The organism is Amycolatopsis speibonae, from assembly GCF_042647925.1.
Lineage (GTDB): Bacteria > Actinomycetota > Actinomycetes > Mycobacteriales > Pseudonocardiaceae > Amycolatopsis > Amycolatopsis speibonae.
On sequence record NZ_JBHRWK010000012.1, the window covers coordinates 111,411 to 167,276 of the forward strand.

General features: G+C 69.0%; 58 protein-coding genes and 3 pseudogenes (2 of these 61 running past the window's edge). 46 read left to right on the forward strand and 15 right to left on the reverse strand.

The genetic code is table 11. The features are described 5' to 3' along the window. From ACFOSH_RS06350 to ACFOSH_RS06395, 10 genes and pseudogenes are all read left to right on the forward strand, one after another. Window positions 1–491 carry the 3' portion of a DUF389 domain-containing protein gene (locus ACFOSH_RS06350; protein WP_378237745.1) on the forward strand. It extends 451 nt beyond the left edge of the window, so only the last 491 of its 942 coding nucleotides appear in the window; its start codon lies beyond the left edge, outside the window; its stop codon occupies window positions 489–491. A 79-nt stretch (window positions 492–570) separates the two neighbouring features. Continuing rightward, entirely contained in the window at window positions 571–1,758 is a 1,188-nt protein-coding gene (locus ACFOSH_RS06355) for a phosphotransferase (protein ID WP_378237746.1), read from the forward strand. 75 nt (window positions 1,759–1,833) lie between these two features. Then, on the forward strand, window positions 1,834–2,682 hold the full coding sequence (locus ACFOSH_RS06360) for an SGNH/GDSL hydrolase family protein (protein ID WP_378237747.1): 849 nt from the start codon (window positions 1,834–1,836) through the stop codon (window positions 2,680–2,682). A gap of 43 nt (window positions 2,683–2,725) precedes the next feature. Further along, window positions 2,726–4,093, forward strand: coding sequence for a replication-associated recombination protein A (locus ACFOSH_RS06365; protein ID WP_378237748.1), 1,368 nt, complete (start codon window positions 2,726–2,728; stop codon window positions 4,091–4,093). Window positions 4,094–4,258: 165 nt separating this feature from the next. Beyond that, window positions 4,259–5,335 (forward strand): hypothetical protein, encoded by a 1,077-nt coding sequence (locus ACFOSH_RS06370; protein WP_378237749.1) that lies wholly within the window; start codon window positions 4,259–4,261, stop codon window positions 5,333–5,335. A 193-nt stretch (window positions 5,336–5,528) separates the two neighbouring features. Next, window positions 5,529–5,942: a hypothetical protein gene (locus tag ACFOSH_RS06375; RefSeq protein WP_378237750.1), complete on the forward strand. Its 414-nt coding sequence runs from the start codon at window positions 5,529–5,531 to the stop codon at window positions 5,940–5,942. Window positions 5,943–6,124: 182 nt separating this feature from the next. Then, a pseudogene (locus tag ACFOSH_RS06380) lies at window positions 6,125–6,585 on the forward strand (methylthioribose-1-phosphate isomerase); the annotation flags it as partial. Window positions 6,586–6,605: 20 nt separating this feature from the next. Beyond that, a pseudogene (locus ACFOSH_RS06385) lies at window positions 6,606–7,170 on the forward strand (acireductone synthase); the annotation flags it as partial. A gap of 164 nt (window positions 7,171–7,334) precedes the next feature. Further along, window positions 7,335–7,649, forward strand: a complete 315-nt coding sequence (locus tag ACFOSH_RS06390) for a class II aldolase/adducin family protein (RefSeq protein WP_378237900.1) — start codon at window positions 7,335–7,337, stop codon at window positions 7,647–7,649. After that, complete coding sequence (locus ACFOSH_RS06395; RefSeq protein WP_378237751.1) at window positions 7,646–8,224, forward strand: 1,2-dihydroxy-3-keto-5-methylthiopentene dioxygenase; 579 nt, start codon at window positions 7,646–7,648, stop codon at window positions 8,222–8,224. Before ACFOSH_RS06390 ends, ACFOSH_RS06395 begins: the two co-directional genes overlap by 4 nt. A 145-nt stretch (window positions 8,225–8,369) precedes the next feature. Here the strand turns inward: ACFOSH_RS06395 and ACFOSH_RS06400 are convergent, their stop codons facing one another. The 4 genes from ACFOSH_RS06400 to ACFOSH_RS06415 all read right to left on the reverse strand — a co-directional run bounded on the left by ACFOSH_RS06400 (window position 8,370) and on the right by ACFOSH_RS06415 (window position 14,816). Further along, window positions 8,370–10,763 (reverse strand): chitinase C-terminal domain-containing protein, encoded by a 2,394-nt coding sequence (locus ACFOSH_RS06400; RefSeq protein WP_378237752.1) that lies wholly within the window; start codon window positions 10,761–10,763, stop codon window positions 8,370–8,372. A 125-nt stretch (window positions 10,764–10,888) separates the two neighbouring features. Beyond that, window positions 10,889–11,968: a hypothetical protein gene (locus ACFOSH_RS06405; RefSeq protein WP_378237753.1), complete on the reverse strand. Its 1,080-nt coding sequence runs from the start codon at window positions 11,966–11,968 to the stop codon at window positions 10,889–10,891. Between the two features lie 10 nt (window positions 11,969–11,978). Next, window positions 11,979–12,641 (reverse strand): VOC family protein, encoded by a 663-nt coding sequence (locus ACFOSH_RS06410; RefSeq protein WP_378237754.1) that lies wholly within the window; start codon window positions 12,639–12,641, stop codon window positions 11,979–11,981. A gap of 99 nt (window positions 12,642–12,740) precedes the next feature. Beyond that, window positions 12,741–14,816: a phosphocholine-specific phospholipase C gene (locus tag ACFOSH_RS06415; protein ID WP_378237755.1), complete on the reverse strand. Its 2,076-nt coding sequence runs from the start codon at window positions 14,814–14,816 to the stop codon at window positions 12,741–12,743. 193 nt (window positions 14,817–15,009) lie between these two features. Here ACFOSH_RS06415 and ACFOSH_RS06420 point away from each other — a divergent pair, with 193 nt between their 5' ends. The 7 genes from ACFOSH_RS06420 (at window position 15,010) to ACFOSH_RS06450 (ending at window position 22,969) form a co-directional block, all read left to right on the forward strand. After that, window positions 15,010–15,405, forward strand: coding sequence for a DUF948 domain-containing protein (locus ACFOSH_RS06420; RefSeq protein WP_378237756.1), 396 nt, complete (start codon window positions 15,010–15,012; stop codon window positions 15,403–15,405). Next, complete coding sequence (locus tag ACFOSH_RS06425) at window positions 15,402–15,713, forward strand: hypothetical protein (protein WP_378237757.1); 312 nt, start codon at window positions 15,402–15,404, stop codon at window positions 15,711–15,713. Before ACFOSH_RS06420 ends, ACFOSH_RS06425 begins: the two co-directional genes overlap by 4 nt. 104 nt (window positions 15,714–15,817) lie before the next feature. Then, window positions 15,818–18,481 carry an alanine--tRNA ligase gene (gene alaS, locus ACFOSH_RS06430; protein WP_378237758.1) on the forward strand — a complete coding sequence of 888 codons (2,664 nt, stop codon included), beginning with the start codon at window positions 15,818–15,820 and terminating at the stop codon, window positions 18,479–18,481. Beyond that, window positions 18,474–18,977: a Holliday junction resolvase RuvX gene (gene ruvX, locus ACFOSH_RS06435; RefSeq protein WP_378237759.1), complete on the forward strand. Its 504-nt coding sequence runs from the start codon at window positions 18,474–18,476 to the stop codon at window positions 18,975–18,977. The genes alaS and ruvX overlap by 8 nt, the downstream gene beginning before the upstream one ends. A gap of 371 nt (window positions 18,978–19,348) precedes the next feature. Next, a complete protein-coding gene (gene mltG, locus ACFOSH_RS06440) occupies window positions 19,349–20,803 on the forward strand; it encodes an endolytic transglycosylase MltG (protein ID WP_378237901.1) in 1,455 nt (484 codons plus the stop codon). A gap of 13 nt (window positions 20,804–20,816) precedes the next feature. Then, complete coding sequence (locus ACFOSH_RS06445) at window positions 20,817–21,647, forward strand: shikimate dehydrogenase (RefSeq protein ID WP_378237902.1); 831 nt, start codon at window positions 20,817–20,819, stop codon at window positions 21,645–21,647. A gap of 59 nt (window positions 21,648–21,706) precedes the next feature. Continuing rightward, complete coding sequence (locus ACFOSH_RS06450; RefSeq protein ID WP_378237760.1) at window positions 21,707–22,969, forward strand: GrpB family protein; 1,263 nt, start codon at window positions 21,707–21,709, stop codon at window positions 22,967–22,969. A gap of 207 nt (window positions 22,970–23,176) precedes the next feature. Here ACFOSH_RS06450 and ACFOSH_RS06455 read toward each other — a convergent pair whose 3' ends face one another. Both ACFOSH_RS06455 and ACFOSH_RS06460 read right to left on the reverse strand, forming a co-directional pair. Then, complete coding sequence (locus ACFOSH_RS06455; protein ID WP_378237761.1) at window positions 23,177–23,845, reverse strand: TetR/AcrR family transcriptional regulator; 669 nt, start codon at window positions 23,843–23,845, stop codon at window positions 23,177–23,179. 17 nt (window positions 23,846–23,862) lie between these two features. Further along, window positions 23,863–24,294, reverse strand: coding sequence for a hypothetical protein (locus ACFOSH_RS06460; RefSeq protein ID WP_378237762.1), 432 nt, complete (start codon window positions 24,292–24,294; stop codon window positions 23,863–23,865). A gap of 136 nt (window positions 24,295–24,430) precedes the next feature. Here ACFOSH_RS06460 and ACFOSH_RS06465 point away from each other — a divergent pair, with 136 nt between their 5' ends. Next, window positions 24,431–25,630 carry an endonuclease/exonuclease/phosphatase family protein gene (locus tag ACFOSH_RS06465; protein ID WP_378237763.1) on the forward strand — a complete coding sequence of 400 codons (1,200 nt, stop codon included), beginning with the start codon at window positions 24,431–24,433 and terminating at the stop codon, window positions 25,628–25,630. A 3-nt stretch (window positions 25,631–25,633) separates the two neighbouring features. Here ACFOSH_RS06465 and ACFOSH_RS06470 read toward each other — a convergent pair whose 3' ends face one another. Beyond that, a complete protein-coding gene (locus tag ACFOSH_RS06470; protein ID WP_378237764.1) occupies window positions 25,634–26,290 on the reverse strand; it encodes a maleylpyruvate isomerase family mycothiol-dependent enzyme in 657 nt (218 codons plus the stop codon). Window positions 26,291–26,307: 17 nt separating this feature from the next. Further along, complete coding sequence (locus ACFOSH_RS06475) at window positions 26,308–26,643, reverse strand: NIPSNAP family protein (protein ID WP_378237765.1); 336 nt, start codon at window positions 26,641–26,643, stop codon at window positions 26,308–26,310. A 59-nt stretch (window positions 26,644–26,702) separates the two neighbouring features. Here ACFOSH_RS06475 and ACFOSH_RS06480 point away from each other — a divergent pair, with 59 nt between their 5' ends. After that, a complete protein-coding gene (locus tag ACFOSH_RS06480; protein WP_378237766.1) occupies window positions 26,703–27,644 on the forward strand; it encodes a D-2-hydroxyacid dehydrogenase family protein in 942 nt (313 codons plus the stop codon). Here ACFOSH_RS06480 and ACFOSH_RS06485 read toward each other — a convergent pair. From ACFOSH_RS06485 to ACFOSH_RS06500, 4 genes are read right to left on the reverse strand one after another with little or no spacing between them, the layout of a single operon-like run. Further along, a complete protein-coding gene (locus ACFOSH_RS06485) occupies window positions 27,634–28,458 on the reverse strand; it encodes a serine hydrolase domain-containing protein (protein WP_378237767.1) in 825 nt (274 codons plus the stop codon). The genes ACFOSH_RS06480 and ACFOSH_RS06485 overlap by 11 nt on opposite strands. A 59-nt stretch (window positions 28,459–28,517) precedes the next feature. Further along, on the reverse strand, window positions 28,518–28,784 hold the full coding sequence (locus ACFOSH_RS06490; protein WP_076163675.1) for an HPr family phosphocarrier protein: 267 nt from the start codon (window positions 28,782–28,784) through the stop codon (window positions 28,518–28,520). Between the two features lie 41 nt (window positions 28,785–28,825). After that, on the reverse strand, window positions 28,826–30,082 hold the full coding sequence (locus tag ACFOSH_RS06495; protein WP_378237768.1) for a PTS transporter subunit EIIC: 1,257 nt from the start codon (window positions 30,080–30,082) through the stop codon (window positions 28,826–28,828). After that, window positions 30,079–30,867 carry a GntR family transcriptional regulator gene (locus tag ACFOSH_RS06500; RefSeq protein ID WP_191254040.1) on the reverse strand — a complete coding sequence of 263 codons (789 nt, stop codon included), beginning with the start codon at window positions 30,865–30,867 and terminating at the stop codon, window positions 30,079–30,081. Before ACFOSH_RS06500 ends, ACFOSH_RS06495 begins: the two co-directional genes overlap by 4 nt. Before the next feature lie 224 nt (window positions 30,868–31,091). Between ACFOSH_RS06500 and ACFOSH_RS06505 the strand changes: the two are divergent. Continuing rightward, window positions 31,092–31,337: pseudogene (locus ACFOSH_RS06505) on the forward strand (glucose PTS transporter subunit EIIB); the annotation flags it as partial. Further along, window positions 31,334–31,789 carry a PTS sugar transporter subunit IIA gene (locus ACFOSH_RS06510; RefSeq protein WP_378237769.1) on the forward strand — a complete coding sequence of 152 codons (456 nt, stop codon included), beginning with the start codon at window positions 31,334–31,336 and terminating at the stop codon, window positions 31,787–31,789. The pseudogene ACFOSH_RS06505 and the gene ACFOSH_RS06510, both read left to right, overlap by 4 nt. A 67-nt stretch (window positions 31,790–31,856) precedes the next feature. Here the strand turns inward: ACFOSH_RS06510 and ACFOSH_RS06515 are convergent, their stop codons facing one another. Beyond that, window positions 31,857–32,297, reverse strand: a complete 441-nt coding sequence (locus tag ACFOSH_RS06515; RefSeq protein ID WP_378237770.1) for a QcrA and Rieske domain-containing protein — start codon at window positions 32,295–32,297, stop codon at window positions 31,857–31,859. A 131-nt stretch (window positions 32,298–32,428) separates the two neighbouring features. On the opposite strand from ACFOSH_RS06515, the gene ACFOSH_RS06520 reads away from it, so the two are divergent. The 11 genes from ACFOSH_RS06520 to ACFOSH_RS06570 all read left to right on the forward strand — a co-directional run bounded on the left by ACFOSH_RS06520 (window position 32,429) and on the right by ACFOSH_RS06570 (window position 40,996). After that, the gene (locus ACFOSH_RS06520) at window positions 32,429–32,797 is read left to right on the forward strand and encodes a hypothetical protein (protein WP_378237771.1); all 369 of its coding nucleotides are present in this window, start codon (window positions 32,429–32,431) and stop codon (window positions 32,795–32,797) included. Then, complete coding sequence (locus tag ACFOSH_RS06525) at window positions 32,794–33,306, forward strand: sigma-70 family RNA polymerase sigma factor (RefSeq protein ID WP_378237772.1); 513 nt, start codon at window positions 32,794–32,796, stop codon at window positions 33,304–33,306. The genes ACFOSH_RS06520 and ACFOSH_RS06525 overlap by 4 nt, the downstream gene beginning before the upstream one ends. Continuing rightward, entirely contained in the window at window positions 33,303–33,932 is a 630-nt protein-coding gene (locus tag ACFOSH_RS06530) for an anti-sigma factor family protein (protein ID WP_378237773.1), read from the forward strand. Before ACFOSH_RS06525 ends, ACFOSH_RS06530 begins: the two co-directional genes overlap by 4 nt. A 263-nt stretch (window positions 33,933–34,195) precedes the next feature. Beyond that, window positions 34,196–34,807 (forward strand): prepilin peptidase, encoded by a 612-nt coding sequence (locus ACFOSH_RS06535; protein WP_378237774.1) that lies wholly within the window; start codon window positions 34,196–34,198, stop codon window positions 34,805–34,807. A 47-nt stretch (window positions 34,808–34,854) separates the two neighbouring features. Continuing rightward, window positions 34,855–36,042: a chorismate synthase gene (gene aroC, locus ACFOSH_RS06540; protein WP_378237775.1), complete on the forward strand. Its 1,188-nt coding sequence runs from the start codon at window positions 34,855–34,857 to the stop codon at window positions 36,040–36,042. Beyond that, entirely contained in the window at window positions 36,039–36,563 is a 525-nt protein-coding gene (locus ACFOSH_RS06545) for a shikimate kinase (RefSeq protein WP_378237777.1), read from the forward strand. Before aroC ends, ACFOSH_RS06545 begins: the two co-directional genes overlap by 4 nt. Then, complete coding sequence (locus ACFOSH_RS06550) at window positions 36,560–36,982, forward strand: hypothetical protein (RefSeq protein ID WP_378237779.1); 423 nt, start codon at window positions 36,560–36,562, stop codon at window positions 36,980–36,982. Before ACFOSH_RS06545 ends, ACFOSH_RS06550 begins: the two co-directional genes overlap by 4 nt. Window positions 36,983–36,990: 8 nt before the next feature. Beyond that, window positions 36,991–38,100, forward strand: a complete 1,110-nt coding sequence (gene aroB / locus ACFOSH_RS06555) for a 3-dehydroquinate synthase (RefSeq protein ID WP_378237780.1) — start codon at window positions 36,991–36,993, stop codon at window positions 38,098–38,100. Then, window positions 38,097–38,528 carry a type II 3-dehydroquinate dehydratase gene (aroQ, locus tag ACFOSH_RS06560; RefSeq protein ID WP_378237781.1) on the forward strand — a complete coding sequence of 144 codons (432 nt, stop codon included), beginning with the start codon at window positions 38,097–38,099 and terminating at the stop codon, window positions 38,526–38,528. The genes aroB and aroQ overlap by 4 nt, the downstream gene beginning before the upstream one ends. Next, window positions 38,525–39,451 (forward strand): GNAT family N-acetyltransferase, encoded by a 927-nt coding sequence (locus tag ACFOSH_RS06565; RefSeq protein WP_378237782.1) that lies wholly within the window; start codon window positions 38,525–38,527, stop codon window positions 39,449–39,451. Before aroQ ends, ACFOSH_RS06565 begins: the two co-directional genes overlap by 4 nt. A gap of 60 nt (window positions 39,452–39,511) precedes the next feature. Beyond that, window positions 39,512–40,996: a beta-xylosidase gene (locus tag ACFOSH_RS06570; RefSeq protein ID WP_378237903.1), complete on the forward strand. Its 1,485-nt coding sequence runs from the start codon at window positions 39,512–39,514 to the stop codon at window positions 40,994–40,996. Here the strand turns inward: ACFOSH_RS06570 and ACFOSH_RS06575 are convergent. Continuing rightward, on the reverse strand, window positions 40,951–41,385 hold the full coding sequence (locus ACFOSH_RS06575; RefSeq protein ID WP_378237904.1) for a hypothetical protein: 435 nt from the start codon (window positions 41,383–41,385) through the stop codon (window positions 40,951–40,953). The genes ACFOSH_RS06570 and ACFOSH_RS06575 overlap by 46 nt on opposite strands. A gap of 460 nt (window positions 41,386–41,845) precedes the next feature. Here ACFOSH_RS06575 and ACFOSH_RS06580 point away from each other — a divergent pair, with 460 nt between their 5' ends. Genes ACFOSH_RS06580 through nusB form a run of 3 tightly spaced genes read left to right on the forward strand, consistent with a single transcriptional unit; the run spans window position 41,846 to window position 44,003 of the window. Then, window positions 41,846–42,937 (forward strand): M24 family metallopeptidase, encoded by a 1,092-nt coding sequence (locus ACFOSH_RS06580; protein WP_378237783.1) that lies wholly within the window; start codon window positions 41,846–41,848, stop codon window positions 42,935–42,937. 38 nt (window positions 42,938–42,975) lie between these two features. Further along, window positions 42,976–43,539, forward strand: a complete 564-nt coding sequence (gene efp / locus ACFOSH_RS06585) for an elongation factor P (protein WP_378237784.1) — start codon at window positions 42,976–42,978, stop codon at window positions 43,537–43,539. Then, window positions 43,539–44,003: a transcription antitermination factor NusB gene (gene nusB, locus ACFOSH_RS06590; RefSeq protein WP_378237786.1), complete on the forward strand. Its 465-nt coding sequence runs from the start codon at window positions 43,539–43,541 to the stop codon at window positions 44,001–44,003. Before efp ends, nusB begins: the two co-directional genes overlap by 1 nt. A gap of 194 nt (window positions 44,004–44,197) precedes the next feature. On the opposite strand, the gene bldD is transcribed toward nusB, so the two are convergent. Continuing rightward, window positions 44,198–44,686 (reverse strand): transcriptional regulator BldD, encoded by a 489-nt coding sequence (gene bldD, locus ACFOSH_RS06595; RefSeq protein ID WP_003096372.1) that lies wholly within the window; start codon window positions 44,684–44,686, stop codon window positions 44,198–44,200. 260 nt (window positions 44,687–44,946) lie between these two features. On the opposite strand from bldD, the gene pyrR reads away from it, so the two are divergent. The 11 genes from pyrR to gmk all read left to right on the forward strand — a co-directional run. Further along, a complete protein-coding gene (pyrR, locus tag ACFOSH_RS06600; protein ID WP_378237787.1) occupies window positions 44,947–45,558 on the forward strand; it encodes a bifunctional pyr operon transcriptional regulator/uracil phosphoribosyltransferase PyrR in 612 nt (203 codons plus the stop codon). Continuing rightward, complete coding sequence (locus ACFOSH_RS06605) at window positions 45,555–46,487, forward strand: aspartate carbamoyltransferase catalytic subunit (RefSeq protein WP_034311667.1); 933 nt, start codon at window positions 45,555–45,557, stop codon at window positions 46,485–46,487. The genes pyrR and ACFOSH_RS06605 overlap by 4 nt, the downstream gene beginning before the upstream one ends. Beyond that, complete coding sequence (locus ACFOSH_RS06610; RefSeq protein ID WP_378237788.1) at window positions 46,484–47,776, forward strand: dihydroorotase; 1,293 nt, start codon at window positions 46,484–46,486, stop codon at window positions 47,774–47,776. The genes ACFOSH_RS06605 and ACFOSH_RS06610 overlap by 4 nt, the downstream gene beginning before the upstream one ends. Next, on the forward strand, window positions 47,773–48,282 hold the full coding sequence (locus ACFOSH_RS06615; protein WP_378237789.1) for a PH-like domain-containing protein: 510 nt from the start codon (window positions 47,773–47,775) through the stop codon (window positions 48,280–48,282). Before ACFOSH_RS06610 ends, ACFOSH_RS06615 begins: the two co-directional genes overlap by 4 nt. Beyond that, window positions 48,282–49,412 carry a glutamine-hydrolyzing carbamoyl-phosphate synthase small subunit gene (gene carA / locus ACFOSH_RS06620; protein ID WP_378237790.1) on the forward strand — a complete coding sequence of 377 codons (1,131 nt, stop codon included), beginning with the start codon at window positions 48,282–48,284 and terminating at the stop codon, window positions 49,410–49,412. Before ACFOSH_RS06615 ends, carA begins: the two co-directional genes overlap by 1 nt. Further along, window positions 49,412–50,578 (forward strand): AAA family ATPase, encoded by a 1,167-nt coding sequence (locus ACFOSH_RS06625; RefSeq protein ID WP_378237791.1) that lies wholly within the window; start codon window positions 49,412–49,414, stop codon window positions 50,576–50,578. The genes carA and ACFOSH_RS06625 overlap by 1 nt, the downstream gene beginning before the upstream one ends. After that, on the forward strand, window positions 50,575–51,186 hold the full coding sequence (locus ACFOSH_RS06630) for a DUF4276 family protein (protein ID WP_378237792.1): 612 nt from the start codon (window positions 50,575–50,577) through the stop codon (window positions 51,184–51,186). Before ACFOSH_RS06625 ends, ACFOSH_RS06630 begins: the two co-directional genes overlap by 4 nt. After that, window positions 51,186–54,500, forward strand: coding sequence for a carbamoyl-phosphate synthase large subunit (gene carB, locus ACFOSH_RS06635; protein WP_378237794.1), 3,315 nt, complete (start codon window positions 51,186–51,188; stop codon window positions 54,498–54,500). Before ACFOSH_RS06630 ends, carB begins: the two co-directional genes overlap by 1 nt. After that, window positions 54,497–55,336 (forward strand): orotidine-5'-phosphate decarboxylase, encoded by an 840-nt coding sequence (gene pyrF, locus ACFOSH_RS06640; RefSeq protein ID WP_378237795.1) that lies wholly within the window; start codon window positions 54,497–54,499, stop codon window positions 55,334–55,336. Before carB ends, pyrF begins: the two co-directional genes overlap by 4 nt. A gap of 107 nt (window positions 55,337–55,443) precedes the next feature. After that, window positions 55,444–55,761 (forward strand): integration host factor, actinobacterial type, encoded by a 318-nt coding sequence (gene mihF, locus ACFOSH_RS06645; RefSeq protein WP_003096398.1) that lies wholly within the window; start codon window positions 55,444–55,446, stop codon window positions 55,759–55,761. Then, window positions 55,758–55,866 carry the beginning of a guanylate kinase gene (gmk, locus tag ACFOSH_RS06650; protein ID WP_378237796.1) on the forward strand. Its footprint extends 548 nt past the window's final position, so 109 of the gene's 657 nt are visible here — the first part of the coding sequence; the start codon lies at window positions 55,758–55,760; the stop codon falls past the right edge of the window. Before mihF ends, gmk begins: the two co-directional genes overlap by 4 nt.

Consider the following 55,866-nt stretch of genomic DNA (forward strand, 5'->3'; position numbering starts at 1 on the left):
TCGGTCCGCTGGCGGCGATGGCCGTCGGCCTGGTGCTGCGCCGCGGGGATCTCGTCCGGCAAGGCGGGATCGCGTTGCTCGGCGGCTTCCCGATCGCGATGGTGGTCACTCTCGGTGTGGTTCTGGTGGGCAACGCCACCGGAGTGCTCGAAGTCAGCAAACTCGCGGACAACCACGAGGTTGATTTCGTTTACCAGGTGGGAATCGCGTCACTGATAGTGGCGCTGCTCGCCGGCGCGGCGGGAATGCTTTCCATGACCTCGGCCAAATCCGCCGCGCTCGTGGGGGTGTTCATCTCGGTGACCACGGTGCCCGCCGCCGGATACGCGGTGGTCGCCGGGGTTGCCGGTCAGTGGGACCGGTGCCTGTATTCCACCGGTCAGCTGCTGGTCAATCTCATCGGAATCGTTGCAGCTGCGGCCATTGTGCTGACATTTCGCCGTCGTAAGCAACGATCGAGGATAACGGAACGTCCGCTTTCACGGGGATGAGTCCCAGATCGCGCCAGTGCGCGCGGTTGCCCGGATCTCAGTGGTCATGGTTGCTCAGTCACGAGTAGGGTCGGTGGTAATGACAGTCGATACCTCCTCTGCCGACGATTCGACCGTCGGAGCTGGAGCCGAAACCCTCGCCGTCGCGGCCGCGGTCGCCGCCGGTGAGTCAGTCCTTTCTCGCCGCTTCGGCAGCGCGATCACCCTCGTCGCCCCCGAAGACCTCGCCGGTAGTGGTCCGGCGACGGTCGTGCGGGCGCGGGTGGCGTCGTCGCCGTTCGCGCTGCCGCGCACCCTGGTCATCAAGCACTACCCCGATCCAGCAGAGCCGGGACGGCCCGATCCGTTCGCGCAGGAGGCGGTCAGCTACCAGCTGTTCACCGCGCTCGCGCCGGAGGACCGGATGTGTCCCGAGCTGCTGGCGCACGACGGCCGGGATCGTGTCCTCGTGATCGAGGACCTCGGCGGCGTCCCGACGCTGCACGACAAGCTCTACGCCCGTGACGCGCGCGGCGCCGAACGCGCGCTGTTGTCCTGGGCCCGGTCGCTGGGCAGGCTGCACGCGAGCACGGCGAGCCGGGAGCCCGACTTCAACGCGCTGCTGCGCCGTCTGGGTGGCCCGGTCAAGAACGAGGACGCGCCGCTGCCCGCGGTCTGCGCGCAGTTGCCGGGGCTGCTGGAGGAACTGCTCGACGTCGAGACCCCGGAGCCGGTGCAACGGCGGGTCATGGAGGTCGCCGAGCGGGCGGGTGCGCCGTCCTACCGCGCGTTCAGCCCGGTCGATCTCAGCCCGGACAACAACCTCGTGACCAGCGGCGGGGTGCGGTTCCTCGATTTCGAACGCGGCCGGGTGCGCAGCACCCTGATGGACGCGGCGTACCTGCGGCTCCCGTTCGCGTCGAGCGCGGAAGCGATGGCGCTGCCGCCGGGGATGAGCGAGGCGATGATCGCCGCCTGGCGGGCCGAGGTCGTCTCGGTCTGGCCGGGGCTCGCAGACGAGGAAGCGCTGGCCGAGCACCTGATGGACGGTCAGCTGCTCCTGCTGTGGGTCATCACCTGGGAGATCCTCCCGGAGCTGGACCTGGACAGGCACGCGACGCCGATCAGCCGGGAGGCCGCGCTGGTCACCTGGTGGCGGGAACTGGCCAAGCACTCGCTGCGGGCCCGCCTCACGGACATCTCCGAGCACGCCACCAGGGTCGCCGCGGCGCTCGGGGCCAGGCTGGGGCCGCACGCGGACCTCGCGTTCTACCCGGCGTTCCGGTAACCGCCGCACGGACTTTTCGCTCGACCGTCCTCGTCGCGTTACCCAGGCATCACCGCAGGTGAGTCTGCGTGGCCGATGGTGGCTACCGTGACCGTGATCAGTGTCGAAGTCACTCCGAGTCCCGAACCTCTCCTTCCTCCCGCCCCGGCCGTACCCCGGTCCGCTCGCAGACTGGTCGTGCTCGGCGATTCCACCGCCGTCGGCCTGGGCGACCCGCTGCCGGACCGGGGCGGCTGGCGCGGGGTCGGCCCGCTCGTCGCCGAGGCGCTGGGCGTCGAGCCGGACGGCTATCTGAACCCGTCGTTCGCGGGGGCGCGCGTGGGGTGCGTGCTGACGAAGCAGCTTCCCGCGGCCGTGGCGCACCGTCCGGACGTCGCGCTGGTGGTGGCGGGCATGAACGACACGCTGCGCCCCGACTTCAGCGCCGGGAAGATCGCCGCGGACCTCACCGAGGTGATCCGTTCGCTCGCCGCCGTCGGCGCCACCGTGGTGCCGGTGCGCTACCACGACCACGGCAAGGTGTTCCGCCTTCCGCAGGCGCTGCGGCGCGCGCTGAGCGAGCGGGTGGCCGAACTGAACGCCGCCATCGACGGCGTCGTCCAGCGTGAGGGCGTGCCGTGTCTGGACCTCGAACTGCTGCCCGGCGCCTACGACCTCACCTCGTGGAGCGTCGACCGGCTGCACCCGTCGGAACTCGGGCACCGGATGCTGGCGACCGGGTTCACCGAACGGCTCACCGAGGCCGGGTTCGCGGTACCGCGGCCGGTCAGCCTGACCTGCGCGGGAGGCGTCGAGCCGAGCACCGCCGGGCACCTCGGCTGGCTGGTGCTCAAGGGGGTGCCGTGGGTGTGGCGGCGAGGGCGCGAGTTCGTGCCGTACGCGGCCGTGATCATGTGGCACTCGTTCCGGGAGCGGCTGCGCTGACCTGTGGCCGGAACCGTCGGTGGCTACGGCTACCGTCGACACCGTGGCACAGGACGAACTCTTCACCGTGAACCCCGACCTCGGGCCGCCTCCGGAGCCGGCCGAGCCGAGGGAGGTCGCCGTACCCGCGGGCTCGCCGCTGGCGGTACGAATGCGGCCGCGGTCGCTCGGCGAGGTCGTCGGTCAGCAGCACCTGCTGCGCGAGGGCGCGCCGTTGCGGCGGCTCGTCGAGGGCGCGGCGCCCGCTTCCGTGCTGCTCTACGGCCCGCCAGGGACGGGCAAGACCACGCTGGCGAACCTCGTCTCGGCCGCGACCGGGCGCCGGTTCGTGGCGATGTCGGCGCTGTCGGCAGGGGTGAAGGAGGTGCGCGGGGTCATCGAAGAGGCCCGGCGCCGCCGGGCTTACAACGCCGAGAACACCGTCCTGTTCATCGACGAGGTCCACCGGTTCTCCAAGACCCAGCAGGACGCCCTGCTCGGCGCCGTCGAAGACCGGACGGTGCTGCTGGTGGCGGCCACCACGGAGAACCCGTCGTTCTCCGTCGTCTCGCCGCTGCTCTCGCGGTCGCTGGTGCTGCAGTTGCGGCCGCTGACCGACGCCGACATCGTCGCGCTGATCGAGCGCGCGCTGGCCGACGAACGTGGTCTCGGCGGCGAACTCACCCTGACCGAGGACGCGCAGGCCCATCTGGTGCGACTGGCCTCCGGCGACGCGCGGCGCGCGCTCACGGCGCTGGAAGCGGCGGCGGACGCGGCGGGCGCGACCGAGGCCAAGACGATCGATCTCGCCACCGTCGAGTCCACAGTGGACAAAGCGGCGGTGCGGTACGACCGGGACGGCGATCAGCACTACGACGTCATCAGCGCGTTCATCAAATCGATCCGCGGGTCCGATGTGGACGCAGCACTGCACTACCTGGCACGGATGATCGAAGCGGGGGAGGACCCGCGGTTCCTGGCCCGCCGCCTGGTGGTGCACGCGAGCGAGGATATCGGCATGGCCGATCCGACGGCGCTGCAGTCGGCCGTCGCGGCGTCGCACGCGGTGCAGTTCATCGGCATGCCGGAAGGGCGTCTCGCGCTGGCGCAGGCGACCGTGCACCTGGCGACGGCGCCGAAGTCGAACGCCATCGTCACCTCGATCGACGCCGCGCTCAGCGACGTCCGGTCCGGGCGGATCGGGACGGTGCCGCCGCATCTGCGCGACGGGCATTACGCGGGAGCCGAGAAGCTCGGCAACGCGAAGGGGTACCGGTACCCGCCCAACGCCCCGGAAGGCGTTCTCGCGCAACAATATCCGCCGGACGAGCTGGTCGGGCGGGACTACTACGAGCCGACGCAGCGCGGTGCGGAGCGGACTCTGCACGAGCGGGTGCCGAAGCTGCGGCGCACCATCCGGGGCGAGCGTTAGTTCGCATTCGGAGCAATGCCGGGCCGATCGGTAACGTTCGTTGATCATGGGGCTATATCCCCTGTGGCTGGGGGATCACCGGGTTGTCACTCTGGGTGGGGTGTTCCCTCGTGCTCGACCATGTCGGCGAGCAGAACAAACCTGACAGCCAAAACTATGGCAACTATGGGTAATTCCAAGGTCCGTGGCTTCGTGGCCTCCGTTTCTCTTCTCACCGCGGTGACCGTGACGACCGGGGTTCTCGCCCCGGCGGTGGCGACCGCCGCTCCGGCCGGGGCTTCGGCCGCCGTGACACAGACGCCGGACGAGGTGCGCACCAGCGCCGCCGCCGTCGTCGGGCTCACTGTCACTCCGGAACTGCTGCGGCTCGGCGAACGCGACTTCGTCTACGAGATCTTCCGGGCGGCGAAGCTGCAAGGCGAGACCGCGCGGGAAGTCCAGTTCGCGGCGCTCGACGCCTACAACGGCGGGTGGAGCTCGCTGTTCCTCAAGACCGGGATCTACGAGGCGCATCAGCGGGACCTGGACCGGGAAGCGCTTTACCAGGCCAGGCGCACGGAGCGGCAGCCCGCCGCCACGCTGCTCGGCTTCGAGCTGACCTCGATCCTGCTGGCCCAGGACGACAAGAACTTCGTCTTCGCGCTGTGGGAACGGGCCGCCAGGGGAACGTTCGTGAAGTCCGCCGCGGGCCAGGCTTTCAGCGGCACGCCCGCGGAGCAGAAGGAATTCATCGTTCACGGCATCTTCGTCGAGCACCAGCGTGACTTGGACGCGGCCGAGCAGGAAGCCGCGGAAAAGAAGCTTCGCGACGCGCGGGTGAAGGCGGCCGCCGTCGTCGGCATGGACCCGGCACTGGCCGCGCAGCTGACGGACGAGTACTTCGTGCAGCACATCTGGGCCCGTGACCTGGAGCCCCGGGACTCCGAGGTGTGGTACCAGGCCTACCGCAGCCGGACTCCGGAGCAGTGGCGGGCTTTCATCGACACCGGCATCTTCGAGGCCGCGGCCAAGGACAAGGTGGACGGCATCAAGGTTCGCGCCGCCGCCGTCGTCGGTATCGACGCCGGCTACGCCAGGTACCTCCAGGAAGGACCCTTGGTCCGCGAGATCTGGACCAGGGCGAAGGCCGGCAGTCAGGTCCAGGCCGCCGCCCGTCGCGCCCTGGACAGCGGATCCCCCGCCCAGTGGCGGATCTTCTTGGAAACGGACATCTTCGTCGTCGCGGAGGCGGTCAAGCCCTGAGGTTCCCCAGCGATCGCTTCATCGTCGGCGAAGCGAGGGTGTTCTGACGCAAAAGTAGACGCCGCGTGGGGCTGAGCGGAGTTCGTGCGAGCGGGTGCCGAAGCAGTGGCACGATCCGGATTCTATGACAAATAAGCGGTAAGTCAGAGATGGCGGGTTGCCGCGCCGGTCGCATGCGCTCGCCTGGTTGGTGATGTCCGCCGTGCGTGAGCATGGCGAGGGGCCCGTCGGCCGGTATGGCTGGCGGGCCCCTCGGGCCACCGGCGCGGCCGTCGCCGATCGCCTCGTGGTCAGCGCGACGAGGACCGACAACGGCGAGAAGCTGACCTTCGTCGTCGACGCGCGCGCAGACGGGATCACCTTCCCCGGTGCATGGGACAACGTCGGCCAGCGGCTCACCGCGAGCGGCGCGGTGCGGTTCGAGGCCGTCCGAGTCGACCGGGACGACGTCCTCGGCGCCCAGCCGGAGGACCAGTCGGACCCGAAGGTGCCCCGCATCTCCCTGGCGGCGATCGGGTTCACTGTCCGATGTGGACAAAGCGACGCAGGACCCGTACACCCTGGCCGGATACGGCGAGCTGGTCGCGACGGCGCGGGTTCGACCTGACGCCGGCCGAGCGTGCCGAAGCCGCGATCGCCATCTCGTCGGCGAAGATCGTCGCGAGCCGGCCCGCCGTCGAGACCACGAGCAAGGTCTTCGAGTTCACCGGCGCGCGGGCGACGGCGACCAAGTACGGCTTCGACCGGCTTTCTCAACGGCATCCCGCCGTGCCTTTCGGGGTACAGCTGATGACGCTGCCGATCCTCGCTGAAAGCGTCCGCCTCGACGGCGAAGGCGTGCACATCCTCGACCGCCGGGTCTTCCCGTTCAAGCGGGAATGGGTGCTGTGCCGGACTTCGGAAGAGGTCGCGGTGGCCATCGAGGACATGGTCACCCAGTCGTCCGGGCCGTACTTCGCCGCGCTGGGCGCGATGGTGCTCGCCGCTCGTGAGGCGTCCGGTCTCGCCGACGCTCGCGCGTACCTGGAGCGGGCGGGGGAGCGGATCGTCGCGACCCGCTAGAGGAACAACCACCTGCGCAAGGCCGTCGCCGCCGTACTGTCCGAAGTAGACAAATCGGCAGGCGATCTCGTCGAGGCCGCGACGGCCGGAGCGCGCGCGGGCGACGAGCTGTACCGGTCGCGCAGCCGCGCGCTGGGGGTGCACACGGCGGAGCTGGTACCGGACAAGGCGACCGTGCGACGCATTGCTGAGCGGACCTGTACCTGGTCGACCTGGTGCTGGCCCGTGGATCGACGGGGCACCCGGACGACCCGGAGGTCGTCGATGCCGTCGCGCGGATCAAGGACCTCGGCGGGCTCCCGGCGGACGCGTCCACAGTGGACGTCGTGGCGGTGCTGCACGGCTGGATGGACGCGGACCAGAAGATCGCGCCGCTGAAGACGTTGCAGGGCCTCATCTGGCGGCGCGGGTACGCCGACCGCGACCTGACGACGGAGTTCTTCGGCGACGTCGCCCCGGCCCTGCGCTCGTGGCACGAGTCCGGTCTGCGGCTCGCGGTATTCTCCTCCGGCTCGGTCGCCGGGCAGATCGCGTCGTTCTCGCGGACCACCGACGACGACGTCACCGGCCTGTTCGAGAAGCATTTCGACACCGTCAACGCCGGGCCGAAGCGAGAGGTGACGTCGTGTTCTTCTCCGACGTCCCGGCCGAACTCGACGGGGCCGCCGCCGACGGGCTGGCGGACCGTCGGCCTCGCTCGCGACGGCGAGTCGTTCGGCGACGCGGATTTCGGGACACACCGGACGATCCGGACGTTCGACGAGATCAAGGTCGCCCTCGATGAGTGTCCTGGAACTAGCCGGGCGAGCGCTGGCCGAGGAATCCGCCAGGTTCGCCGGGCTTGGTTGGATGCGGGGCACTTCGGGCAACCTGTCAGTGGTGCTCGGCCGAGGCCGGGCTGCACGCCCGGATCGCGTCGGTGTCGGGCGCGGGCGCGGTGATCCACGTGCACGCGCTCGCGCCGGTGGTGGCCGGACGGCGTCGAACCGCGGGACCTGGAGATGCTCAAGGGCTTCGGCCGCGCCGCGCACGACGACCTGGTGACGATCCCGGTGATCGCCAACGGGCAGGACATGCTCGTCCTCGGCGACGCGTTCGAGGCGGACACGCGGCGGTGATCGTCGCGCGGCACGGGATCTACGTCTGGGGAGATGACCTGCGCCACGCGCGTCATCGCCTGGAATGTTTGGAGTGGTTGCTCCGGTTCCGGGTAGAGACAAGACTCGCCAGTGGAGAAAGGGGAGTGCGATGACCTTGCTGACCGTGTGGCCGGACGACCGGCCCGACGAGATCGCGCTCAGGACCGAGGACCCGGCCGTGATCACCGGGGAACTCGGACGGCTCGGTGTCCGGTTCGAACGGTGGGAGCTCGTCGAGGACCTGCCGCGCGAAGTGACGCCGGAGCAGGTGCTGGCCGCCTACGAGGAGCAGATCGGCAAGGTCTCGGCCGCCGAGGGCTACACGTTCGTGGACGCCGTCCGCATGACCCCGTCCGACGAGCCAGGCTGGGCCGCCAAGGCCGCCGAAGCCCGGCAGAAGTTCCTCGCCGAGCACACCCACGACGATGACGAAGACCGCTTCTTCGCCCGTGGGTCCGGGGTGTTCTATCTGCACGTCGGCGGCAAGGTGCACGCCGTACTGTGCGAAGCGGGGGACCTGCTGAGCGTGCCTGCCAACACCACGCACTGGTTCGACATGGGGACGCGGCCGGATTACGTGTCCGTCCGGTTCTTCCACGACGACGGCGGGTGGGCCGGCAACTTCACCGGCGCGACGCTGGCGGGGGACTTCCCGGATTTCGACACCTTGACCGCCGGGCGCTACTGAGGCTTCCCGGAGTGTCACGAAAGGGTCGTTCAGGACATTTTTCGTCCTGAACGACCCTTTCATGACACATCCGGATGCCAGGAAAGGTCCTTTCCTTGCGAAATTTGCAAGGAAAGGACCTTTCCTGGCGCGCTGCCGGGGTCTGTCAGGCGGCTGTCCAGAGGGCAGGCACGTTCGGCGGCTCCCAGCCGGGCAGGGACCGGTGGCCCTGTCGGCACACGTAGGCCGAGCCGTTGTAGGTCACCCGGGCACCGGTGGCGTAGTCGGTGTTCGGCTTCCAGGCGTCGGACGGCACCGAGGTGGTCGTCGTCGGCGTGGTGGTGGTCGGCCGGGTCGTGGTCGTCGGACTGGTCGTGGTGGGTGTCGTGGTCGTCGTACCCGTCGTCGTCGTGGGTGTGGTGGTGGTCGTCGGCGGGGCACCGCCGCCACGCGGGTTGTCCGACGCGATCGCGTAGGTCGTCCCGCCGAAGGTGAACGTGAAGTTCGATGGGGACGCGATCGGCATGTAGTAGTTCAGCCGGACCTCGACCGTGGCACCCGGGGCGATGTTCTGCCAGGACGGCACGGTCACCGCGACATGCTGGAAGTCTCCCTTCATGCCACCGGAGTTGGGCCCGCTGTGCCCCTTGCTCGTGACGGCCAGGCCGAAGCCGGACTGGTCGGACATGCTGCCGGGTGCGCTCGTGCCGTAGTCGAACTCGATTTTCGTCCCACCGGGGATGGTGGTGGTCGAATTGTTGGTGATGCGCATCTGCGGGGTGATCGGGTAGTTCGCGTCGCCCAGCGCGAATCCGGTCAGTTTGACGTTCGCGTTCAGCACCGAAGACGGCGCCGGACGCCCCGACTTCGAGTTGCCGTACGGGGCGGCGCCGCGAAGGCCGTCGTTGATCTTCGTGATCAGCGTGTCGCCCATGAAGTACTGGCCCTTGGCGTTGTCGAAGGCGTAGTCGCCCGCCAGCTCCCAGATCATGACGCCGCCGATGCCCTTGTCGGCCACGTACTTCGCCTTCGTGGCGAGGGACTCTTCGTCCTCAGTGGACAGGAACACCTTCTTGTCGTTGTTCCACAGCCACGGCGTCACCATCGAGTTGTCGTAGTACCGGTCGTAGGTGCCGGAGAGCCGGTCCTTCGGGTTCTTCTTCGGGTCCAGCCCGTACTTCTCCAGGTAGTCCGGGACGATCTCGTTTTCGAGGTTCTTCGCGTGCCACATGGGGTTCGCGCCCGCCGGTACCTCGGCTCCCGTCATGCTCATGTCGTGCCAGAGGTTGTCGATGCCGATCGCGCCGTTACCGCACGGCACTGTCGAACCGACCTGGGATCCGGTACCAGGTGGACATTGTTTCTGGTCCGGCAGTGGAGCATTGCCCCACAGTCCGTTCGTCCCGCCGGACACCCCTTGCCAGCCACGGGTGTAGAACCCGACGCCGATGTTGATCCGGCCGGCTTGCATGGCACCGCGGAAGTAGTGGTACGCCCAGTCTGTGTTGAGATAGCCCTGACCGTCGTACTGCGGTGTCGTGTACACCTGCCAGTGCGCGAGTTCCGCGTCCTTGCCGTTGTCGTAGAGCGCCGCGTTCGGCCCGGCGAACTGGTTCCACGCGCCGTGCAGGTCGTAGCTCATCATGTTGGCGTAGTCGAGGTACTGCGTGACGCCGTAGACCTCCTGGCCGCGCAGCAGCCAGCCGGAGGCGGGGACGGCCGCGGTCAGCAGGTAGTGCTTGCCGTCAGCGGCGCCGGCCTGGTCGATCTTCTGGCGCAGCGTGCGCATCAGGTTTTCGTAGCCCGCCCAGAGCGTGCCGCGGTTGCTCTGCGCGATCCAGTAGTCGTCCGGGTTTCCGGCGTAGTTCGCCGACGTCGCGTACTCGTAGTCGATGTCCGCGCCGTTGAATCCGTAGTCGCGCAGGAACTTCACGACAGAATCCGCGAAGACGTCGATGCTCGCCTGGTTTTGCGTCATCTTGTAGAACCCGCCCGACGCGTTGCGCGTGCCGTCCGGGTTCAGGAAGCCGCCCGTCTCCGCCCAGCCGCCGATCGAGACCAGCGTCTTCACGTTCGGGTACTGCTTCTTGTACTTGTTCAGCAGATTGAAATGTCCCTTGTAGGGGAACGCCGGATCCATCTCCGCGCCGGGCACGCCCGGCCATTCCATGCCGATGGACTCGTTGTTCGGGCCCGGGTCGCCGACCGACACCTTGTTCTGCGCGTCGACATGCGCGAACGCGTAGTTGAGGTGGGTGACCTTTGTCCACGGGATGTTGCTCGCGAGATACGCCGGTGCACCGTTCTTCCCGGTGCGCCAGCTGGTGAAGTAGCCGATCACCCGGCGGGAATGCCCTTCTCCCAGGGATTCCCTTCCGTTGGTGTCATAGACGGTGCAGTAGGGGGTGTCGACGCCGGGTGTCCGGTACAGCCCGTCGGGACGGCAGTCCTCGTGGCCTGCCGCACTCGACGTGGTCGGGCTGATGACGACGATCATGAGTCCCGCCAGCGCGATGAGCGACGCCAGCAGGGGGAGTAGTTTTCTGGTTCTCCTTGGCACGCCGAACCTCCGACAGTGGAAGATGGCCCTCGGTCAGAGCAGCTTGAGCCGCTGACCTGACGCACGTCAATAGGTGTAGACCAATTTCCATCCTGTGCCGTACGGCGGAGCGTACCTGTGGTCCGTCAGGTCTGGTCTTCGTCGAGGAGCGAGGGCCGATCCGGCGCGGGCGTGTAAGTCAGGCCTCCCAACAGGGTTCGCGGGTGGCCATACTGCCGGCCACATCTGGTGAGTGCTATGACCCCGTGTCCTTCGACGCGGGTGTGCGGGCCGACCTTGCCGGGATGTAGCGAAATCGCTTCGGCGATCGTGTCGGCGTCGCAGTGGTCCGGGATGTCGAGTTCCGCCTTCAAGCGGCGGTAGCGCCGGACCCATTCCCGTTGCCAGTCCAAGGGATTGTCGGTGTGCTGGATGTCGTCGTCCCAGCCGTCGGGCAACGGGGTGTCTTCGTGGGGGAGCAGGTAGCCGTTTTCGGCCGCCAACGCGCCGACTGATTCTTCGGGAGCGGAGAGGTCGTAGGACCGGATCAGTCCGCCCTTTTCGGCGATGCACCACGACGTCGTGGAGTCGCCGTAGCTGCGCCAATACAAATGCGCCGCGCCGAACCGGCGGCTCAGCGCGACGCAGCGGTCACGATCCACGCCGCGCCGGACCTTCTCGTTCGCGAGCATGGCTTGGTACTGCTCACGCGGCTCGATGCTCCATGAGCTTTCTTCGGTGACGTCCGCGGGGTGCCGGTCGTCCGACGGCCGTCCGAACACGAGCGTCCATCCGTCGAGCACCGGGCTGACGTAGACCCGGGCGCACCGTTGATGCCCGGAGCCGAGGTCGTACTGGTTCCAGATCTCGGTGCCCAGCGACATCGTCACCGGTTCCGGATCGGACAGGCCGAACGCGTCGAGCACCGCCGCCTGGTCCGTGGTCGGGATGGCGTACCAGAACTCGCAACTCTGCATCGCGACCGGAACCTCGTTCGCGATCTTGCTCCGGATCAGGCGGCGGACGAGTCCGAGGTCGTACTCGCCGAGTGCTTCCGGGCCGCCCAAAGCGAACAGCAAGGCGCGTGCCGCGTTGCGCAGCGCCTGATTCCCGGTTCGCCGGATTTCGCGCAGTTCGGGAAGATCGTCCTGTCCGGCTTCCCGCAGATCCCAGACGCTGAAGCGTTCTCCGGCGACCAGGCCCTCGGCCACGGCTCTCATGTCCATACGGCGGAGGCTAGCCAAGCACTACGACAGAAAACTCGTTGCCGTCGGGATCCGCCATTTCCACCCGGCCGTCTTCCTCGGCGTCGAGCCGGGTCGCGCCGAGCGAAACGAGCCGCTCGACTTCCGTGAGGGAAGCGTCCAGGACGAAACGAAGCCGATTCGGGCCGGTCTTCGGAGTGAACGGCGGGCCGCCCCAGGTGATCTTCGGGCCGCCGCGCGGCGACCGGATCGCGGTCTCCTGGTCCTGATCCCAGACCAGCGGCCAGTCCAGCGCCTTGCTCCAGAAATAGCCGACTTCCTGCGAACCGTCGCTCGCGACGGCTCCGACGAAACCGCATTCGGCGAGGAAGCCGTTACCCGGCTCGATGACGCAGAACTCGTTGCCCTCGGGGTCGGCGAGCACCACGTGCTCCTCTTCCGGAAGCTGTCCGATGTCGACATGCCTGCCGCCGAGTTCGAGCGCCTTCGCGACCGTCCGCCGCTGGTCCTCCGGGGACTCGCTCGTCAGGTCGAAATGCATCTGGTTCTGGCGGGTCTTCGGTTCCTCGCTCGGTACGAAACTGAGGCGGAAACCGGTGTCGTCGATTTCCCGGCCGAGAAGCCCGTCCCAGAACCACTCGAGCGCGTCCGGGTCGTGCGCGGCGATACTGAGCGCTTGCAAAGTGGCGGCCATGAGCGACGCTAAGAACAACGGCGCCCCACCCGCAACCGATTAAGGCCGTGAAGGCCTCCTTCCCTACCCTGAAAGTAGGGAAGGAGGCCTTCACGGAATTCAGCAGGAGACGCCGGACCGTCCGTTCTCGACCCGTGCCGTCAGCGTCCGCAGGAACGACGGATCCCCGTCCGCGGTCACCTTCACGTCGTACCAGCCGCCCGAAACCGGCCAGTCCACCGTGACCGAACGCCCGGCCCCGACCCGCACGACCCGCGTGAGCCGCGAAGACGACAGCCGCAGCGTCAACGCCGAAGTGCCCGAGTTGGACAGCTTGAACTCGACACCCGAACGCCACGTCAGGAACCGTGTCCGGACGTCGACTCCCGCGGCGGCACCGGACCGGGTCCCGCGCAGTTCCCACCACGACCGGTTCGGCCCCTGGACGACGACGCGGTACTCGTCACCCTTCAGCGGCACGTTTTCACCGACCTCGCCGCGGACATCGCGGTGGGCGGGCTCGGCGAATTCGCCCTTGTACGGGTACAGCGCGAAGTGCGCCGAAGACGAGCCGCTGTTCGCCAGCGACAGCGCGAGGGAACCGGACTTCACGACGCCGGACACCGACACCTGGTACGGCAGCGGACGCGCCGGGCGGTTGCCGGGTTCGGCCACGGGCAGGCTCTGCTCCGCCGGGGCGGACGGCCGCCAGCGGCTGATCGGCGCGGGCACCGGGCCCGGCCGGGTCACGCGCGGCTGGCGTCCGCCGCGCGAGAAGTCGAAGGCGCCCGTGAGGTCGCCCGCGACGGTCCGCCGCCACTTGCTGATGTTCGGCTCGCCGACGCCGGTCCAGCGCTCCAGGAACCGCAGCACCGAGGTGTGGTCGTACACGGTGGAGTCGACGTTGCCGCCGATCGACCACGGCGAGACGACCGTCATCGGCACGCGCGGGCCGAAACCGAGCGGCTGGCCGTTGAAGTGGTCCGCGTCGTTCGCCGCGTTGCCGGGCGGCATCGGCGGCGGGACGTGGTCGAAGTAGCCGTCGTTCTCGTCGAAGTTGATCAGCAGCACCGTTTTCGACCACGTCTCGCGGTCGGACGCGAGAGCGTCGAGCACGCGGTAGATCAGGTTCGCGCTGCCGACCGGGGTGGACGCGCCGGGGTGCTCGGAGTCCTTCGCGGACGGCACCAGCCAGCTCACCGCAGGCAGCCGCCGCGCCTGGATGTCCGCCTTGAGCCGGGTCACCAGAGTCTCCGGCTCGCTGCGGTACATGGCCTTCTTGAACAGGTTCCGCTCGGCGGGCGTCAGCTTCGCGACCCCGGCGTCGAACTGCGCCAGCAGCTTCGTGCGCTCCTCCGGGGTCTTCTTGAGCAGCTCGTCGTAGAACTCCTCGGTGGTGCGGAACTTCCCCTCGACCGAAGCGAGGATCTTCGTGCCGACCTTCTTGAACGGCTTGAAGTACTCGACGGCGTTGTCGGTGAAGTTGTCCCACTCCTGGTAGATCTGCCACGGCACGTCGGCGGCTTCGAGCCGCTCCGGGTAGGTCGTCCAGTCGTAGCCCTGGTGGTCGTAGGAGTACGCCGCGTTCGAGACCGCGCGGTTCGTCGTGCTGCCCGGTTCGAAGCCGGTGGTCCCGGTCCAGAGGAAGTTCCGGTTCGGGTTGGTCGAGCCGAAGATCGAGCAGTGGTAGGCGTCGCAAAGGGTGAAGGTGTCCGCGAGTTCGTACTGCAGCGCGATGTCGCGGCGCTCGTAGTACGTCATGGTCGCGGGGGTCTTCGCCGCGATCCAGCCGTTGTTCCAGCCGTGCGCCCACGCCTTGCCGCTGCCGTTCCAGCTGTGGTCGAGGTCGCCGAGGTACTGGATGTCGTCGGCGTCCCGGCCCGCCAGCTCGGCCGCCTTGCGCACCGAGAACGGCAGCACCGTGCCGCCCGCGGGGTTCGGCTGCTCGAACACCGATCTCCCCGACGGCAGTTCGAGCGGGTGGGTGTCGGAGAAGCCCCGGACGCCGCGCAGGCTGCCGTAGTAGTGGTCGAACGACCGGTTCTCCTGCATCAGCACGATCACGTGCTCGATGGCGTCGAGTCCGCCGCGGCGCATGGGTTCGGCCATGGCGGCGTGCACGGACGGCGGGAGGAGAGTGGTGGCGGCCGCGGCGCCGGTGGCGCCCAGCAACGTACGGCGTGACAGTTCAGGCATGCGGGCGACCTAATCCCAGCAATGTGAACGGCACAAGAACCGAACAGGTCGTCTGTGCGGCGAACATCGTTCGCGACGCTCCCCGCCCCGTGTCACTGCGCTGAGTGACCGTCCGGCGGGGTGACACCGCTGAACGGCTGGAGGGGCGGTAACCTCACGGGCACCAAAGACCGCAGACCCTTGAGGAGGGCCCGTGTCGGCAGGGCAGATCGCCGCGCTGATCGCCGCAGGAGCATTCGTCGTACTCGTCGTGCTGCTGGCGATCGTGCTGTTCAAGCTCGGCCGGACCCTGGACGAGGCCACGATCGCCATCCGCAAGGCGCATGAGAACACCGACCCGTTGCTGATGGGCGCGAACGAGACGATCACGCACGTCAACACGCAGCTGGAACGGGTCGACGGGATCACGGCCAACGCCCAGGCCGTCTCCGGCAACGTGTCCGCGCTGACGTCGGTGTTCACCGCGACCCTCGGCGGTCCGCTCGTGAAGACGGCCGCGCTGTCTTACGGCCTCAGCAAGGCCATCAAGGCCCGCCGCAAGAAGGCGGAAGCGAAGGCCGCGCGCCCGGCGAAGCGAGGCCGCAAGTGAAGCGCCTGTTCTGGCTCGGCGTCGGCGTGGTCGCCGGCGTCGCCCTGTCACGCAAAGCGACGGAAACCGCTCGCCAGGCCACGCCCGCGGGGATAGCCTCGAACCTGGGCGACGCCGTGCGGGAACTCGCGGGCGCCGTCGGTTCGTTCGGCGCGGAGGTCCGCGCCGGGATGAGCGAACGGGAACAGGAGTTGCACGACATGGTGTCCGAACGCACCGGTTTGAGCACGGCCTCCGAAGGCCCTGCGGGCAGGCACGCGGCCTCGTCGCGGCGCCCGGCCCGGCGAGCTCGCCGGGCGGAGGGCTGATCGACAGTCGCGTCCGCGACTGCCGAAGCCCCAGCCCTCCGCCGTTCCAGCCTGTCCGCATTCCTCCAGCGCCTTCGCGCGAGCCCGTATACAAGGACGATCCCGTGGAAACACACGAAATCACCCAGCGCTTCCTGAGCCATTTCGAGAACAAGGGACATACGCGCGTGCCGAGCGCGCCCCTGATCCTCGACGACCCGAACCTGCTGTTCGTCAACGCCGGCATGGTCCAGTTCAAGCCGTACTTCCTCGGTGAGGCCCCGCCGCCGTACCCGCGCGCGACCAGCGTGCAGAAATGCGTCCGCACGCCGGACATCGACGAGGTCGGCAAGACCACCCGGCACAACACGTTCTTCCAGATGGCCGGGAACTTCTCCTTCGGCGACTACTTCAAGGAAGGCGCCATCGAGGCGGCCTGGGAGCTGATCACCAAGCCCCAGAGCGAAGGCGGCTACGGCCTCGACCCGGCGCGTATCTGGGCGACCGTCTACGAGGACGACTCCGAGGCGGCGGGCCTGTGGAAGAAGCTCACCGGCCTGCCCGGCGAGCGCATCCAGGCCCGTGACGGCAAGGACAACTACTGGGACATGGGCGTGCCCGGCCCCGGCGGCCCGTGCTCGGAGATCTACTACGACCGAGGCCCGGAGTACGGCCGCGAAGGCGGCCCGGTCGTCGACGAGGACCGCTACATCGAGATCTGGAACCTCGTCTTCATGCAGGACGTGCGGGGCGACAAGAGCCCGAAGCACGGCCACAAACCGATCGGCGAGCTGCCGAAGAAGAACATCGACACCGGCATGGGCGTCGAGCGCGTCGCGACGATCCTGCAGGGCGTCGAGAACGTCTACGAGACCGACCTCGTCCGCCCGGTGATCGGCCGCGCCGAGGAGTTCTCCGGCCGCCGCTACGGCTCCGACCACACCGACGACATCCGCTTCCGCGTCATCGCCGACCACGCCCGCACCGGCGTGCTGCTCATCGGCGACGGTGTCACCCCGGGCAACGACGGCCGCGGCTACGTGCTGCGCCGTCTGCTCCGCCGCATCGTCCGCTCCGCGCGCCTGCTCGGCGTGCACGAGGCGGTGCTGCCCGCCTTCGCCGCGGTCGTCCGCGACACGATGGGCCCGACGTACCCCGAGCTGGTGTCCGGTTTCGACCGCATCGAGGACGTCGTGCGCGCCGAGGAAGAGGCCTTCCTCTCCACGCTGACCAGCGGTTCGCGCATCTTCGATATGGCAGCAGAGGAGACCAAGCGCGAAGGTGGCTCGCTGCTGGCCGGCGACAAGGCGTTCCAGCTGCACGACACCTACGGCTTCCCGATCGACCTGACCCTCGAGATGGCGTCCGAGCAGGGCCTGACCGTCGACGAGGAGGGCTTCCGCACGCTCATGAACGAGCAGCGGCAGCGGGCGAAGGCCGACGCGGCGACGCGCAAGACCGGCCACGGTGACCTGTCCGAGTACCGCAAGGTGCTGGAGCAGCACGGCGAGACCCAGTTCCTCGGCTACAGCGACCTGCAGGCCGAGGCGAAGGTCGTCGCGCTGCTGGAAGACGGTGTCCCGGTCCGCAGCGTCGGCGCGGGCAAGAAGGCGGAGCTGGTCCTGGACCGCACGCCGTTCTACGCCGAGAGCGGTGGCCAGGTCGCCGACACCGGCGTGCTGCTCGGCGACGGCGTCGAGCTCAAGGTCCACGACGTGCAGAAGATCGTGCCGGGCCTGTTCGTGCACCGTGTCGAGGTCGTCGACGGCGAGGTCGGCCTCGGCAGCGCGCTGACCGGTTCGGTCGACCAGCACCGCCGCCTGTCGATCGAGCGTTCGCACTCCGCGACGCACCTGGTCCACGCGGCCGTGCGCGGCGCGTACGGCAAGCGCGCGGCGCAGGCCGGTTCGCTGAACTCGCCGGGCCGGATGCGCTTCGACTTCACCACTTCCGGCGGCGTCTCGGCCGACGTGCTGACCGAGGTCGAGGAGGAGGTCAACGACTACCTCCAGACCAACGTCGAGGTGAACACCTTCGTCACCACGAAGGACAAGGCCCTCGAACTGGGCGCGGTCGCGCTGTTCGGCGAGAAGTACGGCAACGACGTCCGAGTCGTCGACATGGGCGAGTACTCCCGCGAACTCTGCGGTGGCACCCACGTCGACCGCATCGGCCAGCTCGGCCTGGTGAAGCTGGTGGGCGACTCGTCCATCGGCTCCGGCGTGCACCGCGTCGAGGCGCTGGTCGGCACGGACGCGCTCAAGTACGTCCGCAAGGAGCAGCTGCTCGTCTCGCAGCTCGCGAGCACCTTCAAGGTGCCGTCGGAGCAGCTGCCGTCGCGGATCGACGACGTGCTCACCCGGCTGAAGAACGCCGAGAAGGAGATCGAGCAGCTGCGCACCCAGCAGGTGCTCGGTTCGGCGGGCTCGCTCGCGGACAAGGCCGAGGACATCGGCGGGGTCGCGGTCGTCGCCCAGAAGCTCGGCGAGGGCGTCGACTCGAACGGTCTGCGCGCGCTGGCTTCGGACATCCGCGGCAGGCTCGGCGCCCGTCCCGGCATCGTGGCTCTTTTCGCGCCTCAGGGCGAGAAGGTCGCCTTCGTCGTCGCCACCACGAAGGCGGCGCAGGAGAAGGGCATCGCGGCGGGCAAGCTCGTCCCGTCCTTCGCCGAGGCGATCGGCGGCCGTGGCGGCGGCAAGCCGGACATGGCACAGGGCGGTGGCACCAACCCGGCCGGTGCCGAGCAGGCCATCGCCTCACTGCGCGCGGCGGTCGCCCAAGTTGGCTGACGACGCCTCTCAGCGGCGCCCGGATCGGCCTGGGGAGTCCGATCCGGGGCGCGGCAGGCGGCTTGGCGTGGATGTCGGATCCGTCCGGGTCGGGATCGCACTGAGCGATCCCGACCCCATCCTCGCCAGCCCGCTCGTTACCCTCACTCGCGACGCGACTGGCGACAAGGACGTCGACCAGCTCGTCGGACTCGTCACGGAACACGACGTGGTCGAAGTCGTCGTCGGCTTGCCGAGGACGCTCAAGGACCGCCACGGTCCGGCGGCCGAAGCGGCGCTGGACTATGCCGAAAAGGTCGCCGCCAGGATCGCTCCGGTGCCGGTGCGGCTGGCCGACGAGCGGTTGACCACGGTGACGGCATCCAGGATGCTGTCGCAGCGTGGGGTGAAGGGACGCAAGCTTCGTGCTGTCGTCGATCAGGCGGCCGCGGTCGAGATCCTGCAGGCGTGGATCGACGCGGTAACGGCACATCGCGCACGGAAGGGCGACACATGACCGAGCCCCACGGCCGGCCCGAACGCCGTCAGGGCGGTAGACGACGGTTGCGGGAGCCTGAAGAGAGCACCCCGCCACCGGCCCCGTCCCGTCGCAGGCCCGAACCCCAGCCGACGGGCAGGCGGCACGTCCGGCAGGAACCCCCGGAGGCCCCGCCCGTGCGGCGTGCGGCGGACGAACCGCCGCCCCGTGCGCGCCGGTCCCCGGAAGATCCGCCTCAGCGTGCCCGGCGGGCCGCCGAGGAGCCGCCGCCCAGGGCGCAGCGTCCGGCCCCGCACCGGCGGGCCACGGAACCCGCGGCCGCACCGCCGCCGCCCCCGCCTCCCGCACCGCAGCGGCGGTCCCCCCAGCCGGGTGACCGGAGTCTTGGCATGCCCGCCTACGACCGGGACGAGCCCCCTCGTCCCGGCCGCCGCAGGCGCCGCGAGGACGACGGCCCGCTCCCGGACGAGCGGCCGACCGACATCATCCCCGCGATCCAGGAAGCGCCGATCGCCCGGCGCCCGGGTGCCGCTCCTGCTTCGCCGCCTCAGGGCAGCGAAGAGGAATACGACGAGATCTTCGGCGAAGACGCGTACGACGACTATGACGAGTACGACGACTACGAGGATTACGAAGACGAGCAGGGCTTCGAGGACGACGACCGTGCCGAGCCCGAGCGCATCGAGGACGAGCGCCCGGAACGTCAGGGCCCGCCGCCCAAGAAGCGCAAGAAGAAGCGCGCGCTGGGCTGGATCGCGGCGCTGACCGTGCTCGTCCTGCTCGCCGGTGGCGCCTATTACGGCTTCACCGAGATCTTCGGCTACGAGGATTACGAAGGCGCCGGCGAGAGCGATGTCCTGGTCCAGGTGCAGAAGGGCGACTCGACGTCGGCGATCGGCAATCGGCTGCAGGCGGCCGGGGTGGTCGCCAGCGGCAAGGCGTTCGTGAAGGCGGGCGAGGACAACACCGCCGTCTCGCGGCTCCAGCAGGGCTACTACGTCATGAAGACGAAGATGTCCGGTGCCAGCGCGGTCGAGAAGATGACCGCCGCCGCGTCGAAGGTCGGCCAGGTCGAGATCCGGCCGTACACCCAGTTCCACGACATCACCCAGCCCGACGGCAAGGTGACGCCCGGGGTGTACACGTTGCTGTCCAAGGCTTCCTGCGCGGATCTGAACGGCACGAGCACCTGTATCCCGGTCGAGGAACTGCGGAAGACGATCGAGACCGCGGATCTGGCGAAGCTGGGCGTGCCGTCGTGGGCGGTCGAGGGCGCCACCAAGGCCGAGCACAAGGACCGGCGGCTCGAAGGTCTCATCGCCCCTGGCATCTTCAACGTCAAACCCGGCTGGACGGCCGAGGAACTGCTCACCGACGTCGTGAAGACCTCGGCGGAGCGCATCCTGAACGCCGGACTGAGCGACCAGTCGAAGGGCGAGGGCAAGACGCCGTACGAGACGCTCGTCATCGCCTCGATCATCGAACGTGAGGCGGTGAAAGCCGACTTCGGGAAGATCTCGCGGGTCATCTACAACCGGCTCGACGAGAAGATGCGGCTCGAGATGGACTCGACGGTCAACTACGTCCTCGACCGGCCGACCCTGCTCACCAAGCCCGAAGAACGGGACAAGGCGGGCGTCTACAACACCTACAAATCGGTCGGCCTGACCCCGACGCCGATCGCGGTCCCGAGCGCGGAGGCGATCCAGGCCGCGCTGAAGCCGGCCACGGGGGAGTGGCTGTTCTTCGTCAAATGCGAGAAGAACGGACTCTCCTGCTTCACGGTGACGAACGACGAGCACAACAAGGCCAAGTTGGACGCACAGAGGCGCGGTGTCTACTGAGCGCAAGGCCGCGATCCTCGGGAAACCGGTCGAACACTCCCTTTCACCCGTCCTGCACGGCGCCGCCTTCCGCGCGCTGGGCCTGGACGGCTGGACCTACGAACGCGTCGAGATGGACGGTGCCGGACTGCCCGCCTTCGTCGACGGGCTCGGTCCGGAGTGGACCGGGTTCTCGGTGACCATGCCCGGGAAACGGGCCGCGCTGGAGTACGCCGACGAGGTCACGCCGCGCGCGGCCGCCGTCGGCGCGGCGAACACCCTGGTGCGCCGGGAAACCGGCTGGCTGGCCGACTGCACCGACGTCGACGGCGTCACCGAAGCGTTGCGGATCGCGGGGGAGTACTCGCCCGGGGTGGACGACGCGGCCGTCGTCCTCGGGGCGGGCGGGACGGCAGCGGCGTCCGTTGTCGGACTGGCCGCGCTCGGCGTGCGCACGGTCCGGCTCGTCGTGCGGGATCCCGCACGGGCGGGCGAGACGGTCGAGGCGGCTCAGCGTGCCGGGCTCGACGTCGAAGTTCTCCGCTGGGCCGACGCCGACTTCGGGAAGCTCGCGGCGGATTCGGCGGTGCTGGTGAACACCGTGCCCCCGGACGCCGTCCGGCCGCATCTGACCGAGCTGGCCGGGATCGGCTGCGTCCTCGACGTCATCTACCACCCCTGGCCGACCGCGCTCGCCGAAGCCGTCGCCGACCGGGGCGGAAAGCTGGCCACCGGCCTGGACATGTTGCTGCATCAGGCTTTCGGACAGTCCGAGTACTTCACCGGGCAGCCGGCGCCGCGAGCCGAAATGCGGGACGCGCTGCGCGAGGCGACCGGCGGGATCCTTTCTTTGCCGATCTCCTGACAAGATCCGCCGGATTCGATAATCTGGTCGACTGCCTTGAAGTGAAACAAGGGGGTCAAATGCCTAAACCCGATCGAGACGACTACACCGAAGAAGACATCGACACCACGTGGGTCGGTCAGGCTCCGGTCCTGAATTCCACTGTCACCCTGGCCGAATACGACCCGGAATGGCCCGGGTTGTTCGACCGGGAAGCCAAGCGCATCAGGGGGATCCTGGGGGAACGCGCGCTGATCCTGGAGCACGTCGGCTCCACATCGGTCCCGGGACTCTGCGCGAAACCGATCATCGACATCATGCTGATCGTCGCCGATTCGGACGACGAAGACACCTACGTGCCGCAGTTGGAGGCCGAGGGCTACAAACTCGTCATCCGCGAGCCGGAGTGGGAGAAGCACCGCAGCTTCAAAGGCCCGGACACCAACATCAACCTGCACGTCTACTCGCCGGACAATGGCCAGACCGAGCGTTATCGCCTCTTCCGCGAGCGCCTGATCGCGCACGAGGACGAGCTGAAGCTCTACGAGGCCAAGAAACGCGAACTGGCGTCGCGCACCTGGAAATACATCCAGCAGTACGCCGACGCCAAGACCGAGGTGATCGACGAGATCATCGAACGGGCGCGCGCCGCCCAGTACGACGGGTTCGCCCGGCTCTATGCTGCCCACGCCGAAACCAGCAGTACCAACGCCCATTACGACCGGCCCGCGATCGTCGAACTGGCCGGGGACGTGGCGGGCAAGCGGGTGCTGGACGTCGGCTGCGCGGCGGGACACCTGAGCGCGCTGCTCGCCGCGAGGGGCGCGGACGTCCTCGGCGTCGACGCCAGCGAAGGCATGGTCGCCGTCGCCAGGGACAAGTTCGGGGACGTCGCGAAGTTCGAGACGGCCGACGTCACGCGGCCGCTGACCTTCGTCGAGGACGCCTCGATCGACGTCATCACGGCGTCGCTGGTGCTGCACTACCTGAAGGAGTGGGCGCCGGCGCTGGCGGAGTTCCGGCGGGTGCTGAAACCGGGCGGGCTCCTGGTGTTCTCGGTGCACCACCCCGGCGAGGACTGGCACTGGTTCGAGAAGCGGAACTACTTCGAGCTCGAACTGCTCGACGACGAGTTCCCGCTGGGGGAGTACCGGCAGAAGGTCCAGTTCTACCGGCGTCCGCTGAGCTGGACGTTCGGCGCGGTGCGGGACGCCGGGTTCGCCGTCGACAGGCTGGTGGAGCCGATGCCGGAGGAGACGGTCGCCGACTCCGACCCGCGCTGGTACGCGAAGCTGCGGACGGAGCCGCGGTTCCTGTACTTCAAGACTGTCCGCGAGTCCTGACCCGCGGCCTCACGGGACTCACTCGTGAGTGGTAAGTGTCGTTCTAACGGCATTTACCACTCACGACCAACCCCGCCCAAGGCCCTCGCCGCAGCCTCCTGCGGTGAAAGCCCCCTTCATGACCCTGCGGTTGTCGAAGGGCGCGAGGTGTCGCTCAGAGTGAGGGGTGTGACCGGTCACGCGGGACTGTGTGGATCTCGGTCGGTCTCAGGCGGCATCGTCCCGTTTCGAGAGGTCCCGGATCAGCGAGACGATCTCCCGGCTGACCGGCCGCAGCACCCGCAACCGCGAAAGCCCCACCAGCCGCGCGATCAGCGGGACCGTCCGCTCCACCAGCACCCGGCTGCGCTTCTGGCCGCGAGACCGGTCGTGGACCCAGAACAGCACGACGCCCATCTGGTACAGCCACAGCAGATCGGGCAGGTCGTCACGCAGGTCCGGGTCGAGTTTGGCGTCGGAGTCGGCGATGACGTCGCGCATCAGGCCGATGGAGGCGTCCCGCGCGGGCGTCGACTCCTCGCTGAACGGGCTCAGCGGCGAGTCCGGGTCGGCGGCGTTGACGAAGAACTGGGTGCCGAAGCGGTGGTACGGCTCGGCGACGTCGAGCCAGGTGAGCAGCACCGTCTTGAGCCGCGCGCTGAAGTCCCGCTCACCTTCGATCGCCTGACGCGCCGTCGTCAGGTGCACTTTGGCGATCTCGTCGTAGAAACCCTGGATCAGCTGGTCTTTCGAGGCGAAGTAGTAATAGGCGTTCCCGACCGACACCCCGGCTTCGGTCGCGATGGCCCGCATGGTCGTGCGGTCGTAGCCGTTCTCCGCGAACAGCCGCAACGCGGTCGCCACGATCAGCGACCTGGTTTCCTCACTCTTCGCCACCACTGCACGTTATCCGGTCAGGGCGCCGGGTGCGGAGCGGGCGCCGGGTAGCCCGGATAGCCCGGGTAGGGCTGCGGCACCGGCGCGGGCCGTGCGACGGCGTGGTTGAGGTGCTTGCGCCGGATCCCGTTGAACACCAGCACGTTCCCGACGTGCATCACGCCGAGTACGAGCGCCACGGTGCCGACCTTGACCGACAGCATCTCGAAGACGTCGCGTGCGTCGAGGACGGTGTCGTCGCTGGTCAGGAACAGGGTCACGAAACCCAGGCTGACCAGGTAGAACCCGACGACGAGCAGCTGGTTGACCGAATGCGCCAGCGCCTGCTTGTCCTGGAAGACGTCCTCCAGGAACGTCTTGCCGTGCCTGCTCAGCGTGCGGGCGACCAGCACGGTCAGCGGGACGGTGATGGCCAGGTAGAGCGCGTAGGCCACGACTACGGGTTGCATGGGGACCTCCTTTTGAACGTGTTCAAGAAGAACCGTAGCCCAGATTTTGAACGCGTTCAAGTGGTGCTGTTCACCTGAAACTCACCCAGGTGGCCGCCGAAGCTGCGTAAGGTCGCACCGGACTCTGGAGGTAACCGTGAAACGCATCGCCGCCGTGCTCACGTCGAGCGCCTTGCTGGCCGCGACGCTGCTGGCCGCCACCCCGGCCGAGGCCACCGTCGGGCAGAACGTCCGCTTCGCGACGTACAACGCTTCGCTCAACCGCGGAGCTGCCGGCCAGCTGGTGACCGACCTGTCGCAGCCGGGCAACGCACAGGCGGACGAGGTCGCCGAGGTGATCCAGCGCAACCGGCCGGACGTGCTGCTGATCAACGAGTTCGACTACGTGCCGGACAACCGCGCCGCGGACCTGTTCCGCGAGAACTACCTGAAGCGCGGCCAGAACGGCGCGGCGCCGATCGACTACCCGTACGCCTTCACTGCGCCGTCGAACACCGGTGTCGCGACCGGCTTCGACCTCGACCGCGACGGCAAGGTCGGCGGCGGCAACGACGCGCACGGTTTCGGCCTTTTCGAGGGCCAGTACGGCATGCTCGTGCTCTCCAAGTACCCGATCGACACCAAGAGCGTGCGGACGTTCCAGAAGTTCCTCTGGAAGGACATGCCCGGCGCGCTGCTCCCGGACGACCCGGCCACCCCGGCGCCGAACGACTGGTACTCGCCGCAGGCGCTCGACGTGCTGCGCCTGTCGTCGAAGTCCCACTGGGACGTCCCGATCCGCGTCGGCCGCTCCACCGTGCACTTCCTGGCCGCGCATCCGACGCCGCCCACCTTCGACGGCCCCGAAGACCGCAACGGCACCCGGAACAACGACGAGATCCGCTTCTGGGCGGACTACGTGACCCCGGGCAAGGGCCGCTACATCCACGACGACCGCGGCCGCCGCGGCGGACTGGGCGCGCACGAGAAGTTCGTCATCGCGGGCGACCACAACTCCGACCCGCTCGACGGCGACAGCGTCCCCGGCGCGATCTCACGCCTGCTGAACGCGCCCCGCGTCATCGAGACCCGGCCGGGCAGCGAAGGCGGTGTGCGGGCCGCTCAGGACCAGGCAGGCGCGAACATCGGCCAGAAGGGTGACCCGTACTTCGACACCGGCGACTTCAACGACAACGCGCCGGGAAACCTGCGGATCGACTACGTCCTGCCGTCGAAGGGCCTGTTCCCCTGGCGCGCCGAGGTGTTCTGGCCGCTGCCCGATTCGCCGCTGGCCCGGCTCAACGACGCCTCGGACCACCACTTGGTGCGGGTCGACGTGTTCGTCGGCCGCTGGTAGGTCTCAGACCTCGACCGGCGGGTTGCAGTGGGCGCCGATCCGCTGGGTGCCCGGCCCGGTGAGCGCGGCCAGGCCGGTGCCCCGGCCGGTCGCCGCGAGAAGCAGGTCGGCCAGCGGGCCTCGAACCTCGTCGGGGCCCGTGCCGCCGGTCCAGTCGGCGTCCGTGGCGATCATCTTCACGCCCTTGCAGCGTTTGCGCGCGCCCCAGAACGGGCTCGCGAGGATGTGTTCGAGCGCCGCGATCGCCGGCTGCTCCGGCATGGGCCTGGTCCGGCCGAGCGGCCGGGCGATGTCCTGACCGTGGATGAGGACGTCGGCGAGCGGGTCGATCGGTTTGGCGCCGGGGGAGCGGTGGTCCGATCCCGCGTCCTCGCGGATCTGGGCGACGAGTTCGGCGGAGGTGAACCGCGTGGCGTGCTCGATCGCCTGGTCGGCGGTCATCCGGTCCCAGTCGCCCCTGGCCTTGATGGCGCCGATGATGGTGTCCTTGAGACCGGTCCTGGGCGACAGCGCCAGATGAGCGGCCAGTTCGTGGACGGTCCACTTCGGACACAGCGTGTTGGCTGACCAGTCCTTTTCGTCGAGTTCTTCGAGCAGGTCCGCGAAGCTCAGCCGCTCGGCCTCGGTCCAGGCCAGGATTCTTCCCTCGTCCACGTCCATGCTCGCTGTCCTTTTCGTCAAGCCCGTCTGAGTGTTGCTACGGCGGCTTCGGAGGTCTCGATGACGATCGTGTGGTAGCTCTCGATCCGCGAAACGATGTCCTCGCGCGGCCCCTTCAGCCAAGCCTCGCTGCCGTAGAACTCGCGTTCCTGGCGCTCGTGCTCTTCCAGCGAGGTGAACGCGCGGATCAGGTAGGCCTCTTCTCGACCGTCCTCGGCGACCAAGGAACGACCGTAATCGATGACGCGCAGTCCCGCACTTTCCAGGAGGGGGATGGACTCCTCGCCCATCACGCGGAGGAAATCGGCGGTCGACCCGGGTTTCAGCCGGTAGGTCCGGAACTCGAGGATCACGGGTGCCTCCTTGGGATGGTCTTCGGCGCCCGACCCTAGCCTGTTTTAGCCTGGTCACCATGAAGATCGCGATTCTCGACGACTACCAGAACGTGGCACTCGATTACGCCGACTGGGACTCCCTCGGCGCCGAGATCGAGGTGTTCACGACGCCGTTCGCGGATCCGGCCGACGTAGTGGCCCGCCTGCGGGACTTCGAGGTCGTGGTCGCGATGCGCGAGCGCACCCGCTTCCCCGCCGAAGTGCTCGACCGGCTGCCCGCGCTCAAACTGCTGGTGAGCACCGGCCACCGCAACGCCGCGATCGACGTGCCCGCCGCCCGGCGCAACGGCGTGGTCGTCTCCTCGACCGGCTACATCGCGGCCCCGGCGGCCGAGCACACCTGGGCGCTGATCCTCGCCGCCGCGCGGAACGTGCCGGTGGAGTCGGCGAACATGCGCGAGGGCGGCTGGCAGACGACGGTCGGCACGATCCTGTCCGGCAAGACCCTCGGCCTGCTCGGGCTCGGCAGGCTCGGCGCGGGCGCGGCCAAGATCGGCCAGGCGTTCGGCATGGAGACCATCGCCTGGAGTCAGAACCTGACCCAGGAGAAAGCCGATCCCCACGGCGTGACGGCGGTGTCGAAGGACGAACTGTTCGCCCGCGCGGACGTCCTTTCGGTCCACCTGGTGCTCAGCCGCCGCAGCCGGGGGCTGGTCGGCGCGACCGAACTCGCCGCGATGAAGCCGACGGCGATGCTGGTCAACACCTCGCGCGGCCCGATCGTGGACGAAGCCGCTCTGGTGGACTCCTTGCGCCGCAAGGAGATCGCGGTCGCCGCGCTGGATGTCTACGACGTCGAGCCGCTGCCGCCGGAGCATCCGCTGCGGACGCTGGACAACGTCGTGCTCACCCCGCACATCGGCTACGTCACCAGGGAGACCTACGAGATCTTCTACCGCGACGCCGTCGAGGACATCGCGGCCTTCCAGGCGGGTTCGCCGATCCGCGTCATGGAGTGAGGCCGCGCAGTTCGGCGAGCACCGCGTCGGTGTAGGGCGGCCACACCTCGGCCGCCCACGGGCCGAAAGCGCGGTCGGTGAGCGCGACGCAGGCGGCACCGGCGTCGGGATCGACCCAGAGGAACGTGCCGGACTGCCCGAAGTGGCCGAAGGTCCGCGGCGAGCTCGACGAGCCGGTCCAATGTGGACCCTTGTGGTCGCGGATCTCGAAGCCGAGGCCCCAGTCGTTCGGCTTCTGGTGGCCGAAACCGGGCAGGACGCCGGAAAGCCCTGGGAAGACCACGGAAGTCGCCTCGCGCACCGTCTCGGCGGAGATGAGCTTCGGAGCCTGCAGCTCGGCGGCGAACGCGACCAGGTCGTCCACAGTGGACTCCGCGCCCGCGGCGGGGGAACCGCTCAGCTTGGTCGACTTCATGCCGAGCGGCTGGAAAAGCGCCTCCGCCTGGTAGTCGGCGAAGGGGATGCCGGAATGCTCGGTGAGCGCGTCGGCGAGCTGTTCGAATCCGGCGTTGGAGTACAGGCGCCGGTTGCCGGGCGCGGCCATCGCCTTGTGCTCGTTGAAGGCCAGTCCCGAAGTATGCGAGAGCAGGTGCCGGATCGTGGAGCCCTCCGGCCCGGCGGGGGTGTCGAGTTCGACGACGCCCTCTTCGATGGCGATCAGCGCGGCGTAGGCCGTGAGCGGCTTGGTCACCGACGCCAGCTTGTACACCTTCGCCGTGTCGCCGTGCGTGCCCAGCACGTCACCGGCGGCGGTCACCACGGCCGTGGCGGCGGTGTCCACCGGCCACTGTTCGATCTCGCGCAGGCTTTCCATGCCCACACCCTACGAAGCCCGGGCCGGTCGGGGCGGCCCGGGCTTCGCAGGGATGGGGATCAGGCGTCGAGGTCGGTCGCCACCAGCTCGGCGATGGCGTCGACGGCCGCCTCGGCACCTTCACCCTCGGCACTGATGATGACCTCGTCGCCGTAACCGGCGGCGAGCGTCATCAGGTTCAGCACGCTGCCGGCCGCGACCGGGTCGCCGCCCGCCTTGGCGATGGACACCGCGACGGGCTGCGCCGCGGCCGCCTTGGCGACCGTCGCCGCGGGCCTGGCGTGCAGGCCCACCTTGCTGGCCACGGTGACGCGTTTCTCCGGCATGTTCTTTCCCTTTCGTGCCTTCGGTTTTCTTGAAACTGAGCTTACTTCGTGGCGGGCTTGGCCGCGGTGGCTTCGAGGTCGGCCTCGATCGAGTCGTCCTCGCGGCCCGGGGTCCGCAGGTTCCACTTGGTGATCACGAAACGGAAGATCACGTAGTAGATGACCGCGTAGGCCAGGCCGATCGGGATGAGCAGCCACGCCTTGCTCGCCGCCGGGTGGGTGCTGTTGAGCGCGAAGTCGATCGCACCGGCGGAGAACCCGAAGCCGAGGTGGATGTCGAGCGCGTTCACCAGCGCCATCGAGGTGCCGGTCAGGACTGCGTGGATCAGGTACAGCGGCCACGCGACGTACATGAACGAGAACTCGATCGGCTCGGTGACACCGGTCAGGAACGAGGTCAGCGCACCGGCGATCATCACACCGCCGACGATCTTCTTCTGGCTGGGCTTCGCGCTCTGCCAGATCGCCAGCGCCGCGGCGGGGATGGCGAACATGAAGATCGGGAAGAACCCGGTCATGAAGGTGCCGCGGGTCGGGTCGCCCTCGAAGAACTTGGTGAGGTCACCGCCGTCGAAGATGAACCACACCGGCACGTTCAGCAGCTGGTGCAGACCGACCGGGATCAACAGGCGGTTGAGCACACCGTAGATACCGCCACCGACCACCGGCGACCCGGTGACCGCCTCACCGGCGGCCTGGATGCCCTCGTTGACCCAGTGGAAGACCAGGCCCAGCGGCACCGCGAGGACCATCAGCGTCAGGGCGGTGATGATCGGCACGAACCGGCGCCCGCCGAAGAAGGCCAGGTACGGCGGCAGCTTGATGCGATAGAACTTCTGCCACAGCAGCGCCGTGACCAGACCGACGATCACACCGGCCAGCACACTGTAGGGCCACTTGATCGGGTTGAGCATCAGGCCGGCGGGCTTTTCGGGGTTCCAGCCGGGGAGATCGGCGAACGGCGCGAACACCCGGAGGACGCTGGTGAACACGAAGAAACCGACCACGGCGGCGAGGCCGGTGGCGCCGTCGCTCTTCCGGGCGAACCCGACCGCGATACCCACCGCGAACAGGAGCGGCAGCCAGTTGAACAGCGAGTCGCCTGCCGCGCCGAGCACCTCGGCGACCTTGTTCCAGCCGAGGCCTTTCTCGCCGAGCAGGTCAGGCTGACCGAGCCTGGACAGGAGCGCGGCGGCGGGCAGGGCGGCGATGGGGAGCATGAGGCTGCGGCCGAAGCGCTGAAGCCCGGCCAGTCCCTTGCCCTTGCCCTTCGCCCCCTCCGCGGTGGTGGAGCTCATCGGGTACCTCCGTAGTGAGGATGATGACCGGAATCCGGGGTGTTCCGGTCAAGCTGCATGGTGACCTGGTAGTGATCGCCCCGGTACCAGGAAGTCATGTCTTCGATCGGTTCCCCGTTGACGCTGGAGACCCGGCGGAAGACAAGAAGCGGACTGCCGGCGCGCATGCCGAGCAGGCGTGCCGTTTCGCGGTCCGCGGATTCCGCCCAGACCGTCTGCCACGCGTGGTCCGGGCGGAGGTCATACGACTGGGCGAGTTGGACGTACAACGATCGAGTGAGATCGAGGTCGAGCAGACCGGGCATCCGGCCCGCGTGATACCAGCCTCGTTCGACCGCGAGCGGCACCCCGTCGGCACGGCGGAGCCGCACCAGCCGGTGTGCCGGGGTTCCGGCGGTCAGGCCGAGGGCGTGCGCCGAGGGGGCGGGCGGGACCTCGGTGGCGGTCTTGACGACCTCCGTGGTCGGGGTCATCCCGCGACGGCGCATGTCCTCGGTGAAGGACATCAGGTAGAGCTGCAGTTCCATCCGCCTCGCGGCGGTGAACGTCCCCTTGCCGCGCACGCGCGACAGGAGTCCTTCTTCGACCAGCTTGCCGATCGCGGACCGGACCGTGAGCCTGGACACCTGATAGGTCTCGGCCAGGTCACGTTCCGAGGGGATAGGCGAGCCGGGGGGTAGCTCACGCTCCACTGTGCGGCGCAGAATCTCCCTCAGCTGGGCGTGCTTGGGCGTCGGTCCGTTGATCACACGGTCGGACGGCGGCACCTGCGCCGAAGCGCTCATGACTGTCACCGTCCTTTCGGGCCGGTCGTTCGGGTAACCCGTACTCGCATCTGGTCCGGAAGATTGGTACGTTCCGGTCTAGACCAATGATCCGATGGGGCAGGATGCTCCGTCGCACGAGCGGGTGTCAACCACCGTTACGCGTTCGTGGCCAGGGATGGCGTGCGAGTCGGCGAACGGCGTAGTACAGCTGGTTCGCATGTGGGAAACCGACAGGGAACAGGGAGACCGCGATGGCGGATGACAGGCCGGAAAAGATCCTCGCGGCGCTCGGCGGCGCCGAGAACGTCATCGAGGTGGAGGGGTGCATCACCCGGCTCCGCTGTGAGCTCGAAGACATGAGCCTGCTCGACGAGGCGGCGCTGAAGGCAGCCGGCGCGATGGGCGTCGTGCGCATGGGCGCGGGTGTCCAGGTGATCGTGGGGCCGGAGGCCGACACGATCGCCAGCGACATCGAGGACCTGATGTGAGCCTCGAAATCCTGAGCCCGGTAAGCGGCAAGACGACCGCTATGACCGAAGTGCCCGACCCGGTCTTCGCGCAGGCGATGGTCGGCCCCGGCCTCGCGGTCCTGCCCTCGGGCGGACGCCAGGACGCGGTCTCGCCGGTCGACGGGACCGTCGTGACCCTGCACCCGCACGCTTTCGTCGTGGCCACCGAAGACGGCCGCGGGGTGCTGGTCCACCTCGGGATCGACACGGTGAAGCAGAAGGGCGAGGGGTTCACCCTCCACGTCGTCAAGGGTGAGGCCGTCCGCGCCGGGCAGCCGGTCGTCGGCTGGGACCCCGACGCGGTCAAGGCCGCCGGCTACTCGCCGATCGTGCCCGTGGTGGCGCTGGACGCGAAGGCCGAAGTCCTTTCGGGACTGCTGACCGGCGGCGACGTCGAGCCGGGCGACCCGATTTTCACCTGGGACAGCTGAAACCTTTGGCTCGAAAAGGTCCCTTTAGGACGGGAATTCCGTCCTAAAGGGACCTTTCGCATGTTCGTCAGGCCGTGACGACCTGGCCGTTCGTGACCTTGACCGCGATCGAGGGCAGCGGCTGGTCCGCCGGTCCCTTTTTGACCGCGCCGGTCTTCGCGTCGAAGATCGAGCTGTGGCAGGGACATTTGAGCTCCGCGCCGGCCGGAACGACCGCGCAGCCCTGGTGCGTGCAGATCGCGCTGAACGCGGCCGCGGTGTCTTCGGCGGTCCTGGTGACGATCACGTCCTTGCCGTCGGCGGTCTTGGCGGCCTTCGCCTGACCGACCTCGATGTCGGCGAGCGCGGTCAGGGTTTCGCCCGGTGCCGCGGCGGGCGGGGCGGCGGCCGAGCCGGCCGACGGAGTGTCGTTTCCGCAGGCCGCGAGAGCCACGGCACCGACGGCCACGCCGGCGACGGCGGCCCCGGTGGTCAGGACGGTGCGGCGGGAGGGGAGTTCGGCAGTCATGCCCATACACACGGCCGGAGCGGCCATCCGGTTCAATTTCGCCGACCATCGGGTGCGGGATTGAACCGAGAGGCCCTCTTTTCCGTGTTCAAAGGCATAGGGGAACCGAACACGCGGAAAGAGATACGGACATGATCCGGTGGTTGTTGCGGGCGGTGGTGGCGGCGGGCCTGCTCGGCTCGGCGTGGGTGCATTACGTCGTATGGCAGGACTGGGCGTCCGGAACGGACGTGGTCGGACCGCTCTTTCTGGTGAACGTCGTCGCGGGCGTGGTCATCGCGGTCGCCGTCCTGGTCTGGCACCACTGGCTTCCCGCGCTGGCGGCGATCGGCTTCGGCTTGGCGACGCTGGGTGCGTACGTGCTCTCCCTGACCACAGGGTTCTTCGGCGTCTCAGAGCGCTTCACCACCCAGGCCGAGCTCTGGGGCCTGATCACCGAAGTGGCCTGCGTGGTCTTCGCCCTCCCTCTGCTCCGCAACCGCGAAGGCACAGATCGGTGAAGGAATTCGCGGAGGACCGGCTGATGCGGGCTTTGCACGAGGAGCACGCCGCGGCGCTCTGGTCCTACGCACTGCACCTGACCAGCGGTGACCGGGTCCGCGCGGAGGACGTCGTCCAGGAGACGCTGCTGCGGGCCTGGCGCAACGCCAAGGTGCTGGACCAGTCCGAGGGATCGGCGCGGGGCTGGCTGTTCACCGTGGCGAGACGGATCGCCATCGACGACTGGCGTGCTTCCGAGGCGCATCCGGAGGTGGTGACCGGTCAACCGCCCGAAACGGCGGTCACGGACGGCACCGAACGGGCGGTTCAGGGCTGGCTGGTCGCCGAAGCCCTCGGCGAGCTTTCGCCGAGGCATCGAGACGTCCTTGTCCTGTGCTACTTCCAGGGTTACTCCGTCGCCGACGCAGCGAAGCGGCTGGGTGTGGCCGAAGGGACCATCAAGTCGCGGACGCATTACGCCTTGCGGGCGTTGCGGCTGGTATTGGAGGAGAGAGGGGTGACTCAATGACCGACCCCTTCGCCACCTACGACGCGGCCTACGTGCTCGGGGCGTTGTCCCCGGACGACCGGTTCGCCTACGAGAAACACCTTCGCGTGTGTGACCGGTGCGCGGCTTCCGTACGCGATCTGGCCGGGATCCCCGGACTGCTCGCCCAAGCCGGTGCCCCCGCGCTACTGGAGGAGGAACCGGCGCCCTCGCCGGAACTGCTGCCCGGCGTGCTCAAACGGGTCCGCCGGGGAAGACGGATCCAACGGGCGATCACCACCACGGCGGCCGGTGTGGCCGTCGCCGCCGGTGTCGCGCTCGCCGTCGTCCTGACCGGGCCGGTCGCGTCGGCGGGTGACCCGATGACCCTGCTCGGCGATTACCCGGTGACCGCCGACGTCGCCATGTCCGCCACGGACACCGGCACGAAGGTCGACATGACGTGCAGCTACGGCGGCAACCGCACCGGGGACTACATCCTGGTCGCCGTCGGCGCCGACGGGGGTACCAGCGAACTGGCGTCCTGGCGCGCGATGCCCAAGGACACCGCGCACATCGTGGTCGGCACCGCGATGCGCACCGGGGACATCAAGGCGCTGGAGATCCGCACGCCCTCGGGTCTTCCGCTGCTGCGGATGAACCCCTGATCCCGGTGTCATGACAGGCCTTCGGAACCGGGAGCGGCGCGGATTGGGCCGGGTTCCGCCTCAGGCGCTGAAGTGCCCCTTCAGCCCGCGCCCGGCCACCGAAAGTGCGCGGTCAGGTGCAAGACGTGACCCGCGTGATCAGGCGGCGAACTCGCGTGATCAGACGGCGAACTCGCGTGATTGAAGGCGGAACTCACGTGAAAGTCCCTGTCACGAAAAGAAATCCTTGCCTCACCGAGCGCGACGGGCGCACTCTTGATCTTGTGTTCATGCCCATCGCCTTCGCGGTGGCGGGCGCCGGATCGGCGCTCGCCACGCGCTCCTGCCTGCGCCGGGCCGGAGCGCCGGTGACGGCTTGGGCGGCCGCCCTCGCCGCGGCGGCGCTCGTCGCGGTCTGGCTGAGGTATCAAGCCGGGGCCTGGCAGTCGTGGTGGCTCGCTGTCCCGGCCGTCCTGACCGTCTTCGCGGTCCCGCTGGCGCTCGCCGACCTCAAGTACCGCCGCCTGCCCGACATCCTGACCCTGCCCGCGTACCCGGCGCTGGCCGCCGCGCTGGCGGTCGCCGCGTCCGGGGGAGGGGCGGACATCGCCTGGCGGGCCGTCCTCGGCGCGCTGGTCTTCGGCGGGGCGCACGCGCTCGTCCACGCGCTGTCGCCACGCTCGCTCGGCGCCGGGGACGTGAAGCTCGCCGGCAGCCTCGGCGCGGTCCTCGCCGCGACGGGCTGGCCGTCGGTCGTGCTCGGCGCCGTCGCCGCGGCGCTACTGAGCGTGGCGCTCGCCGTGGGCGGGCCCCGGCATCCCGCGGTGCCGCACGGGCCCGGTCTCCTGGTCGCGGCGTGGGCGCTCGCCGTCTTCGCCGGACCTGGTCCGGGATAGCCCGGCCTGTCCTGGGACGGAGAGGAGGTTGTGACAGGATCTGTCAGGTGTTGCGCTGGATAACCGCAGGGGAATCGCACGGACCCGCCCTCGCCGCCATCCTGGAAGGGATGCCCGCCGGGGTCGAGGTCACCACCGCCGAGGTGAGCGAGCAGCTCGCGCGACGGAGGCTCGGCTTCGGCCGCAGCCCCCGGATGGGCTTCGAGACCGACCACATCGAGTTCACCGGCGGTGTCCGGCACGGGCTCACCCAGGGTGGCCCCGTCGCGGTCCAGATCGAGAACGCCGAGTGGCCCAAGTGGGAGAAGGTCATGTCGGCCGATCCCGTGCCCGCCGAGGAGCTGGAAGGCCTGGCGCGCAACGAGCCGCTGACCCGTCCCCGGCCCGGCCACGCGGATCTTCCCGGGATGCAGAAGTACGGCTTCCCCGAGGCTCGTCCGGTGCTGGAGCGTGCGAGCGCCCGCGAGACGGCGTCCCGCACGGCGCTCGGCACGGTGGCCCGCGCGTACCTCAAGCAGCTGCTCGGGGTCGAGATCCTCAGCCACGTCGTGTCCATCGGCGGTGCGTCGGCGCCGGAGGGCCCGCTGCCCGTGGCGTCGGACCTGCCCGCCATCGACGAGAGCCCGGTCCGCGCCTTCGGCCAGGAGGGGACCGACGCGATGGTCGCCGAGGTCGACGCCGTGCGGAAGGCGGGTGACACCGTCGGCGGCGTGATCGAGGTGATCGCCTACGGCCTGCCGCCGGGCCTCGGCTCGCACGTCCACTGGGACCGCAGGCTCGACGCCCGCCTCGCCGGCGCGCTCATGGGCGTCCAGGCGATGAAGGGCGTGGAGGTCGGCGACGGCTTCACCACGGCCAAGCGCTGGGGCAGCCAGGCCCACGACGAGATCGACCGCGGCACCGGTCCGGTCGGGGTGACCCGCCGGTCCAACCGCGCGGGCGGGCTCGAAGGCGGCATCACCAACGGCGAGCCGCTGCGCGTGCGCGTCGCCATGAAGCCGATTTCGACCGTCCCCAAAGCACTGTCCACTGTGGATGTCACGACCGGCGAACCCGCGGTCGCCATCCACCAGCGTTCCGACGTCTGCGCGGTACCCCGCGCCGGTGTCGTGCTGGAGTCGGTGGTCGCGCTGATCCTCGCGGACGCCGCGCTGGAGAAGTTCGGCGGCGACTCGCTGGCCGAGGGCAAGCGCAACGCCGAGGCCTACCTGAAGGCGCTCGAGGAGCGCTGGTGACTCCTCGCGCGGTGATCATCGGGCCGCCGGGCTCGGGCAAGAGCACGGTCGGCCCGGCGCTCGCCGCCCGGCTCGGCCTCGCGTTCCGCGACAGCGACGACGACATCGTCGCCGGCGCGGGCAAGCCCATCACCGACATCTTCGCGGACGAGGGCGAGCCCGCCTTCCGCGCGCTGGAAGAGGAGATGGTCGCGAAAGCGCTGGCCGAGCACGACGGCGTCCTCTCCCTGGGCGGGGGAGCGCCGATCACTCCCGGCACCCGGGAGCGGCTGGCCGGGCACACGGTGGTCTTCCTCAACGTCGGGATGGCCGCGGGCGTTCAACGCGCCGGGCTCTCGACGGCGCGCCCGCTGCTGGCCGGGGTGAACCCCCGCGCCACCTACAAGGCGCTCCTCGACGCGCGGCTGCCCGTGTACCGCGAGGTGTGCACGTTCGAGATCGAGACCGATCAGCTGACGCCCGACGAGGTCGTCCAGGCCGCCCTCATCGGGCTGGCCGAGATCAGCAAGGAACGAGCATGAAGCGCACCATCGCCGGCGTCGTCCTCGCCGCCGTGGCCTTGACCCTGACGGCCTGCGGCGAGGAGAAGCAGCCCGCGGGCGCCGACGTCATCCAGACCGGCGCCGCGACCAGTGGCGCACCCGCCTCGGCGGCGCCCGAAACGGATGTCGCGGCGGACGTCAAGGTCACCAAATGCGACAGCGGCAGTTACACGCCGAAGATCACCATCGAGGTCACCAACAGCACGGGTGAGGACGCGCGCTACGCCGTCACCATCGCGATCAAGGACGCCGACGGCAAGGCCTCCGGCGAGGCGCTGTTCGCGAAGAACCGGATGACCCCCGGCCAGAAGCTGACCGAAGAGATCCCGGGCGACACCCCGGTCAAGGGCAAGATCACCTGCGAGGTCGCCAGGGCCAAGCGGCTTCCGCCGAAGTGAGGGAAACGATGACCGAGCCGGTCCGCATCACCGTCAACACCGCCAAGCCGTACGACGTCGTCATCGGCCGCGGCCTGCTGGGCGAGCTCACCGAGCAGCTCGCCGACGCCTCCAAGGTCGCGCTGATCCACCCGCCGACGCTGACCACCACCGCCGAGGCCATCCGCGACGAACTGGCCGAGGCCGGGATCGACGCGCACCGGGTCGAGATCCCCGACGCCGAAGACGGCAAGGCGCTCACCGTCGCCAGCTTCTGCTGGGAGGTCCTCGGCCGCATGGGCCTGGACCGCCAGGGCGTGGTCGTCGGACTCGGCGGCGGCGCCGTGACCGACCTGGCCGGCTTCGTCGCCGCGACCTGGATGCGCGGCGTCCGCCTGGTCAACGTGCCCACCACGCTGCTGGGCATGGTCGACGCCGCGCTCGGCGGGAAGACCGGCATCAACACCGAGGCCGGCAAGAACCTCGTCGGTGTCTTCCACGAGCCGAGCGCGGTCCTGGTCGACCTCGCGACGCTGGAGACGTTGCCGCCCAACGAACTCGTCGCCGGGATGGCCGAGGTCGTCAAGACCGGGTTCATCGCGGACCCGCGCATCCTCGAACTCGTCGAACAGGACTCGGCCGCCGCGCTGGACACCACCGGCGAGGTCATCAGCGAGCTCGTCCGCCGCTCGATCCAGGTCAAGGCCGACGTCGTCGCCGCGGACCTGCGCGAGTCGGACCTGCGCGAGATCCTCAACTACGGCCACACCCTCGCCCACGCCATCGAACGCCGCGAGAAGTACCGGTGGCGCCACGGCGCGGCGGTCAGCGTCGGCCTGGTGTTCGCCGCCGAACTCGCCCGCCTGGCCGGCCGTCTCGACGACGCCACCGCGGAGCGGCACACGTCGGTGCTCAAGCTCCTGGGCCTGCCGACCACCTACGACCCGGACGCGCTCCCGCATCTGCTGGAGACGATGAAGGGCGACAAGAAGACCCGGTCGGGCGTGCTGCGCTTCGTCGTCCTCGACGGGCTCGCGAAACCCGGCAGGCTGGAAGGCCCCGACCCGTCGCTGCTCGCGGCGGCGTACTCGGTGGTGGCCGGCGAGGCCCCCAAGGCGGGCGGGAGCGTGCTGCTGTGAAGGTGCTCGTCCTCAACGGTCCCAACCTCGGCAGGCTCGGCCTGCGCGAACCGGGGATCTACGGTTCCGCGACGCACGCCGACCTGGTGTCGACCTGCGTCGAGACCGGGAAAGAACTCGGGATCGACGTCGAGGTCCGGCAGACCGACCACGAGGGCGAGATGGTCGGCTGGCTGCACGAAGCCGCCGACGCGGGCCGGCCGGTGGTGCTCAACGCGGCCGCGTGGACGCACTACTCGATCGCGGTCCGCGACGCCGCCGCCCAGCTCAAGGCGCCCTTGATCGAGCTGCACATCTCCAATGTGCACAGACGCGAGCAGTTCCGGCACCACAGCGTGCTGTCGGACATCGCCACCGCGGTCATCGCCGGGCTCGGGGTCGACGGTTACCCCCTGGCCCTGCGCTGGATGGCCACGAACGCGGCATGAACAACCCGCCCGAGATCTCGACCGCGAGGCTGCGGCTGCGCGCGCTGACCGAGGCCGACACCGAGGCGATCGTCAAGCTCTTCGCCGACCCGGAGATGAGCGCGCATTTCGCGGTTCCGTTGACCGAGCCGGACCTGGTCCGCGAGATGGTCGGCCGCAGGCTGTCCTACGACGGTCCGGCGGGGATGGGGCACTGGGCGATCGAACGCGACGGCGAGGTCATCGGCCTCGCGCATCTGCGGCCGTCGGTGGAATTGCCGGGCGACGTCCCGGAGATCGGCTATTACCTGTCGCGTGCGCACGGCGGGCAGGGTCTGGCGACCGAGGCGGCGCGTGCCCTGCTGGCGCACGGGCTCGTCGGGCTCGGGCTGTCGTCGGTGTGGGCACTGGTCGGCGAGTCCAATGTGGCCAGTCAGAACCTGGTGCGGCGCTTGGGATTTCTCGACGTCGGCGGCGGCGACCACTACGGCAGCGGTCCGCATCGCGTGTTCGTCGCGCTGCCTTCGGACCACGGTCGCGCGCACCACATCGAACTGTGGGTGCCGGATCTCGCCCGCGCGGAGGAGAGCTGGGGCTGGCTCCTCGGCGAACTCGGCTGGCGCGAGTTCCAGCGCTGGCCCGCCGGAGTCAGCTGGAAGCACGGCGCGACGTACCTCGTCGTCGAGCGTTCTCCCGCGCTCAGTGGCGAAAAGCACGAGCGGACCGCGCCGGGTTTGAACCATCTCGCCCTGCACGTCGAGTCCCGCGATCGGGTGAACGAACTGGCTTCGAAAGCGCTCGAACACGGCTGGTCGGCGATGTTCGCGGACAAGTTTCCGTATGCGGGGGGTGATCACCACTACGCCGCCTACCTCGAAAACGCCGATGGCTTCGAAGTGGAATTGGTCGCCCTACCGGGTACTGACGTCACCCGGCTGGGGTAAGTCTCGCTACACTCGGCCATCATGCGCCTTTTTCGTGGGGGTCGGCGACCCGCCCGTGTCGTGGTGGCCCTCCTGGCGGCTGGCGCGGTCCTCATGGCGTGCAGCGACGGGAATGTGCAGTCCCAGGCCGACGGCAAGAGCGGCGGGATCGGCGGAGCCCCGCCGCCCAAGGAAAAGCCGCGGCCGATGGACGTCGAGCTCGCGACGAGCGACCCCAGGGCCAGCGGCGGCGTGGTGGGCGCGGGCGATCAGGACGCGGTCTACAACTACAGCCCGACCGTGATGCGGGACGGCGGCAAACTCAAGATGTGGTGGTGCAGCCAGTACGGCAGCGCCCAGCCGCCCGGCGACGACGTCCTCTACGCGCAGTCTCCGTCGGTCGACGGTCCCTTCACCGGTCCGTCCGGTGGCGGCCCGGAGGCGGTGTTCTCCGGCGCGCCCGGCGGTTTCGACGGGATGCACACCTGCGACCCGTCGGTGATCAAGGTCGGCTCGACCTACTACATGTACTACACCGGCGCGGCGGGCGACCACGCGCTCGGCAACTCGATCGGGCTCGCCACCAGCCCGGACGGGCTCAAATGGACCCGGGCGGCGGGCGGGCTGCCCATCATCGGGCCCTCGCACGACGTGCACCGCGCCAACAACGTCTACGGCGCCGGACAGCCCTCGGCGGTGTACCTCGACGGCTGGTTCTACGTGCTGTTCACCGACACCACGGCCAAGGCCGCCGGGTGGAACGGCGCCGGGCAGTTCCTGCTGCGCGCCAAGGACGCGGCGTTCACCCAGGGCGTGGAGACGCTGGGGGAGCAGGGCTTCGTCGCCAAGCCCACCACGATCTCGCCGCGCACGCGCTCGCTGGTCGACGGGTTCAGCACCGACCTGATGTGGGTCGGCGCGCTCGACGCGTTCGTGATCGCGCACGAGACCGACACCGGCACCACGCTCACCTTCTGGACCAGGGACTTCACCGCGCAGCCGTACCGGCCGTCGATCATCCCCGGCGTGTGGAAGGAAGGCCCCGGCCTGGTCCGGCGGCCCGACGGCCACGCGCCGCTCTCCTCGGGCGACGTCTGCGACAGGGTCCCGTTCGACGTCGTCCGCGCCACGGTCATCGGTGGCGCGGGGGCGCCGACCGACCTCAAGCACTTCGGCCTGGACGTGCGCGGCTCGCGGGCCTGCGACGGCGACGCCCGGATCAAGACCACGTTCGAAGGCGTCGCGATGCCGTCGCCGCAGCGGACCATCGACCTGGTGGCCGGCGGCACCCTGGTGCGGGTCGACCGGCGCTCGGTGGCGTCGGCGCTCGCGGGCGAGGTGCTGGACCAGCGGCTCACGGTCGTCGACAAGTTCCCGCAGGCCGCCCGCCTGAGCGCCGGGGCGAAAATGGTGCGCGCCCCCGGCCGCGGGTTCGGCGTGGTGCTCGACGGCAAGCTCTACGCCGTGCCGGACGCGGGCGCCGCGGCGCTGAACGACTCGACCGTCGAGGAGATCAGCGATCAGGCCTGGGACGGCTTCCCGGCCGGTTTCCCGCTCGCGGGCTGATCCTCGTCCTCGTCATCCTCGGCGGGTGCCTTCTTGGCGATCAGGCCGCCGACGAACAGGCCGAGCCCTGCCGGGATCAGCACCAGCAGGGCCGAGAAGGCGGCGCCGCCGGTGAGCGCGCCGCCGAGCTCCGAGACGCCGGTCTGGTCGACGAACACCGCGCGGCCGATCACGTACAGCACGCCCGAGACCGGGCCGGCGATCAGCGCCGCGATGAACCAGTTCCTGCCGCGTTCGGGTTTGCCCTGCCAGGCGTCCACGGCGCTCCAGCCCGCCGCCGCGCCGACCAGGACGGCGAGGGCGAGGGAGGTGAAGAGGGTCTTGTCGGTGGGGTTGAAGACCTCGTACTTGGCCAGCACGGTGACGGCCGCGCCGTGCAGCAGCGCCATCACGAGTCCACGAGTCAGCCACGGTGCCATTGGGGAAGCTTAACTCGCCAGTAGCGACCGGTGGTCGCCCGCCGCTCTGGCCGCCTGAGGTACGTGAAGAGGGCCTTCAAGTGCTGCGAGAGGGGAGTGCGGCGGTGGGTGGCGGGTCGGGGTGGTCGTGAGTGGCAAGTGGGGTTAGAACGACACTTGCCACTCACGACCACCCCGACCGATGCCTCACCGCCGCCTCGGTCGCCTGAAGTACGTGAAGGACCCCCTCCTTGCACCTAGCGCAATGAACTCGACCTTCACGCGCAGCCGCTGTGGCTGTTGTGGCCGCTGTGCGTCTGGGGCGAATGGAGGTAGTCAAGGTCTCCTTCGCTACCTCCAGGGTAGGCAAGGGGCCCTTCACGGACCACCGGCGGCGCAACCAGTCGACGAAACGCGTGCCACCGGCGGATCACCCCCTAAACTCGATGCCGTGCGTGAATACTTCTCTCGCCGCCGCGCGGCGCTGCGTTCCCTGCTTGCCGACTCCGGGGTGGACGCGCTGCTGGTCACGGACCTGCTCAACATCAGGTACCTGACCGGCTTCACCGGGTCCAACGCCGCTCTCCTCGTCCACGAGGGCGGCGACGACAAGACGATCTTCTGTACCGACGGCCGCTACACGGTCCAGTCGGCGACAGAGGTGTCCGATCTCGAACGGGTGCTGGACCGCGCGAGCGCGGCGAAGTTGGCCGATCTGGCGGCCGGTAAGAAGCTCGGCAAGACCGGGTTCGAGAGCCAGCACGTCAGTGTCGAGCAGCACGAAGACCTCAAGGTGCGCTTCGACCGCGTCGAGCTGGTCCGGACGCCCGGTCTCGTCGAGCAGCTGCGACTGGTCAAGGACGAGCAGGAGATCGAGGCGCTGCGCCAGGCGTGCGCGGCGGCCGACAGGGCGCTGGAGGACCTGGTGTCCGCAGGCGGGCTCCGGCCGGGCCGCACCGAGCTGGACGTCGCCCGCGACCTCGAGAATCGCATGCTCGGCCACGGCTCCACGGGGCCGTCGTTCGACACGATCGTCGCGGCGGGCGCCAATTCCGCGATCCCGCATCACCGGCCCACCTCGGCCGCGCTCGTGACCGGCGGTTTCGTCAAGATCGACTTCGGTGCCACGGTCGACGGCTACCACTCCGACATGACCCGCACGTTCGTCATCGGCAAGCCGGCGGCGTGGCAGGAAGAGATCTACGAGCTGGTCCAGCGTGCGCAGGCGGCGGGTTGCGACGCCGTTCTTCCCGGCGCCGCGGTGTCCGAAGTGGACAAAGCGGCCCGTGGTGTGATCGTCGACGCGGGGCGCGGGGAGGAGTTCGGCCACGGCCTCGGCCACGGCGTCGGACTGCAGGTGCACGAGGCGCCCAGCCTCGCCACCACCGGCGTCGGTACACTGTCCGCCGGTATGGCCGTCACCGTCGAACCTGGTGTGTATCTGCCCGGACGCGGAGGCGTGCGCATCGAGGACACGCTGGTCGTGCGGGAAGGTACGCCCGAACTCCTCACGCTGAGCACCAAGGACCTCGTGGTCGTCTGACGGCGGCCCGGAAGATCGACACAGGAGACTGCACACTCGTGGCCACCACCAACGACCTGAAGAACGGGCTCGTCCTCAACCTCGACGGCCAGCTCTGGACCGTCACCGCGTTCCAGCACGTCAAGCCGGGCAAGGGCGGTGCGTTCGTCCGCACCACGCTCAAGCACGTGCTGACCGGCAAGGTCGTCGACAAGACCTTCAACGCGGGAACGAAGGTCGATACGGCCACCGTCGACCGCCGCAACATGACGTACCTGTACAAGGACGGCACGGACTTCGTGTTCATGGACTCGGAGACCTACGACCAGATCACCGTGCTGGCCGAGACCGTCAGCGACAACGCGAACTACCTGCTCGAGAACTTCGAGGTCCAGGTCGCGGTGCACGAGGGTGTCCCGCTGTACATCGAGCTGCCGACCTCGGTCGAACTGCTCGTCCAGCACACCGACCCCGGCCTGCAGGGCGACCGCTCCACCGGTGGCACCAAGCCGGCCACCCTGGAGACCGGCGCCGAGATCCAGGTGCCGCTGTTCCTCACCACCGGCGAGAAGATCAAGGTCGACACCCGTGACGGCCGCTACCTGGGTCGCGTCTCCAACTGATGGCTGACTCAGGCAAAGCCGGCAAGTCCCCGAATCGCGGCGGGCCGATCAGCCGTCGTCAGGCCCGCAAGCGCGCGGTCGAGATGATGTACGAGGCCGCCCAGCGTGGTGCCGACGCGGTGACACTGCTGGCGGGCAGGGTCGGTTCCGTCGAGGTCGACCCGATCGCCGACTACACGATCTCGCTGGTCGAGGGCGTCACCGGGCGCAAGACCCAGATCGACGAGCTGCTCTCGGAGCACGCTCAGGGCTGGACGCTGGACCGGATGCCTCCGGTGGACCTCGCGGTGCTGCGGGTCGGCGTCTACGAGCTGCTGTGGGCCACGGACGTGCCGGACCCGGTCGCCATCGACGAGGCGGTCGGGCTGGCGAAGGAGCTGTCGACCGACGATTCGCCGCGTTTCGTGAACGGCGTGCTCGGCCGCATCGGCACGATCGCCGACAGGCTCAGGGCCGTCTTGTGACAAGGGTGACCACGATCAGGTGACCAGAGCCGAGGCGACCAAAGCTGAGGTGACCAAGGTCTTTTGATCTTTTGGAGTCGCGCGTTTTGGCCGTCAGGCCCCGGAAACGCGGCTGCGGGCCGCCTTCATGTTAACGGGCCGTGCCTTGCCAAGGCACGGCCCGTAGACGTGTTTCCGGTCGCGCGATGGACCATCTAGTCCTCTTTGGACGGTCGAGCCTCGGGCGGCAGCACACCCCAGTCGATCAGCTGCTCGGTGAGCTCGCCGGGGGTCATGTCGTAGATGATCGCCAGCGAACGCAGGTCTTCGGTGCGGATCGAGAGCACCTTGCCGTTGTAGTCGCCCCGCTGGCTCTGGATGGTGGCCGCGTAGCGGGCGAGCGGTCCGACCTTCTCCGCCGGGAGCTGCTGAAGGCGCTCCAGGTTGATGACGATCTTCGTGGCGGGTTCGGCGCCCGACGGCACCCGGCCCTCCGGCAGCAGCTCGACCACCGGCACGCCGTAGAAATCGGCGAGCTCGGCGAGCTTCTGCACGGTGACGGCGCGGTCGCCGCGCTCGTACGAACCGACGACGACGGCCTTCCAGCGGCCTCCGGACTTCTGCTCGACCCCGTGCAGGGACAGGCCCTGCTGCTGGCGGATCCCGCGGAGCTTGGCCCCGAGCGCCTTGGCGTAATCGCCCATCTGGTGGTTCTCCGTTTCCTCACCCCCAACCGGTCGGGGTGACCGATCCAGGGGACTCCTAGAGTCGAATACTCAGAGTAATGGTTACGCATAGTTGTCACCAGGTCAAGCGGGTGCTTTCGCGAGGCCTTCGTCACCTGGGGCGCGCCACCCGTAAGAATGAGGCTCCGTTCCTGCTAGTGTCGACTCGATTTCCTCGCTACGCAGGAAGTCGACGTCCTTTAAGGACCCGTCCAGAGAGGCGGGGAAGGAGGTCCGCCTTGTCGTCACGCCCGCGTGGCGCGGCGGAACCGGCGGGAGAGCGCGAGCTGCTCTCGTCCGGGGATGTCGCGCGTACGATCGCCCGAATGGCTCACCAGGTCATCGAGAAGACCGCTCTCGGTGCCGGTGGCTCGACTCCACCCGTGTTGCTGGGCATCCCCACTCGGGGTACCCCGCTCGCCCTGCGGCTCGCGGACAAGATCGCCGAGTTCTCCGGCATCCGTCCGCCGACCGGCGCGCTGGACATCACGCTCTACCGTGATGATCTCCGCCGCCGCCCGCCCCGCGCGCTCGAACATTCGCAGCTGCCGCCGACCGGTATCGACGACGCGGTGGTGATCCTGGTCGACGACGTGCTGTTCTCCGGCCGCACCGTCCGCGCCGCCCTCGACGCCCTGCGCGACCACGGCCGCCCGCGCGCGGTCCAGCTGGCCGTGCTGGTCGACCGCGGCCACCGCGAACTACCGATCCGCGCCGACTACGTGGGCAAGAACGTGCCCACCTCACGTGCCGAGGGGATCGAGGTCCTGCTGTCCGAAGTGGACGGACGGGACACGGTTCTGCTGCGGTCGTTGAAGGACAGCGCTTCACCAGAAGGAGACCGATCGTGAAGCACCTGCTCGCCACCGACGGGCTCGACCCGGCGCTCGCGACAGCCGTGCTGGACACCGCCGAAGAGCTCAAGCACACCTTGCTGGGCCGCGAGGTCCGCAAACTGCCCACGTTGCGTGGCCGCACCGTCATCACGTTGTTCTACGAGAACTCGACCCGCACCCGCGTCTCGTTCGAGATCGCGGGGAAATGGATGAGCGCCGACGTGATCAACGTCTCCGCGTCCAGTTCCTCGGTCAACAAGGGTGAATCGCTGCGGGACACCGCGCTGACGCTGGCCGCTGCCGGCGCCGACTGCGTGATCATCCGGCACCCCGCTTCCGGGGCGGCGCAGCGGCTTTCGGGCTGGCTCGCCGAAGCCGGGACGGCGGTCGTCAACGCGGGGGACGGCACCCACGAACACCCCACCCAGGCGTTGCTCGACGCCGCGACGCTGCGGGAGCGCCTCGGATCGTTCGAGGGACGCCGGATCGGGATCGTCGGCGACGTCCTGCACAGCCGGGTGGCGCGGTCGAACATCCACCTGCTCTCCTCGCTGGGGGCGGAAGTGGTGCTCGTCGCCCCGCCGACGCTGCTGCCCGCCGGGGTGGAGAGCCTGCCGGTCACGGTGTCGCACGAGCTCGACGCCGAACTGCCCGCGCTCGACGCGGTCATGATGCTGCGGGTCCAGGCGGAACGCATGCACGGGGGCTTTTTTCCTTCGGCGCGCGAGTACTCGATCGCCTACGGCCTCAACGAGCGGCGGATGAAGCTCCTGCCCGAGCACGCCGTCGTCCTGCACCCCGGTCCGATGCTGCGCGGGATGGAGATCGCCTCGGCGGTCGCCGACTCCCCGGCCTCGGCCATCACCGAACAGGTCCGCAACGGCGTCCACGTGCGCATGGCGGTCCTCTACCACCTGCTTGCCAGCGAAGGAGCCGCAGCGTGACTACCGTCCTGATCAAGGGCGCCCGCCCCTACGGAGAGGGCGACCCGGTCGACGTGCTCGTCGAGGACGGGGTCATCACCGACATCGGGTCCCTGGACACTCCGGAAGACGCCGAAGTGATCGACGCGGGCGGCCAGGTGCTGCTCCCCGGTTTCGTCGACCTGCACACCCACCTGCGCGAGCCCGGCCGTGAGGACACCGAGACCATCGCCACCGGTTCGGCCGCGGCCGCGCTCGGCGGCTACACCGCGGTGTTCGCCATGGCCAACACCGATCCGGTGGCCGACAACGCGGTGATCGTCGACCACGTGTGGCGGCGCGGCCAGGAGGCCGGGCTGGTCGACGTGCACCCGGTCGGCGCGGTCACCGTGGGCCTCAAGGGCGAGAAGCTCGCCGAGCTGGGCACCATGGCGAAGTCCGAGGCTCAGGTGAAGGTCTTCTCCGACGACGGCCTTTGCGTCGCGGACCCGCTGCTCATGCGCCGCGCGCTGGAGTACTCGACGGCGCTCGGCGTGGTCATCGCTCAGCACGCCGAGGAGCCGCGGCTGACCGTGGGCGCGCAGGCGCACGAAGGTGAGCAGGCCGCGCGCCTGGGCTACACCGGCTGGCCCGCTTCGGCGGAGGAGTCGATCGTCGCTCGCGACTGCCTGCTCGCCCAGCACGCGAACGCGCGGCTGCACATCTGCCACGTGTCCACTTCGGGCACCGCCGACATCCTGAAGTGGGCCAAGGAGCGCGGTACCAAGGTCTCGGCCGAGGTCACCCCGCACCACCTGCTGCTGACCGACGAGCGGCTCGCGACCTACGACCCGGTCAACAAGGTCAACCCGCCGCTGCGCACCGGATCCGACGCCGAGAAGCTGCGCACCGCGCTGGCCGAGGGCGTCATCGACTGCGTCGCCACCGACCACGCGCCGCACGCCGTCCAGGACAAGGACTGCGAGTGGAACTCGGCCCGCCCCGGCATGCTCGGTCTCCAGACCGCGTTGTCGATCGTGGTCGAGACCATGGTCTCGACCGGTCTGCTGGACTGGCGCGGTGTCGCGCGGGTGATGAGCGAGCGGCCCGCCGAGATCGGGAACCTGTCCGACCACGGCCGTCCGATCGAGGTCGGCGAACCGGCCAACCTGACGCTGGTGGACCCGGACGCCGAATGGACCGTGCGGGGCTTCGAACTCGCCAGCATCTCGAGCAACACCCCGTACGAAGGAATGCGGCTCCCCGGCGTGGTGACGGCGACGTTGCTGCGCGGGCGGATCACCGCGCGGGAAGGGAAGATCGCACCATGAGCGACCGGATTCTGCTGACCCTGGGGGTCTTCGCCTTCTTCCTCGTCTGCGTCCTCCTGATGTGGCGCGGCTGGCGGCGCAAGTCGCGGGCGCAGAGCGTCCAGGTGCCGCCGTTCGCCGAGATCCCCGCCGAACCCGGCGAGGCGCTGATCGAATCGGTGGGCGTCTACATCAGCACGACGACGGCGGGGCACTGGCAGGAGCGCGTGGTCACCCGCGGCGCGGGCCTGCGCACCGGCGCGGTCTGGCGGCTGCACGAAGACGGCATCGCCATCGAACGCGGCGGCGCCCCGGACTTCTGGATCCCGCGCGCCTCGGTCACCGGCGTCCGCAAGGACAAGGGGATGGCCGGGAAGGTGATGGGCATCGACGCCCTGCTGGTCGTCACCTGGCTCGCCGGGGACGTCGAACTGGACACCGGATTCCGCGGCGACGACGTCGACGACTATCCACAGTGGATCGAAGCTTTGCAAGACATTCCCAACGACATCAAGGGAGGTGCCTGATGAGCACCGCGAACAACAGGACCCCCGCCGCGCTGGTCCTCGAAGACGGCAGGGTGTTTCGCGGCTCCGCGTACGGCGCCCGCGGCCGGAGCCTGGGTGAGGCGGTGTTCTGCACCGGGATGACCGGCTACCAGGAGACCTTGACCGACCCCTCCTACCACCGGCAGATCGTGGTCCAGACCGCGCCGCAGATCGGCAACACCGGCTGGAACGACGAGGACGACGAGTCCTCGCGCATCTGGGTCTCGGGTTACGTCGTCCGCGATCCCGCGCGCACCCCGTCCAACTGGCGCGCCAAGCGCACGCTGGACGAGGAACTGGAGCGCCAGGGCGTCGTCGGGATCTCCGAAGTGGACACCCGCACACTGACCCGGCACCTGCGCGAGCAGGGCGCCATGCGGTCCGGCGTCTTCTCGGGCGACGCGCTGGGCACCGACGAGGAGATGCTCGCCGAGGTCAAGGCCAGCCCGCAGATGAAGGGCGCCGACCTCGCCGGCGAGGTCAGCACCAAGCAGACGTACGTCGTCGAAGCGCAGGGCGAGCGGAAGTTCCGCGTCGCCGCGCTGGACCTGGGTATCAAGTCCAACACCCCGCGCATGATGGCCGCCCGCGGCATCGAGGTGCACGTGCTGCCCGCGTCGTCCACTGTGGACGATCTGCTCGCGGTCGAGGCGGACGGCGTGTTCCTGTCCAACGGCCCCGGCGACCCGGCGACCACCGCGCACGCGACGGAGCTGACGAAAGCGGTGCTGCAGCGGGAGGTCCCGCTGTTCGGCATCTGCTTCGGCAACCAGATCCTCGGCCGCGCGCTGGGGCTGGGCACCTACAAGATGCGCTACGGCCACCGCGGGATCAACATCCCGGTGATCGACGTGGCGACCAAACGCGTCGCGATCACCGCGCAGAACCACGGTTTCGCCCTCGAAGGCGAGCCGGGTCAGCGGTTCGAGACGCCGTTCGGCGCCGCCCAGATCTCGCACTACTGCCCGAACGACGACACCGTCGAAGGTGTCCGCGCGTTCGACGTCCCCGCGTTCTCGGTGCAGTACCACCCCGAGGCCGCCGCCGGCCCGCACGACGCGGCCCCCCTGTTCGACGAGTTCGTGAGCTTGATGGAGAAGGCCAAGTAATGGCTTTGTCCACTGGGATCGAACGAATCCGGATCCGCAACTACCGAGTGCTGCGGGACGTCGAACTGGACGGCTTGACGCCGATCACGGCGCTTCTCGGTCCCAATGGCAGCGGCAAGTCCACGGTCTTCGACGCGCTGAGCTTCGTCCATGAGGCACTCATGGGCGGGCTCGAATCGGCTTGGACTCGTCGCGACGGGCTTGCGGAGATCAGGAGCAGGGACTCGTCGGGGGCAGTGGAGATCGAGGTGGCGTGCCGGGTGGCGGGCGACCTCTTCGTTTACGTCCTCGGTGTCGACGAGGAGGATGGTGTGCCGCTGGCTGTTCACGAGCGGTTGTCTTGGTCACCCGACGAATCCGGCAACCTTGTCGGCATCCTCGACTTCCGGCTCGGTGAGGGACAGATCCGCGGTCCAGGGGACGACGGCTGGCGATCGCAACGGCTCACTGGTCCTCGATTGCTCGCGGTGAGCGCACTTGGCCAGTTGGCCGGGAATCGTCACATCACCAGCTTTCTCGAGTTCATGGGAGGGATCCAGCTGATCGACTTGGATGTCTCCGCCATGCGGTCGGGAACCCGGGGTGTTCGTCGTGGCACCGGTCTGGATCCGAATGGCGACAACCTCGCGATGCGGGTCGAGTATCTGCGAGAGGAACAGCCCGGCGAATGGGCCGAAATACTCGGTGCCCTGCGTCGCTACGTGCCGGGTTTGGAGGACTTCCTGCCGCTCCGATTGGGAGATGGCAGCCACATCGTCCGGTTGAAGGAACGGGGTCGCGAGCAGCCGATCCTGCCGGAGAACATCTCCGACGGGACATTGCTGCTACTGGGTTATCTCGTGGCCCTGCACAGCCCGGTGGCAGTGCTGCTGCTGGAGGAGCCGGAGAACCAGGTGCATCCTCGGTTGCACTATCCCCTGGCGGACGACGCGCGGGGTGCTGCGGCCGAGCAGGTCATCATCGCGACGCACGCGCCGCGATTCGTCGATGCCCTGCGGCCCTCCGAGGTATGGGCCTTCGCGCGAAACGGTGACGGTTTTGCCGAGGCCAAGCGAGCCGCAGACGAGACGCCCGTCGTCCGTATGGTCGAGGACGGCGCGGCGCTTGGAGCTTTGTGGACCGAAGGGTACTTCCGGTTCGGCGATCCGCTCGCGGAGCGGCCGTGACCGTGCTCAGTCCCTCCCGCCTCGAAATACTGGTCGAGGAACCGTCGGCGGAGGCCGCTCTCAGATCTTTGCTGCCGAAGATCATTCCTGGGTTCGCGTACCAGATCATTCCCTTCAACGGCAGGGCCGACCTGGTGAGCAGGCTGCCGGTTCGGCTTCGGGACTACACGTACTACTGGGCCGAGACGGGGCTGAGGATCGTGGTTCTGCTCGACCGCGACAATGACGACTGCGTAAAGCTCAAAGCTCGTCTTGTCGAGATCGCCGATGAGGTGGGGCTGCCCGCCGAGGCCGCTCTTTTCCGCATTGTGATCGAGGAGCTTGAGGCTTGGTTCCTCGGTGACGTGCCTGCGTTGCACGCGACCTATCCCAGGGTGCCGCTGAGCCTGGGAAGCCAGACCAAATCCCGCGATCCGGAGGCGATTCCGGGCGGTGCATGGGAGGGCCTGGAACAGGTGCTGCGGAAGCACGGCTACCACAGGAAGGGCTTGCGGAAAGTGCAGGCCGCGCGCGAAATAGCGCCGCACATGGATGTAGAGAACAATCGTTCCCAGAGTTTTCAGGTCTTCCGCGACGGTCTGCGGCGCCTGGTGAGTGAGGAAAACTAATGCCGAAGAGGACAGACATCCAGCACGTGCTGGTGATCGGCTCCGGGCCGATCGTGATCGGCCAGGCGGCGGAGTTCGACTACTCCGGCACCCAGGCCTGCCGCGTACTCCGCGAAGAGGGACTGCGGGTCTCGCTGGTGAACTCGAACCCGGCGACCATCATGACCGACCCCGAGTTCGCCGACGCCACCTACATCGAGCCGGTCACCCCGGAATTCGTCGAGAAGGTCATCGCCGAGGAACGCCCCGACGCGATCCTCGCGACCCTCGGTGGCCAGACGGCACTGAACTGCGCTGTCGCCCTGCACGAGCGCGGTGTCCTGGAGAAGTACGGTGTCGAGCTGATCGGTGCCGACGTCGAAGCCATCCAGCGCGGTGAGGACCGGCAGAAGTTCAAGAACATCGTCGCCGACATCGGCGCGGAGACCCCGCGCAGCCGAGTCTGCAACACGATGGACGAGGTCCGCGCGACCGTCGCCGACGTCGGCCTCCCCGTCGTCATCCGGCCGTCGTTCACCATGGGCGGGCTCGGCTCGGGCATGGCGCACACCGACGAGGAACTGGAGCGGCTCGCCTCCACCGGCCTCGACGAGTCGCCGGTCACCGAGGTGCTCATCGAGGAGAGCGTCCTCGGCTGGAAGGAGTTCGAACTCGAACTCATGCGCGACCGGCACGACAACGTGGTGGTCGTCTGCTCGATCGAGAACATCGACGCGATGGGCGTGCACACCGGCGACTCGGTCACCGTCGCGCCCGCGATGACCCTGACCGACCGCGAGTACCAGCACATGCGCGACGTCGGCATCGACGTGCTGCGCGCGGTCGGCGTCGACACCGGCGGCTGCAACATCCAGTTCGCGATCAACCCGGCCGACGGCCGCATGGTCGTCATCGAGATGAACCCGCGCGTCTCGCGGTCGAGCGCGCTGGCGTCGAAGGCGACCGGTTTCCCGATCGCCAAGATCGCCGCGAAACTCGCCATCGGCTACACGCTCGACGAGATCCGCAACGACATCACCGGCGAGACCCCGGCGGCCTTCGAGCCGACGCTGGACTACGTCGTGGTGAAGGTGCCGCGGTTCGCCTTCGAGAAGTTCCCCGGCGCGGACCCGACGCTGACCACGACGATGAAGAGCGTCGGCGAGGCGATGTCGTTCGGTCGCAGCTTCCCCGAGGCCCTCGGCAAGGCGCTGCGCTCCATCGACACCAAGGCCACCGGCTTCTGGACCCGCCCCGACCCCGAAGGCGCGACGCTGGAGTCCATTTTGGACGCCTTGCGCACGCCGCACGACGGCCGGCTCTACGAAGTGGAGCGGGCGCTGCGGTTCGGCGGCACCGTCGAGCAGATCCACGAGGCTTCGGGCATCGACCCGTGGTTCATCGACCAGATCGCCCTCATCGGCGAGGTCGGCTCAGAGGTCCGCGACGCCCTGGTGCTGGACGAGCCGCTGCTGCGGCGCGCCAAGCGGATCGGCCTCTCCGACCGCCAGATCGCTTCGCTGCGGCCGGAACTGGCGGGGGAGGACGGCGTCCGCGCGCTGCGCCGCCGTCTCGGCGTACGGCCGGTGTACAAGACCGTCGACACCTGCGCGGCCGAGTTCGCGGCCAAGACGCCGTACCACTACTCGGCCTACGAGACCGATCCCGCCGCGCAGTCGGAGATCACCGCGCAGACCGAGAAGCCGAAGGTCCTGATCCTCGGCTCCGGGCCGAACCGCATCGGGCAGGGCATCGAGTTCGACTACTCGTGCGTGCACGCCGCGATCGCCCTGCGCGAGGCCGGTTTCGAGGCCGTCATGGTCAACTGCAACCCCGAGACCGTCTCCACCGACTACGACACCTCGGACAGGCTCTACTTCGAGCCGCTCTCGTTCGAGGACGTGCTGGAGGTCGTCAACGCCGAGCAGGAGTCGGGCACCGTCGCCGGGGTCATCGTGCAGCTGGGCGGCCAGACGCCGCTCTCGCTCGCGAAGCGCCTCGCCGACGCCGGTGTCCCGGTGATCGGCACCTCCCCGGACGCGATCCACCTCGCCGAGGACCGCGGCGCGTTCGGCGAGGTCCTCACCGACGCCGGGCTGCCCGCGCCGAAGTACGGCACGGCGACCTCGTTCGAGGGCGCGAAGCGGATCGCCGACAAGATCGGCTACCCGGTCCTGGTGCGGCCGTCCTACGTGCTGGGCGGACGCGGCATGGAGATCGTCTACGACGAGGAGTCCCTGGCCGGCTACATCCACCGCGCCACCGAGGTCACGCCCGAGCACCCGGTGCTGGTCGACCGCTTCCTCGACGACGCCATCGAGATCGACGTCGACGCGCTCTTCGACGGCGAAGACCTCTTCCTCGGCGGAGTCATGGAGCACATCGAGGAGGCCGGGATCCACTCCGGCGACTCCTCGTGCGCGCTGCCGCCGATCACCCTGGGCCGGACCGACATCGAGACGGTGCGCCGCTCGACCGAGGCCATCGCGCGCGGCGTCGGCGTCCGCGGGCTCCTGAACGTCCAGTACGCGCTCAAGGACGACGTCCTGTACGTCCTGGAGGCCAACCCGCGCGCCTCGCGGACGGTGCCGTTCGTGTCGAAGGCGACCGCGGTGCCGCTGGCCAAGGCCGCGGCGCTGATCATGACCGGCTCGTCGATCAAGGACCTGCGCGCGTCCGGCGTCCTCCCCGCCGAGGGTGACGGGGGCCACATGCCCGCCGATTCGCCGGTCGCGGTCAAGGAGGCGGTCCTGCCGTTCCACCGCTTCCGCACCCCCGAGGGCCACGGCGTCGACTCGCTGCTCGGCCCGGAGATGAAGTCCACCGGCGAGGTCATGGGTGTCGACGTTTCCTTCGGGAAGGCGTTCGCCAAGTCGCAGGCGGGTGCCTACGGTTCGCTGCCGACGTCGGGCAAGGTCTTCGTCTCCGTCGCCAACCGCGACAAGCGTTCGCTCGTGTTCCCGGTGAAACGGCTGGCGGACCTCGGTTTCGAGATCCTCGCCACCTCGGGTACGGCGGAAGTCCTGCGGCGCAACGGGATCGCCTGCACCGTCGTGCGCAAGCACTACGAAGGTTCGGCCGAAGGCGAACAGAACGTCGTGGATGTCATCCTCAGCGGCGAAGTGCAGATGGTGATCAACACTCCTTACGGCAACAGCGGTCCGCGGATCGACGGCTACGAGATCCGTACCGCCGCGGTGTCACGGGACATCCCCTGCATCACCACCGTGCAGGGCGCCGCGGCGGCCGTGCACGGGATAGAAGCCGTCATCAAGGGTGACATCGGCGTCCGGTCGCTGCAGAGCCTCCAGGCGGCGCTGAAGGCCAAGGCGTGAGCGGGCGGTTCGGGGCGAGGCTGGCGCGGGCGGTCGCGGAAAAGGGACCGCTCTGCGCCGGGATCGACCCCCACCCCGGGTTGCTCCAGGCGTGGGGTCTCCCGGCGGACGCGGGCGGTTTGGAGAAGTTCGCCCTCACCGCCGCCGAGGTGATCGCGCCCGAGGTCGCGGTCATCAAGCCCCAGTCGGCCTTTTTCGAGGCCTACGGGCCTCCTGGGGTCGCTGTCCTGGCCAAGACGATGAAGGTGTGCCGGGAGGCGGGCGCGCTCGTCCTGCTGGACGTCAAGCGCGGCGACATCGGTTCCACGATGGCGGCGTACACGGCGGCTTTCCTGCCCGCGGGGGCGGAACTCGAGGCCGACGCCATAACGGTGTCCCCCTACCTCGGGTTCGGCTCGCTGGCTCCCGCGATCGAGGTTGCGCAGGCGCAAGGCAAGGGCCTGTTCGTCCTCGCGCGCACTTCCAACCCGGAGGCGCAGGGATTGCAGAACGCCTTGCTGCCCAACGGAAAGACTGTCGCGCAGGACATCGTCGACACGGCGGCGGCGCACAACGCCGGTGTCGGGCCGCTGGGTGACATCGGTGTCGTCGTCGGCGCCACCATCGCGCCGGGAGAACTCGATCTGAGCAAGCTGAACGGTCCCGTCCTGGCACCCGGTTTCGGGGCCCAGGGGGCCACTCCGGCCGATTTGCGCGCCCTTTTCGGGCCGGGACTGCCGGGTGTGCTCCCCGCGTCGTCCCGCGACGTCCTCAAGCACGGACCGGACCCCGAATCCCTCCGTGCGGCCGTTCGGAGGACACGGGATTCCCTCGGACCCCTGGAAAAAGGCCAATAGCAGGCCCGGGAATCCGTCATGACCAGCCACCCCCGCATTGTGGGCCGAGGTAACGGGTGGGTACCGTCGCCACACCCACCCAGATTTGAGAACTACCGGAGGAAAACGTGGCACTTCCCCAGCTGACAGAGGAACAGCGCGCTGCGGCGCTGGAGAAGGCCGCCGCCGCCCGCCGCATCCGTGCTGAGCTGAAGGAGCGGCTGAAGCGGGGCGGTACCACTCTGGTCGACGTGTTGAAGCAGGCCGAGGAGAACGAAGTCCTCGGCAAGATGAAGGTCTCGGCTCTGCTCGAGGCTCTTCCGGGTGTCGGCAAGGTCCGCGCCCAGCAGACCATGGAACGACTGGAGATCGCACCCAGCCGTCGTCTCCGCGGCCTCGGCGACCGGCAGCGCAAGGCGCTGCTGGCCGAATTCAGCGGCGAGTGAGCGGCACCGGTCAGGACCACCCGGCGAACCCGGGCGCTGACCGCGGCGGTGAGCCGGTGGCGGGAGTCGAATCCCGGCACCGGCTCACGGTCGTATCAGGGCCTT

Coding starts and splice junctions, on each gene's coding strand:
- ACFOSH_RS06355 (WP_378237746.1), top strand. CDS start 571: ATGACAGTCGATACCTCCTCTGCCGACGATTCGACCGTCGGAGCTGGA.
- ACFOSH_RS06360 (WP_378237747.1), top strand. CDS start 1,834: ATGGTGGCTACCGTGACCGTGATCAGTGTCGAAGTCACTCCGAGTCCC.
- ACFOSH_RS06370 (WP_378237749.1), top strand. CDS start 4,259: ATGGGTAATTCCAAGGTCCGTGGCTTCGTGGCCTCCGTTTCTCTTCTC.
- ACFOSH_RS06375 (WP_378237750.1), top strand. CDS start 5,529: ATGTCCGCCGTGCGTGAGCATGGCGAGGGGCCCGTCGGCCGGTATGGC.
- ACFOSH_RS06395 (WP_378237751.1), top strand. CDS start 7,646: ATGACCTTGCTGACCGTGTGGCCGGACGACCGGCCCGACGAGATCGCG.
- ACFOSH_RS06405 (WP_378237753.1), bottom strand. CDS start 11,968: ATGGACATGAGAGCCGTGGCCGAGGGCCTGGTCGCCGGAGAACGCTTC.
- ACFOSH_RS06410 (WP_378237754.1), bottom strand. CDS start 12,641: ATGGCCGCCACTTTGCAAGCGCTCAGTATCGCCGCGCACGACCCGGAC.
- ACFOSH_RS06415 (WP_378237755.1), bottom strand. CDS start 14,816: ATGCCTGAACTGTCACGCCGTACGTTGCTGGGCGCCACCGGCGCCGCG.
- mltG (WP_378237901.1), top strand. CDS start 19,349: ATGCCCGCCTACGACCGGGACGAGCCCCCTCGTCCCGGCCGCCGCAGG.
- ACFOSH_RS06450 (WP_378237760.1), top strand. CDS start 21,707: ATGCCTAAACCCGATCGAGACGACTACACCGAAGAAGACATCGACACC.
- ACFOSH_RS06460 (WP_378237762.1), bottom strand. CDS start 24,294: ATGCAACCCGTAGTCGTGGCCTACGCGCTCTACCTGGCCATCACCGTC.
- ACFOSH_RS06470 (WP_378237764.1), bottom strand. CDS start 26,290: ATGGACGTGGACGAGGGAAGAATCCTGGCCTGGACCGAGGCCGAGCGG.
- ACFOSH_RS06480 (WP_378237766.1), top strand. CDS start 26,703: ATGAAGATCGCGATTCTCGACGACTACCAGAACGTGGCACTCGATTAC.
- ACFOSH_RS06485 (WP_378237767.1), bottom strand. CDS start 28,458: ATGGAAAGCCTGCGCGAGATCGAACAGTGGCCGGTGGACACCGCCGCC.
- ACFOSH_RS06490 (WP_076163675.1), bottom strand. CDS start 28,784: ATGCCGGAGAAACGCGTCACCGTGGCCAGCAAGGTGGGCCTGCACGCC.
- ACFOSH_RS06495 (WP_378237768.1), bottom strand. CDS start 30,082: ATGAGCTCCACCACCGCGGAGGGGGCGAAGGGCAAGGGCAAGGGACTG.
- ACFOSH_RS06500 (WP_191254040.1), bottom strand. CDS start 30,867: ATGAGCGCTTCGGCGCAGGTGCCGCCGTCCGACCGTGTGATCAACGGA.
- ACFOSH_RS06515 (WP_378237770.1), bottom strand. CDS start 32,297: ATGACTGCCGAACTCCCCTCCCGCCGCACCGTCCTGACCACCGGGGCC.
- ACFOSH_RS06520 (WP_378237771.1), top strand. CDS start 32,429: ATGATCCGGTGGTTGTTGCGGGCGGTGGTGGCGGCGGGCCTGCTCGGC.
- ACFOSH_RS06530 (WP_378237773.1), top strand. CDS start 33,303: ATGACCGACCCCTTCGCCACCTACGACGCGGCCTACGTGCTCGGGGCG.
- ACFOSH_RS06550 (WP_378237779.1), top strand. CDS start 36,560: ATGAAGCGCACCATCGCCGGCGTCGTCCTCGCCGCCGTGGCCTTGACC.
- aroB (WP_378237780.1), top strand. CDS start 36,991: ATGACCGAGCCGGTCCGCATCACCGTCAACACCGCCAAGCCGTACGAC.
- ACFOSH_RS06565 (WP_378237782.1), top strand. CDS start 38,525: ATGAACAACCCGCCCGAGATCTCGACCGCGAGGCTGCGGCTGCGCGCG.
- ACFOSH_RS06575 (WP_378237904.1), bottom strand. CDS start 41,385: ATGGCGCTGCTGCACGGCGCGGCCGTCACCGTGCTGGCCAAGTACGAG.
- nusB (WP_378237786.1), top strand. CDS start 43,539: ATGGCTGACTCAGGCAAAGCCGGCAAGTCCCCGAATCGCGGCGGGCCG.
- bldD (WP_003096372.1), bottom strand. CDS start 44,686: ATGGGCGATTACGCCAAGGCGCTCGGGGCCAAGCTCCGCGGGATCCGC.
- ACFOSH_RS06615 (WP_378237789.1), top strand. CDS start 47,773: ATGAGCGACCGGATTCTGCTGACCCTGGGGGTCTTCGCCTTCTTCCTC.
- carA (WP_378237790.1), top strand. CDS start 48,282: ATGAGCACCGCGAACAACAGGACCCCCGCCGCGCTGGTCCTCGAAGAC.
- ACFOSH_RS06625 (WP_378237791.1), top strand. CDS start 49,412: ATGGCTTTGTCCACTGGGATCGAACGAATCCGGATCCGCAACTACCGA.
- carB (WP_378237794.1), top strand. CDS start 51,186: ATGCCGAAGAGGACAGACATCCAGCACGTGCTGGTGATCGGCTCCGGG.